Source organism: Tsuneonella sediminis, from assembly GCF_051912845.1.
Taxonomy (GTDB): Bacteria; Pseudomonadota; Alphaproteobacteria; order Sphingomonadales; family Sphingomonadaceae; genus Tsuneonella; species Tsuneonella sediminis.
Genome location: NZ_JBNCBU010000001.1, coordinates 1,051,225 through 1,105,995, shown reverse-complemented (window position 1 = coordinate 1,105,995; position 54,771 = coordinate 1,051,225). Strand labels below are relative to the sequence as shown.

The window sequence follows — 54,771 nt, the reverse complement described above, 5'->3', positions numbered from 1 at the left end:
TCCAGGGCAGCCGGTGATCCGTCAGCGGTGCGCCTCGGGCGGATAGAGCTGAACATTGCCGGTCATGTCCCGGGGGCCTGTCGCGTTCGCGCCGAGGCTCTTTTCTATTGAGGCGATCCTTCGGGAATGCGCTTCGGGGCAGCCGTCAAAGTAACCCGGTGTCCTTGGGCATGGATGGAGTTGTTTCTGGCTCGCGCTGTTGGAGCGGCGTTCGGCCCACTGCTCGGAGGTCAAGCTGTCGGCGTCGACCAACGACTGGCCGTGCCGTTCCTGTCAGTCCTTGACCCCGCCCCCTGCCGGTCCCATCGCGCGCTTCGCGTCTTGGCCGGGGTCGCCCCGCAGGTCGCCGCAGCGGCGGCGCATCTCGTCTCGTATGAACGGATATTCAGCACCTTAACGCGCGCCGGCGGGTTGTGCGCAGGTTCCCCCAGTGGATCGACCGGCCGCGAAGCCTCGCGGCCATGCAGACGACACGTACAGGAGACCAACCATGCGTACATTCGCCCTTGCCACGGCGCTCGCCGCCGCCTCGATCGCCCTGCCTGCCGCCGCGCAGGTATCCGCCCCGCAGATCAACGCCCCGGCCGGGCTGATCCCGGTCACCGTGGGCAACGTCATCCTGCAGGACATCCTGACCGACGTGGAGATCAACGCGCTCAATGACCTCGACCTCCTCAACGACAACCAGATCGTGGTGCAGGTGCCCGTCGCGGTCGCGGCCAACGTCTGCGACGTGGCGGTGAACGTGCTTGCCAAGAACAAGAGCGGCGGCGAAGGCTGCACCGCCAAGAGCGGATCGGACGCGCTTGCCAGGGTCATCCGCCAGCGGATCAAGACCGCCGGCTGATCGCTGCGCGCTGAAATGACGGAAGGCTCCGCGCCAGCATTGCGCGGGGCCTTCCTTTTTATCGGCAGGCCCGGCGGCGGGGACTTCTCGCGCGCGAGCCGGTTCGCCCCGCGCCGCTTGACCGAAAGGGCGAATCCGACTAGGGGTGCGCCCATCCAGGGACGGTTTCGGCCATCCCCGGGCAGATAGAGCTGAACATTGCCGGTCATGTCCCGGGGGCCTGTCGCGTTCGCGTCGAGGCTCTTTTCTATTGAGGCGATCCTCTCGGGAATTCGCTTCGGGGCAGCCGTCAAAGTAACCCGGTGTCCCTGGGCATGGGTGGAGTGTTTCAGGCTCGTGCTGTGGTTGCGGCGACTCGCTTGCGAGTGGGCGCACCGTGCGCACGACCCCTTTTTCTCTCCTCTCGTGGCCGTGTGTCGCCAGCCCCCGCTGGGTAGAGCCGCGCCCCTTCAGGAAAAGTGGGCACCGGTTTTCCGCCCGGAAGGGGCGCCCCGGGCGCGCACCGCGCGCGCACGGTCAAACAGGTGAAGAGAGAAAGTCTTAATGCCGACGATCAACCAGCTGGTCCGCAAGGGCCGCGTTCCGCAGAAGGCCAAGTCCAAGGTCCCTGCGATGGAGCAGAACCCGCAGAAGCGCGGCGTCTGCACCCGCGTCTACACGACGACTCCGAAGAAGCCGAACTCGGCGCTGCGCAAGGTTGCCAAGGTCCGCCTGACCAACCAGCGCGAGGTCATCTCGTACATCCCGGGCGAAGGGCACAACCTGCAGGAGCACTCGGTGGTCCTCATCCGCGGCGGGCGCGTGCGCGACCTTCCCGGCGTGCGCTACCACGTGCTGCGCGGCGTGCTCGACACCCAGGGCGTCAAGGACCGCAAGCAGAGCCGCTCGAAGTACGGCGCCAAGCGCCCGAAGTAAGCGCTTTCGCTTTTTCGAGGTTTCCGGCCGCGCGCGCATCGTCGCAGTGGCGGCCCAGCATAAGGAATAACGAGAATGTCTCGTCGTCGTCGTCCCGAGAAGCGGGAAATCCTGCCTGATCCGAAATTCGGAGATCAGGTGCTGTCCAAGTTCATGAACAACCTGATGCTCGACGGTAAGAAGTCCGTCGCCGAGAGCATCGTCTACGGCGCGCTCGACACCGTCGAGAGCCGTGCGAAGGCCAACCCGATCGAGGTGTTCCACACCGCGCTCGAGAACATCAAGCCGCAGATCGAGGTGCGTTCGCGCCGCGTCGGTGGTGCGACCTACCAGGTCCCGGTCGAGGTCCGCCCCGAGCGTGCCCAGGCGCTCGCCATCCGCTGGCTCATCACCGCCGCCCGCGGCCGTGCGGAGACCACCATGGCCGCCCGCCTCTCCGGCGAGCTGATGGATGCCGCCAATAACCGCGGCAACGCGGTCAAGAAGCGCGAGGACACGCACCGCATGGCGGACGCGAACCGCGCCTTCTCGCACTATCGCTGGTAATACCCATATGGGGGGCGCGCTCCGCTGGCGGGGCCGCCCCCTGACTACCCGAGGAATTTCAAATGGCCCGCGAATATCCGCTGGAGCGCTACCGCAACATCGGCATCATGGCGCACATCGATGCCGGCAAGACCACCACGACCGAACGCATCCTCTACTACACCGGCAAGTCCTACAAGATCGGCGAAGTCCACGACGGCGCCGCCACCATGGACTGGATGGAGCAGGAGCAGGAACGCGGCATCACCATCACCTCGGCGGCGACCACGACCTTCTGGTCGGCCGACGACGGCAAGGGTGAAAAGCACCGCATCAACATCATCGACACCCCCGGGCACGTCGACTTCACCATCGAGGTCGAGCGCTCCCTGCGCGTCCTCGACGGCGCGGTCGCGGTGTTCGACGGCGTCGCGGGCGTGGAGCCCCAGTCCGAGACCGTCTGGCGCCAGGCCGACAAGTACGGCGTTCCGCGGATGTGCTTCATCAACAAGCTCGACCGCACCGGCGCGGACTTCTACTACTGCGTCCAGTCGATCATCGACCGTCTCGGCGCGGTGCCGCTGGTGCTGTACCTGCCGATCGGCATGGAAAGCAGCCTCAAGGGCGTCGTCGACCTCGTCAACAACCGCGGCATCGTCTGGAAGGACGAGAGCCTCGGCGCCGAGTTCGAATACGTCGACATTCCCGAGGACATGGCCGACAAGGCCGCCGAATACCGCGAGAAGCTGATCGAGACCGTCGTCGAGCAGGACGACGATGTCATGGAAGCCTACCTCGAAGGCGAGATGCCCGATGTGGCGACGATCAAGCGGCTTATCCGCAAGGGCACCATGGCGCGCGACTTCGTGCCGGTCACCTGCGGTTCGGCGTTCAAGAACAAGGGCGTCCAGCCCCTGCTCGACGCGGTCGTCGACTACATGCCGAGCCCGCTCGACGTGCCGGCGATCAAGGGCGTGCTGCCCGATACCGACACCGAGGAAACGCGCCCGTCGTCCGACGACGCGCCGTTCTCGGCGCTGGCGTTCAAGATCATGAACGATCCGTTCGTCGGCAGCCTCACCTTCACCCGCATCTATTCGGGCAAGCTCTCGAAGGGGCAGGTCCTGAACTCGGTGAAGGACAAGAAGGAAAAGATCGGCCGCATGCTGCTGATGCACTCGAACAACCGCGAGGACATCGAAGAGGCATTCGCGGGCGACATCGTCGCGCTGGCGGGGATGAAGGACACCACCACCGGTGATACCCTGTGCGATCCGGCCAAGCCGATCATCCTCGAGCGGATGGAATTCCCCGAGCCGGTCATCGAGCTGTCGGTGGAACCCAAGACCAAGGCCGACCAGGAAAAGATGGGCATCGCGCTCAATCGTCTTGCGCAGGAGGACCCGTCCTTCCGCGTGTCGACCGACCACGAGAGCGGCCAGACGATCATCAAGGGCATGGGCGAGCTTCACCTCGACATTCTCGTCGATCGCATGAAGCGCGAGTTCAAGGTCGAGGCCAATGTCGGCGCGCCGCAGGTGGCGTACCGTGAGTACCTCGCGAAGCCGGTGGACGTGGACTACACCCACAAGAAGCAGTCGGGTGGTTCGGGCCAGTTCGGCCGCGTGAAGATCAAGGTCACGCCGGGCGAGCGCGGTCAGGGCTTCGTCTTCGAGGACAACATCAAGGGCGGCAACATCCCGAAGGAGTACATCCCGGCGATCGAGAAGGGGCTGCGCGAGCAGGCCGAGAGCGGTTACCTGGTGGGCTTCCCGATCATCGACTTCACCGTCGAACTCTATGACGGTGCGTACCACGACGTCGACTCGAGCGCGATCGCGTTCGAGATCGCCGGTCGCGGCGCGATGCGCGAAGTCGCGCAGAAGTCGGGGATCAAGCTGCTCGAGCCGATCATGAAGGTCGAGGTCGTTACCCCAGAGGATTACCTCGGCGACGTCATCGGCGACCTCAACAGCCGCCGCGGCCAGATCCAGGGCACCGACACCCGCGGCAACGCGCAGGCGGTCGAGGCCTTCGTGCCGCTCGCGAACATGTTCGGGTACGTCAACGAGCTGCGCTCGTTCACCCAGGGCCGCGCCCAGTACACGATGCAGTTCAGCCACTACGACGAGGTCCCGGCAAACGTCGCGGCCGAGGTCAAGGAGAAGCTTGCCTAAGAAAGGGCGAGCGTCTAGGGGCGGCGCCTGATTCACCGGGTGCCGCCCGCAGGCTTGGTGAAATTCAATTTCAGACAGAGGTTAGAGAGTCACAATGGCTAAGGAAAAATTCCAGCGGAACAAGCCGCACTGCAACATCGGCACCATCGGTCACGTCGACCACGGCAAGACCACGCTGACGGCGGCAATCACCAAGGTGCTCGGCGCGCCGGTCGACTTCGCGAACATCGACAAGGCGCCCGAAGAGCGTGAGCGCGGCATCACCATCTCGACCGCACACGTCGAGTACGAAACCGATGCGCGTCACTATGCGCACGTCGACTGCCCGGGTCACGCCGACTACGTGAAGAACATGATCACCGGTGCCGCCCAGATGGACGGCGCGATCCTGGTCGTGAACGCCGCCGACGGCCCGATGCCGCAGACCCGCGAGCACATCCTTCTCGCCCGTCAGGTCGGCGTGCCGGCGCTGGTCGTCTATATGAACAAGGTCGACCAGGTCGACGACGAGGAAATCCTCGAACTGGTCGAGCTCGAAGTGCGCGAGCTGCTCAGCTCGTACGACTTCGACGGCGACAACATTCCCATCGTCAAGGGTTCGGCCCTGGCTGCCCTCGAGGGCCGCGACGACGAGATCGGCGCCAACTCGATCATGGAACTCATGAAGGCGGTCGACGAGCACATTCCGCAGCCGGAACGTCCGGTCGACAAGCCGTTCCTGATGCCGATCGAAGACGTGTTCTCGATCTCGGGCCGCGGCACCGTCGTGACCGGCCGCGTCGAGTCGGGCGTGGTCAATGTTGGTGACGAAGTCGAGATCATCGGCATCCGCGACACGCAGAAGACCACGGTCACCGGCGTCGAGATGTTCCGCAAGCTGCTGGATCGCGGCGAAGCGGGCGACAACATCGGCGCGCTGATCCGCGGCATCGGCCGTGAAGACGTCGAGCGCGGTCAGGTTCTCGCGAAGCCGGGTTCGGTTACCCCGCATACCGATTTCGAGGCCGAGGTTTACGTGCTGTCGAAGGACGAAGGCGGCCGTCACACGCCGTTCTTCGCCAACTATCGCCCGCAGTTCTACTTCCGCACCACCGACGTGACCGGTGAGGTCGTCCTCCCCGAGGGCACCGAGATGGTCATGCCCGGCGACAACGTGACGATCGGCGTGAAGCTGATCGCACCGATCGCCATGGACGAAGGCCTGCGCTTCGCGATCCGCGAAGGCGGCCGCACCGTCGGCTCGGGCGTTGTCTCGAAGATCACCAAGTAATCTTGGCGATCTGACCAGGTTCGGGCCCGGTCCTCATCGCGAGGATCGGGCCCTTTCCTTTGGGGCGGGGCGGCCGGTTATCCGGTCTCGACGGATTGTTGCCGGACTGCGCAATTACCCCGATTCTGGGGGTTGCACGGAACCCGCGTCGCCCGTATAGGCCCGCCCACAGACGGAGATTCGTCTCCGGAAAACGAATTCAGGGAAGGTCGCCCGTTCCGGGAAACCGGGTTCACGCGGGCCAGGCCTTTCTTTTTTTGCGGGCCGAAGCCGGTGAACGGCGACGGTTCGCTAGGCTCTTTCGCATCGGTAGTAGGACATGGAAGCCCAGAACATTCGCATTCGCCTCAAGGCGTTTGATCACCGCGTACTCGACCAGGCAACCGGCGAGATCGCGGACACCGCCCGCCGTACCGGCGCGCTGATCCGGGGTCCCATTCCTCTTCCGACGCGCATCGAGAAGTTCACCGTGAACCGCGGCCCGCACATCGACAAGAAGTCGCGCGAGCAGTTCGAGGTGCGCACTTACAAGCGGCTGCTCGACATCGTGCAGCCCAATGCCCAGACCGTGGACGCGCTCATGAAGCTCGACCTGGCCGCGGGCGTGAACGTCGAGATCAAGCTCGCTTGATCTCGGTGCGGAGCCCAAAGGCTCCGCGGACAAGGGATACCTCCGGCGATCCGCCGGGCAGCGTCCCCCGTCTCGCCTCTTCTTCCCTGAAGAGGCACTTTGGCCCGGACGGGGCGATGCATGACAATCTGGGCCGAGCACGCACCGGGGATGGTCTCCGGTGCCTCTGTAAGGAGAACGGATCATGCGCTCCGGCGTGATCGCAAAGAAAGTCGGGATGACCCGCCTGTTCCAGGAGGACGGGCGTCACGTTCCCGTCACCGTCCTGTCGCTGGAAGACTGCCAGGTCGTATCGCACCGCACGTCCGACCGTGACGGCTACTATGCCGTCCAGCTCGGCGCGGGCGAGGCCAAGCACAAGAACGTCAACAAGCCGCAGCGCGAAGCCTTCGCGAAGGCTGACGTCGGTCTGAAGATGCGCGTCGCGGAATTCCGCGTCGACGGCGAGGACGGGTTGATCCCCGTGGGCTCGACCATCTCGGCCGAGCACTTCGTCGCCGGGCAGAAGGTCGACATCACCGGCCACACGCAGGGCAAGGGCTTTGCCGGCGCGATGAAGCGCTGGGGCTTCGGCGGTCTGCGCGCGACGCACGGCGTCTCGCTCTCCCACCGCTCGCACGGCTCGACCGGTAACCGCCAGGATCCGGGCCGCGTGTTCAAGAACAAGAAGATGGCCGGCCACATGGGCGACCGTCAGCGGACGCAGCAGAACCTCGAGATCGTTCGCACCGACGCGACGCGCGGCCTGCTCTTCGTGAAGGGCTCGGTCCCGGGCTCGAAGAACGGGTGGTTGCTGGTTCGCGATGCCGTCAAGCTCGCCGCCCCCGAAGGCCTGCCGTTCCCCGGCGCGATCCTCGAAAAGAAGAGTACTGCTCCCGAGCACGAGGAAGCGGCTGCCGGCATGGTCGAAAGCGCGGCCGAGCACGAAGTGCACGAGCAGGTCGACGCCGAGCAGCAGGCGCAGCTCCTCAAAGAGCAGCAGGCCGGTGCCGGTGACGAGACGACTCCGGCCGTCAGCGCAACCCCCGAGAACGGCGACACCGCCGGCTCGGACGAAAACAAGGAGGGCTGATCCGTGAAGGTGAAGGTCCAGAAACTCGACGGCAAGGCCTCGGGCGACATCGAGCTGAACGATGCCGTCTTCGGCGTGGAGCCGCGGCAGGACATCCTGCACCGCGTCGTCACCTGGCAGCTGTGGAATCGCCGCGCGACCGGGCGTCCGACCCGCGAGCGCAGCGACGTTGCGCGTACCGGCAAGAAGTTCGGCCGCCAGAAGGGTGGCGGCACGGCTCGCCACGGCGATCGCGCTGCCCCGATCTTCATCGGCGGCGGCAAGGCGCACGGTGCCAAGAAGCGCGACTTCAACATCTCGCTGAACAAGAAGATCCGTGCTCTCGGCATGAAGATGGCGCTCTCGAGCAAGGCCAAGGACGGTCTCGTGATCGTCGACAGCCTCGAGCTCAAGGATGCCAAGACCAAGGCCCTCGCCACCCAGTTCGGCAAGAACGGCTGGAGCGGCAAGGTCCTGGTGATCGACGGCGACGCGGTCGAGGGTTCGTTCGCGAAGGCTGCGGGCAACCTGCCGGGCGTCAACGTCCTGCCGGCCGTGGGCGCGAACGTCTACGACATCCTGAAGCACGACACGCTGGTCCTCACCAAGGCCGCGGTCGAGAAACTGGAGGCGCGCTTCAATGGCTAAGTCTGCAAAGGCGGTCGACGCGCGTCACTACGACGTGATCGTCGCCCCCCACATCACCGAAAAGTCGACCCTGGCGAGCGAGCACAACGCGGTTGTGTTCAAGGTCGCGGGCGACGCGACGAAGAGCCAGATCAAGGAGGCCGTCGAGGCCATCTACGATCGCAAGGTGGCGAAGGTGAACACCATCGTCGTCAAGGGCAAGACGAAGCGCTGGAAGGGCAAGCCCTACACGCGCACCGACATGAAGAAGGCGATCGTGACGCTGGCCGAGGGCCAGGACTCGATCGACGTCACGAGCGGGATCTGAGGCCATGGCACTCAAGAATTACAAGCCGACCAGTCCGGCCCGTCGCGGCCTGATCCTGGTCGACAAGTCCGCCCTTCACAAGGGCAAGCCGGTCAAGGCGCTTACCGAAGGCAAGCGCAAGACCGGCGGGCGCAACAACAAGGGCCACGTGACCTCGCGCGGGATCGCCGGCGGCCACAAGCAGAAGTACCGCTACATCGACTTCAAGCGTCGCAAGTGGGACATGCCGGCCACCGTCGAGCGCATGGAGTACGATCCCAACCGGACCGCCTTCATCGCGCTGGTGAAATACGAGGACGGCGAACTCGCCTACATCCTCGCGCCCCAGCGTCTCGCGGTCGGCGATCAGGTCGTCGCGGGCGAGAAGGTCGACACCAAGCCTGGCAACGCGATGCTGCTCGGCCAGATGCCGGTCGGCACGATCTGCCACAACGTCGAGATGAAGCCGGGCAAGGGCGGCCAGATCGCCCGTTCGGCGGGCACCTACGTCCAGATCGTCGGTCGCGACCGCGGCATGGTGATCGTGCGGCTCAACAGCGGCGAGCAGCGTTACCTGCGCGCCGACTGCATGGGCACCGTGGGCGCGGTGTCGAACCCCGACAACCAGAACCAGAACTTCGCCAAGGCCGGCCGCACTCGCTGGAAGGGCAAGCGTCCGCTGACCCGTGGCGTCGCGAAGAACCCGGTCGATCACCCGCACGGCGGCGGTGAAGGCCGCACCTCGGGCGGCCGCCACCCGGTTACCCCGTGGGGCAAGCCGACCAAGGGTGCCCGCACCCGCCATAACAAGGCGACGGACAAGATGATCATCCGTTCGCGTCACGCCAAGAAGAAGAGGTAATCGAGATGGCTCGTTCCGTCTGGAAAGGTCCGTTCGTCGACCTCCACCTGCTGAAGAAGGCCGAGGACGCGCAGGAGAAGAACGCGCGCGGTGCGATCAAGACCTGGTCGCGGCGCTCGACGATCCTGCCGCAGTTCGTGGGCCTCACGTTCAGCGTCTACAACGGCCAGAAGTTCATTCCGGTCTCCGTCAACGAAGACATGGTCGGCCACAAGCTCGGCGAATTCGCGCCCACGCGCAGCTTCCCGGGCCACGCCGCCGACAAGAAGGGCAAGCGCTGATGGGCAAGGCAAAAGCTCCCCGCCGCGTGGGCGACAACGAGGCGCTGGCCGTCGGCACCACGATCCGTGGTTCGGCGCAGAAGCTCAACCTCGTTGCCGGCCTGATCCGCGGCAAGAAGGCCGAAGAGGCGATGAACATCCTCGCCTTCTCGAAGAAGGCGATGGCCCGCGACGCATCGAAGGTGCTCGCGAGCGCGATCGCCAACGCCGAGAACAACCACAACCTCGACGTCGACGCGCTCGTCGTCGCCGAGGCGTCGGTCGGCAAGTCGGTTACCATGAAGCGCTTCCACACGCGTGGTCGCGGCAAATCGACCCGCATCCTCAAGCCGTTCAGCCGGCTGCGGATCGTGGTTCGCGAAAGCGAGGAGGCCTAAGTCATGGGTCACAAGAGCAACCCGATCGGCCTGCGCCTGCAGATCAACCGGACCTGGGACAGCCGCTGGTACGCCGAAGGGCGCGACTATGCCAAGCTGCTCAGCGAGGACATCGAGATCCGCAAGTACATCGTCGATAACCTGCCGCAGGCGGCGATCTCCAAGGTCGTAATCGAGCGCCCGGCGAAGCTGTGCCGCGTGTCGATCTATGCCGCCCGTCCGGGCGTCATCATCGGCAAGAAGGGCGCCGACATCGAGAAGCTTCGCGCCAAGCTCGCGACGATGACCGAGAGCGAGGTGAAGCTGAACATCGTCGAGATCCGCAAGCCGGAAATCGACGCCAAGCTCGTCGCCCAGGGCATTGCCGACCAGCTGGTCCGCCGCGTGGCGTTCCGCCGGGCGATGAAGCGCGCGATGCAGTCCGCCATGCGCCTGGGTGCAGAGGGCATCAAGGTGATGTGCGGTGGCCGGCTCGGCGGCGCCGAGATCGCTCGCGTCGAGCAGTACCGCGAGGGCCGCGTTCCGCTGCACACGCTGCGCGCGAACGTCGACTATGCCGAGGCCGAGGCGCTGACCGCCTACGGCGTGATCGGCATCAAGGTGTGGATCTTCAAGGGCGAGATTCTCGGCCACGATCCGACCGCGCAGGACCGGCTCATGATGGAGGCCCAAACTTCGGGCGTCCGTCCCGCCGGCGACCGCCGCTAAGGGTGAGCTAAGACAATGCTGCAACCGAAAAAGACCAAGTTCCGCAAGGCCTTCAAGGGCCGGATCAAGGGCGAAGCGAAGGGCGGTACCGACCTGAACTTCGGTTCCTACGGACTGAAGGCGCTCGAGCCCGAGCGGGTCACCGCTCGCCAGATCGAAGCCGCTCGCCGTGCGATCACGCGCCACATCAAGCGCCAGGGGCGCTTGTGGATCCGCGTGTTCCCCGACGTGCCGGTGTCGAAGAAGCCGGCCGAGGTTCGCCAGGGCAAGGGCAAGGGTTCGATCGAGTACTGGGCCGCGCGCGTGAAGCCGGGCCGGATCCTGTTCGAGCTCGACGGCGTTCCTGGTCCGCTCGCTGCCGAGGCGTTCAGCCGCGCGGCCATGAAGCTGCCGATCAAGACCAAGGTCGTTGCCCGCCTGGGCGACACCAGCCACCTGGGAGCCGAATGATGGCAAAGGCCGCAACCAAGAAGCCCGCCAAGGCCGACGCCGGCAACGCCAAGGCCGCCGACATGCGCACCAAGACCGACGACCAGCTCTCCGAGCAGCTCGTCGACCTCAAGCGCGAGGCGTTCAACCTGCGGTTCCAGGCCGCGACCAACCAGCTGGAGCGCCCCGCGCGCATCCGCGAGGTGCGTCGCGACATCGCCCGCATCAAGACGCTGCAGAACGAGCGCACCCGCTCGGCCGAAGCGAAGTAAGGATTAGAGATATGCCCAAGCGTATCCTCACCGGGACGGTCGTTTCCGACAAGACCGACAAGACCGTGACCGTGCTGGTCGAGCGCAAGGTGAAGCACCCGCTCTACGGCAAGATCATCCGTCGTTCGAAGAAGTACCACGCCCACGACGAGGGCAACGAGTACCATCCGGGCGACGTCGTGCGGATCGAGGAGACCCGCCCGATCTCGAAGACCAAGACCTGGGCCGTGAAGGACAGGGTCGTGGCGGGCGGCGTGCAGGCGGTGGAAGCCGACCTCGACGTCGAAGCCGCGAGCAACTGATTTAGACTGAGGAACTGCCGGACTGGTTCCGGCAAGCCGAACGAGAAGGAACCGGATCGATGATCCAGATGCAATCCAATCTCGACGTCGCGGACAACAGCGGCGCCAAGCGCGTCCAGTGCATCAAGGTACTGGGCGGCTCCAAGCGCCGGACTGCCGGCGTCGGCGACGTCATCGTCGTGTCCGTCAAGGAGGCGCAGCCGCGCACCCGCGTCAAGAAGGGCGACGTTCACCGCGCGGTGATCGTGCGCACCAAGAAGGACGTGCGCCGTCCCGACGGCAGCGTGATCCGCTTCGACAGCAATGCCGCGGTGCTAGTGAACAAGAATGAGGAGCCGATCGGCACCCGAATCTTCGGCCCCGTCGTGCGCGAACTGCGCGGTCGCGGCTTCATGAAGATCATCAGCCTCGCTCCGGAGGTGCTGTGATGGCCGCCGCCAAGATCAAGAAGGGCGACAGCGTCGTCGTGCTCTCGGGCAAGGACAAGGGCCGCACCGGCACCGTCCAGGCCGTGATGCCGAAGGACGGCAAGGTTCTCGTTGACGGGATCAACGTGATCGTCCGTCACCGCAAGCCCACGCAGACGAACCCGCAGGGCGGCATCGACCGCACGCCGGCGCCGCTGCACATCTCGAAGGTGGCGCTCGCCGATCCGAAGGACGGCAAGCCGACTCGCGTCCGGTTCGAGACGAACAAGGACGGCCGCAAGGTCCGCGTCGCCGTCAAGTCCGGGGAGACGATCGATGGCTGACAAGAGCTACACGCCGCGTCTAAAGGCCAAGTACGAAGCCGAGATCGCCAAGGCGATGACGGAGAAGTTTGGCTACAAGAACGCGCTCGAGGTGCCCCGGATCGAGAAGATCACGCTCAACATGGGCGTGGGCGAGGCGAGCCAGGACAAGAAGAAGGTCCAGACCGCGGCCGAGGAAATGGCGCTCATCGCCGGTCAGAAGCCGGTGATCACCAAGGCGAAGAAGTCGATCGCCCAGTTCAAGCTGCGCGAGGGCATGCCGATCGGTGCGAAGGTGACCCTTCGCCGCGAGCGGATGTACGAATTCCTCGACCGTCTGGTGACGATCGCCATGCCGCGCATTCGCGACTTCCGCGGTCTGAACCCGAAGAGCTTCGACGGGCGCGGCAATTACGCGATGGGCCTGAAGGAGCAGATCATCTTTCCGGAAATCTCGTACGACAAGATCGAGAAGGTCCGGGGAATGGACATCATCGTCACAACCACCGCGAAGACCGACGACGAGGCGCGCGAGCTGCTGCGCCTGTTCGGTTTCCCGTTCCCCCGCGAAGATGCTGCTGAAGAGCAGCAGGCCGCGGCGTGACCAAGAATTGAGGAAGAGAGCTTAAGTCCATGGCGAAACTGAGTTCCATCAACAAGAACGAGCGGCGCAAGAAGCTCGTGAAGAAGTACGCGGGCAAGTACGCCCGGCTGAAGGCCATTGCCGACGACGAGTCGAAGGACGATGGCGAGCGCTTGATTGCGCGCCTGAAGCTGGCGGAAATCCCGCGTAACGCGAACCCGACCAGGGTCCGCAACCGCTGTTCCACCACCGGCCGCCCGCGCGGCTATTATCGCAAGTTCGGCCTTTGCCGCGTCGAGCTCCGGGACCTTGGCAACAAGGGCATGATCCCGGGTCTCACGAAGTCGAGCTGGTGAGGATCTGACAGATGGCTATGACCGATCCCCTGGGTGACATGCTCACCCGCATCCGCAACGGCCAGCAGGCGAAGAAGGATTCCGTCCTGACGCCGGCGAGCAAGCTGCGTGCGAACGTTCTCGAAGTGCTCCAGCGCGAAGGCTACATCCGTGGCTACAGCGACGACGCTTCGGGCAAGCACCCGCAGCTGCGGATCGAACTGAAGTATTTCGAAGGCGAGCCCGCGATCAAGCACGTGGCTCGCGTCTCCAAGCCTGGCCGCCGCGTTTACTCGGGTTCGAAGGAACTTCCGGTGGTGCGCAATGGCCTCGGCATCACCATCGTCTCGACGCCGAAGGGCGTGCTTTCCGATGCGGAAGCCCGTTCGCAGAACGTCGGCGGCGAAGTGCTGGCGGAGGTGTTCTGATGAGCCGCATCGGCAAGAAGCCGGTCGTGATCCCCAGCGGGGTCACCGCCGACATCAACGACGGCACGCTCACCGTAAAGGGCCCCAAAGGCACCCTTTCGATGGGTCTGTCGGACAACGTGACCTACACGCTCGAAGACGGCGCGATCTCGATCAAGCCCGCCAACGACACGCGGACCGCCCGCAACTTCTGGGGCATGCAGCGTACGCTGGTTTCGAACCTGGTCGAAGGGGTGACCGAGGGCTTCACCAAGACGCTTCTCATCAAGGGCGTCGGCTACCGCGCGCAGGCGCAGGGCAAGAAGCTCAAGCTGCAGCTTGGCTACTCGCACGACGTCGACCTCGACGTGCCCGACGGTCTCGAGGTGAAGACGCCGGACCAGACCACGGTCGAGGTGTCGGGCATCGACAAGCAGGCCGTGGGCCAGTTCGCCGCAGAGATCCGCCGCTGGCGCAAACCCGAACCCTACAAGGGCAAGGGCATCGCCTATCGCGGCGAGTACATCTTCCGCAAGGAAGGGAAGAAGAAGTAAGATGGCAAAGCTTTCCCTCTTCGAGCGCCGCCGCCGCCGCGTGCGCACCGCGATCAAGTCGCGTGCTGGCGATCGGCCCCGCCTGTCGGTGCACCGTACCGGCAAGCACATCTACGCGCAGATCATCGACGACGCCGCCGGCAAGACCGTTGCCGCGGCGAGCACGCTGGGCAGCAAGACCAGCGGTGCGAACGTCGATGCCGCCGCGCAGGTGGGCAAGGACATCGCCGCCGCCGCCAAGAAGGCCGGCGTTTCCACCGTCGTGTTCGATCGCGGCGGTTTCCTGTTCCACGGCCGCGTCAAGGCGTTGGCCGACGCCGCCCGCGAAGGCGGGCTGGAGTTCTGATGATGGCTGACGAAAACAACACCAACGAAGCGACGGCAGAGACCCAAAACGCGGTCAAGCTCGAGCAGCCGGCGATTGCCGACACCCCGTCGGAAGCTGCCGAGACGCAGAGCCAGGAAAGCGGCGATCCGGTTCAGCCGCGTGGCCGCGGTGCCCGTGGCGGCGACCGCGGTGGCCGGGGCGGCCGCGAAGGTGGCGGCCGTGGCCGTGGCCGGGGCGACCGCCGCGACAACCGGCGCGAGGAAGAAGACGACGGCATCATCGAGAAGCTGGTCCACATCAACCGCGTTTCGAAGACGGTGAAGGGCGGCAAGCGCTTCGGCTTCGCGGCGCTGGTTGTCGTGGGCGACGGCTCGGGCCGGGTCGGCTTCGGTCATGGCAAGGCGCGCGAAGTGCCCGAAGCCATCACCAAGGCGACTGCTTCCGCCAAGAAGAAGATGATCCGCGTTCCGCTCAAGGAAGGCCGCACCCTGCATCACGACGGCAAGGGCCGCTTCGGAGCGGGCAAGGTCGCCGTGCGCAGCGCGCCTGCGGGAACCGGCATCATCGCCGGTGGTCCGATGCGCGCCGTGTTCGAGAGCCTGGGCGTGGCCGACGTCGTCACCAAGTCGGTGGGCACGTCGAACCCCTACAACATGATCCGCGCTACCTTTGCCGCGCTGCAGGACCAGACTTCGCCGAAGTCGGTCGCCCAGCGCCGCGGCAAGAAGGTCGCCGACCTGCTCGGTCGGGGCGGGGCGAGCGAGGCGGAGGCGGAAGCCGACGCCGCCGCGATCACGGAGTAATCGAGATGGCGAAGATCAAGCTCAAGCAGATCGGCAGCCCGATCCGTCGCCCGGAGAGCCAGAAGAAAATTCTGGTTGGTCTGGGCCTTGGCAAGATGCACCGCGTGGTCGAGGTCGAGGATTCGCCCGAAGTCCGCGGGGCGATCGCCAAGCTTCCCCACATGGTCGAAATCGTCGACTGACTTCCAGCTGCGTCCGGTTTACCGGGCGCAGCTTACCTAGCGCGACAAAAGCGAAAGCGAGTGCACTGACATGAAACTGAACGACATCCGCGACAACGAAGGCGCCCGCCACCGCAAGATGCGGGTTGGCCGGGGCATTGGCTCGGGCAAGGGCAAGACTTCTGGCCGCGGCCAGAAGGGCCAGAAGGCACGCTCCGGCGTTGCCATCAAGGGCTTCGAGGGTGGCCAGATGCCGCTCCACATGCGCCTGCCGAAGCGCGGCTTCAACAACCCCAACGGCAAGGACTTCGCCGAGGTGAACCTGGGTATGGTCCAGAAATTCATCGACGCCAAGAAGCTCGACGCCAAGGGCACGGTCGATCACGAAGCGCTCAAGGCTGCGGGCCTCGCGCGCGGCGGCAAGGACGGTGTCCGGCTGCTTGGCAAGGGCGAACTCACCGCCAAGGTCACCTTCAAGGTCGCCGGCGCATCCAAGGGTGCGATCGAGGCGGTTGAAAAGGCCGGCGGCAAGGTCGAGCTGATCGAGGCCGCGCGCCCCGAAGCCGAAAAGAAGGCCGAACGCGCTGCCGCGAACAAGGCCAAGAAGGCCGGCTGACTAAAAGTGCGGGCGGGGGTTCGACATCGAACCCCCTGCTACCTATGTAGCCTCCCTGTGCCGGGAGGGACACTGTGAGCTCTCTGGCGCCAAAAGGATCTGTACGGTAATCCCATGGCATCACGCGCCGACAACATCGCGAGCAGCCTCAGCCTCGCGAACTTCTCCAAGGCTACCGAGCTCAAGAACCGCATCTGGTTCACGATCGCGGCGCTGGTCGTCTTCCGTTTCCTGAGCTTCGTTCCGCTTCCGGGCGTCAATCCGCTGATCCTTGAATCGCTCTACGAACAGACGCGGGGCGGAATTCTCGACCTGTTCAACACCTTCTCGGGTGGCAGCCTCGAGCGCATGAGCCTCATCGCGCTCGGGGTGATGCCGTACATCACCGCGTCGATTGTCATCCAGCTAGCCGCTGCGCTTCACCCGTCGCTTGCCGCCTTGAAAAAGGAAGGGGCCACCGGGCGCCAGAAGCTCAACCAGTACACCCGCTACGGGACGGTGTTCCTGTGCGCCATCCAGGGCTGGTTCCTCGCCTCCGGGCTCGAGGCCTATGGCGCTTCCAGCGGTCTGCAGGCGGTGGTGATCCCGGGCCTCACCTTCCGGATCACCGCGGTGATCAGCCTGGTCGGAGGTACGATGTTCCTTCTCTGGCTGGGTGAGCAGATCACCAGCCGGGGAATCGGTAACGGCGTCTCGCTGATCATCATGGCGGGCATCGTCGCCCAGTTCCCGAGCTTCGGCGCGAACCTGTTCGAAGGAGCCCGTTCGGGGTCGATCAGCGGGTTCCTCGTCGTCGGCCTGATACTCATTCTCGTCGCCCTCGTGCTGTTCATCTGCTTCATGGAGCGGGCCCAGCGGCGGCTGCTCATCCAGTACCCCAAACGCGCCAGCGCCAAGGGCATGATGCAGGCCGATCGCAGCCATCTGCCGCTGAAGCTCAATACCGCGGGCGTGATCCCTCCGATCTTCGCCAGCTCGCTGCTGTTGCTGCCGCTGACGATCAGCCAGTTCGCGGGACAGTCGATCGATCCCGAGAGCAGCACCGGCGGGATCATCAACACGATGAACTTCTACCTCCAGCACGGGCAGCCGCTGTACCTCGCGCTTTATGCCGCAGGGATCATCTTCTTCTCGTTCTTCTACACCGCGGTGGTATTCAACCCGGAAGAGACGGCCGAGAACCTGAAGAAGAACGGCGGTTTCATTCCCGGCATTCGGCCCGGAAAGCGCACGCAGGACTATCTCGATTACGTCCTGACCCGCATCACCGTGATCGGGGCGATCTACCTGACCCTGGTCTGCGTCATCCCGGAATACATGTTCAGTCGCACCGGCATCCAGATGGTGATGGGCGGCACCAGCCTGCTGATCGTCGTGAACGTTACGGTCGACACCATCAGCCAGATCCAGTCGCACCTGCTGGCTCACCAGTACGGCGACCTCATCAAGAAGGCGAAGCTGAAGGGCCGCCTGCGCTAATCCAGACCTGACCCGAGGGGGCTCGATCCGTGAACATCATCCTGTTGGGCCCCCCGGGGGCGGGCAAGGGCACACAGGCCCAGCGTCTCGTCGAGCATCACGGCATGCGCCAGCTGTCGACCGGCGACATGCTGCGCGCCGCGGTCAAGGCCGGGACGCCCGTCGGCCTCGAAGCCAAGGCGGTGATGGAGCGCGGCGAGCTGGTCTCCGATGAGATCGTCAGCAAGCTCATCGACGCCGAACTGACCGCCATGGGCGATGGCGTCGGCGCCATCTTCGACGGCTACCCGCGGACCGAGGCGCAGGCTCACGCGCTCGACACCATCCTGGCGGGGCACGGTCGCAGCCTCGATCACGTGATCGAGCTCGAGGTCGACGAGGACGCGCTGGTCGAGCGGATCACCGGCCGGTTTACCTGCGCCAGTTGCGGCGAAGGTTATCACGACGCATTCAAGCAGCCCGCGGTGCCTGGCGTGTGCGACAAGTGCGGATCGACCGAGTTCAAGCGCCGTCCGGACGACAACGAGGAAACCGTGCGCACGCGGATGGCCGAGTACCGCGCCAAGACCGCTCCGATCCTCCCCGTTTACGAGGCTCGCGGTATCGTCAGGCGGGTCGACGGGATGAGCGACATCGGTGAGGTCACCGACGCGATAGAGACGATTCTGGCCGGGTAGCCTCTTTTCCCCCGCGGTCCGGCGTGGAATAGATGCGGGCGAGGGGGGGATCATCGATGAAGCACATGTCAGCCAACATGGCGACCCTGGTACTGGGATGCGGATTGCTCGCGGCGCCCGCGGCCGCGGGAGTCGTCGAGGCAGCGGGTGATCGGTTCGTCACCCGCGACGAAGTCGTGGTAAGAGCCGCGCCGAAGGCGGCGTGGCTGGCGTTAATTTCGCCCGGCGACTGGTGGGACGATGACCATACCTGGTCGGGCGAGGCGGCGAACATGTCGATCACGCCGCAAGGTGGGGGCTGCTTCTGCGAGCGAATTCCCGAACAGGATACCGCAGCCCGGGTCGGGCTTGCAGGAAGCGCGCAGCACATGACCGTTGTGATGGCGCAGCCAGAGAAGGTCCTGCGAATGCGGGGCGGGCTCGGTCCGCTCCAGAGCGAGCCTGCGGAGGGCGTGCTGACCATCACCATGCAATCCGATGGAAAGAGCGGGGGAACGAAGATCGTCTGGGAATATGTCGTCGGCGGTTCGATGCGCTACGACGTGGGGACGATCGCGAAGGCGGTGGACGGGGTCATGAGCCAGCAACTCGCCCGTCTTGCCGACAAGCTGGGCCGGCTAGACGTTCCGGCCGACCGGGCACCGGTGCGGCCCCCGCAGAAACCCGCTGCGGGCCAGTCGGAAGCTCCGGACCTCGACGACGTTGCCGATGCCCTCGACAGGATGGGTCGGAAGGGAGACTGACCGGCCTTCAGGGGAATGAGGAGGCTTTGACGGGCCCGCGAATGGGTGTAATGCGAAGTTTGAAGACCGCGCGGCGGGGCCTTTTCGGCTCCCGTTCCCGTTTTGCCGCGCTCCGGCATTGACGGCGCAGCCGAATCGCCCTAAGCGCGCGCTCATCCGACACATCGGGACCAGTCCGGCAGGCGCCTGCCTTCGTGCGCGCCGACCGGGCTTTTTGCCGTAAAGGCAACCTGCGTGCGTCGGGCAACCGCGATGAGATAGGGGTGGCGCCAGCCGGATGCCCCTGTGGAGCATGGAGAACTAAGTGGCTCGTATTGCCGGGGTAAACCTCCCCACCAACAAGCGCGTTATCATCGCGCTCACCTACATCCACGGTATCGGCCGCACCACGGCCGTGAAGATTGCCGACAAGCTGGGCATCGATCACACCCGCCGCGTGCAGGACCTGACCGATGCCGAGGTGCTGCAGATCCGCGAGACGATCGACGCCGAGCACCAGGTCGAGGGCGACCTGCGCCGCGAGACGGCGATGAACATCAAGCGTCTGATGGACCTCGCCAGCTACCGCGGCCTGCGCCACCGCAAGGGCCTTCCGGTCCGCGGTCAGCGCACTCACACCAACGCCCGCACCCGCAAGGGCAAGGCCAAGCCGATCGCCGGCAAGAAGAAGTAAGCCGCGCCTGCACAGGCAGCAGCTGCTCTCTTGGATCTAGGACAGGAATTTCCACATGGCACGTGAACCCCAGCGCATTCGCCGGCGTGAACGCAAGAACATCTCCAGCGGCGTGGCGCACGTCAACGCCAGCTTCAACAACACGATGATCACCATCACAGACGCGCAAGGCAATGCGATCAGCTGGTCTTCGGCCGGCATGATGGGCTTCAAGGGCAGCCGCAAGTCGACTCCCTATGCCGCCCAGGTCGCCGCCGACGATGCTGGCAAGAAGGCCGCGGAACATGGCGTCCGCACGCTCGAGGTCGAGGTCAAGGGCCCCGGCTCGGGCCGCGAGAGCGCGCTGCGCGCCCTCCAGGCCGTCGGTTTCACGATCACCTCGATCCGCGACGTGACACCGATCCCGCACAACGGGGTCCGGCCGTCGAAGCGTCGCCGCGTCTGATTGCCTGCCCGGCGGCAGGGTCGCTCCCCGCCGCCGACCTTCCAGGGATCGGACGCCTCCCGGCGCCGGTCCCATACGCATTTGAACCCCAGGGGATATCCATGGCCGTCAACACCAAGAACTGGCAGGAACTCAAGAAGCCCAATTCACTCGAGGTCAAGGACGCTGCTAAGGGCCGCAAGGCGACCTTCGTCGCCGAGCCGCTCGAGCGCGGCTTCGGCCTGACGCTCGGCAACGCGCTGCGCCGCGTACTGCTGTCGAGCCTCCAGGGTGCGGCGATCACCTCGATCAAGATCGAGAACGTGCTGCACGAATTCTCCTCGCTCGCCGGCGTGCGCGAGGACGTGACCGACATCGTGCTCAACGTGAAGCAGATCGCGCTCAAGATGGAAGGTGAAGGACCCAAGCGGCTCCAGCTTTCCGCCACCGGCCCGGGTGAAGTCACGGCCGGCGACATCGCCGTGTCGGGCGACATTGAGGTCATGAACAAGGACCTCGTGATCTGTCACCTCGACGAGGGCGCTAACCTCAACATGGAACTCACCGCGGACACCGGCAAGGGATACGTCCCCGCGGTCGGCAACCGTCCGGTCGACGCGCCGATTGGTCTGATCCCGGTCGATTCGCTCTACTCGCCGGTCCGCCAGGTCAGCTACAAGGTCGAGAATGCCCGCGTTGGCCAGGAACTCGACTTCGACAAGCTGAGTCTGACGATCGAGACCGACGGCACCGTCACCCCTGAGGACGCGGTGGCCTACGCAGCGCGCATCCTGCAGGACCAGCTCGCGCTGTTCGTCCACTTCGAGGACGGCGTGCCGGTGGCATCCAGCCCGATGATCGGCATGGCCGCTCAGCCGGAAGAAAGCGATGCCAACCAGCTCAACCGTTACCTTCTCAAGAAGGTCGACGAGCTCGAGCTGTCGGTGCGGTCGGCCAACTGCCTCAAGAACGACAACATCATCTACATCGGCGACCTGGTCCAGAAGACCGAAGCCGAGATGCTCCGCACGCCGAACTTCGGCCGCAAGAGCCTCAACGAAATCAAGGAAGTCCTGAGCTCGATGGGCCTGCGCCTTGGCATGGACATCCCGGGCTGGCCGCCGGAGAACATCGAGGAAATGGCCAAGAAGCTCGAGCAGGAACTGCTCGGCTGATAGCCGGACGGGGCATGGGCTGGACCCCTTTTTCCGGCCTGCATTGGGCTACCAGTGGGTACCCATCAAAGTACTACTTTGATGGGACCAGCTATACGGGCCCCCTACGAACGAAGGAATCCAAGTCATGCGTCACGGAATCAAGGGCCGCAAGCTTCAGCGCAAGTCCGGCCATCGCGCCGCCCTGCTGCGCAACCTTGCTGCTGCACTCGTCAAGCACGAACAGATCCTGACCACAACGCCGAAGGCGAAGGAACTGCGCCCTTACGTCGAGAAGCTGGTCACCCTTGCCAAGCGCGGTGGCCTCAGCAACCGCCGACTCGCCATGAGCCGTCTGGGCGACGAGACCCAGCTGCGGAAGCTGTTCGACGTCCTCGCGGAGCGCTATGCCGACCGTGAAGGCGGCTACACCCGCATCGTCAAGGCCGGCATCCGCGAGAGCGACGCCGCCCCGATCGCGATCATCGAGTTCGTCGACCGCGACGTTGATGCCAAGGGCCAGGATTCGGGCCCGGTGATGAACGCGGACGAGGACGAGTTCGAAGACGCCTAAGACGTCGCAACCGACCACACAAGCGAAGGGCCGGGGGGAAACCTCCGGCCCTTCCGCGTTGGGGATACGGGATCGATTGAAACCGCTCTGAAAGTGGTTACATCGGCAGGCGGGCCGCAACTTCCAGGATCCCTTGCATGACTCTTCGCCTCACCGCGCTGCTTGGCGCCGCTTCGTCGCTTGCGCTTGCCGTTCCCGCCCTTGCCGAACCGTCCGGAGCACCGATGTCCGCCCCAGCCTCCTCGCCGATCACCTATCCCGCGACCGAGCGCGGCGATACGATCGAGGCGATTTTCGGTGAAGAGATTGCAGATCCGTATCGCTGGCTCGAGGCGGACGTGCGCTCTGACGCCAAGGTGGCGAAGTGGGTTGCCGACCAGAACGCCGTCACGGAAGCCTATCTGCAGGCCCTGCCCGGACGCGACTGGTTCAAGGCGCGCATCGCCGAGCGCATGGATTACGAACGTTTCGGCCTCCCTTACAAGTTCGGCAGCCGTTATTTCTATACCCGCAACACCGGGCTCCAGAACCAGAGTCCGCTCTACGTGCAGGATGGGCTCGAAGGCGCGCGTCGGCTCCTCATTGATCCGAACGGTTGGGCCAAGGATGCAGCGACCGCGTTGAGCGACTGGCAACCTTCACCCGGCGGCAGCAAGCTGCTCTACAGCGTTCAGGACGGCGGAACCGACTGGCGGATCATCAAGGTGCTGGACGTCGACACGGGCCAGGAGACCGGCGACGAGATCCGCTGGGCCAAGTTCACCGGCCTCGCCTGGGTGGGCGAAGAGGGCTTCCTCTATTCCCGTTTCCCCGAGCCGGAAGAGGGCAAGGACTTCCAGGCGCTCAACTACAACCAGGCGATCTACTACCACGCGCTCGGCACACCGCAGAGCGAGGACCGGATGGTCTTCTCGACGCCCGATCATCCGGAACGCGGCCACTTTGCGAGCGTATCCGACGACGGCCGCTGGGCCTTTGTCACCTCGTCGACGGGAACCGACTCGCGGAACGAGCTTCAGGTCATCGACCTCACGCAGGCCGAGCAATCCGGGTGGGCATCGCGTCCGCTCATCACCGGTTTCGACAACGACTGGACGCCGATCGACACGGTCGGTTCGATCCTCTACCTCAAGACCAACGCGGACGCGCCGACCTATCGCGTCGTGAGGGTTGACCTCGCCGCCGACGAGCCGGTCTTCGAGACCATCGTCGAAGCGCGCGCCGAACCGATCGATTCCGCGTCGATCGTCGGGGACAAGCTTGTCGTCAGCTATCTCAAGGATGCCGCGAGCCGGGCCGAGCTGTTCGCACTCGACGGGGCCCCGCTCCGCACGATCGAACTCGGCGGACTCGGCACCGCCAGCGGTTTCGGCGGTCGTCCGGGTGACCCCGAGACGTTCTACGCTTTCTCGAGCTTCAATCAGCCGACCGCGATCTACCGGCTCGACCTGGCCAGTGGGGAGACGACCCCGTTCGCGACGCCCAAGCTTGCGCTCGACCCGTCGCGGTATGACGTCGGCCAGGTGTTCTATCCGTCGAAGGACGGAACGAAGATCCCGATGTTCATCGTCAAGCGCAAGGATGTGACCGGTCCTGCCCCGACCCTGCTCTATGGTTACGGCGGTTTCGACGTTTCGCTCACTCCGAGTTTCTCGGCCACGCGGATGGCATGGGTCGATGCCGGTGGGGTGTTCGCGCTGGCCAACATCCGCGGCGGCGGCGAATACGGCAAGGCCTGGCACGACGCAGGCCGGCTGAACAACAAACAGAACGTGTTCGACGACTTCGCGGCGGCCGGCGAATGGCTGAAGGCGAACGGCGTGACCTCGAGCGACGGCCTTGCGATCGAGGGCGGCTCGAATGGCGGCCTGCTTGTCGGTGCCGTGCTCAACCAGCGGCCCGATCTCGTCGACGCGGCGCGCGCCGCGGTGGGCGTGATGGACATGCTGCGGTTCGACCGCTGGACGGCCGGCCGGTACTGGGTCGACGACTACGGCTATCCGTCGAAGGAGGCCGATTTCAAGGTGCTGCGGTCCTATTCGCCGTATCACAACATTCGCTCGGGCGTCGATTATCCGGCCACCCTGGTGACTACTGCGGATACCGACGACCGCGTGGTACCGGGGCACAGCTTCAAGTACACCGCCGCGCTCCAGGCCGCGGACGCGGGCGACGAGCCCCACCTCATTCGCATCGAGACCCGTGCCGGTCACGGCAGTGGAAAACCGACCGACAAGGCCATCGCCGAAGGGGCCGACGTCCTTGCATTCCTGGCTCACTGGACGGGCCTTAAGGTGCCGGAGTCCGATGGAAATTGACCTAGCAACAAACGTGCCATGTTCAGGTTCGCGGCGCGTTAGCTGAACGAAAGCTGCATTCGCAATTCAGGCTCACCTCAAGGACGCCCCGCTACACCGGCGTTGCAAAGCAGGGGATCGTCCCTTGCAGACACTTTGAGGTGAGCCATGAAAAACATTTCGAAAGCCCTCGCCAAAGGCAGTGTTGCCACCGTCGCGGCTGGCGCGATGGCCCTCGCCTCGGCTTCTCCGGCTATGGCGCGTGATCGCGACCACGACGGGATCGATGCGGGCGATATCATTGCGGGTGCCCTTATCATCGGCGGTATCGCTGCCGTTGCGGGATCGATCGGCAAGGACCGCGGCTATCGCGGCACCTATGGCGAGCCCTACTACGGAAATGATCGCTACGGCGGCTATGGGTACGACTACAACCGGTACGGCAACTCGCGCTCGGCGGTGACGCAGTGCGTCAACACAGTGCAGCGCGACCTGCGGAGACAGGGTTTCCGCGGAGCCCGGGTAACCGACATCCGCGACATCGATCGCAAGCGCGACGGCTACCGGGTCCGCGGCACCATCGTCGTCAACGAGCGCGGAAACGGCTGGGGCCGAGACTACAACTACCGCTATGGCGGCCGCGATTATGACCATGGCCGGTTCAGCTGCGACGTTCGCTACGGCCGCGTCGTGGATCTCGACTACAGCGGCCTGAAGAACTCGAGCCGCTACGGTCACCGCTACGGGTACAACAACCGGTACGGCTGGTAATCAGGCCAATCCGAAAACAGACGGGCGGTTCAGGCTGTTGCAAGCCTGGGCCGCCTAGTCGTGCGGGGTAAGGGGCGGCGAAGTGCCGTCCATTGCGACCATGGGGTGCACACGGGTCATGAGCCATTCGTTTCGCTTAGCTTCCGCTGCGGCGCTGGCCGCCTGTGCATCGATGTCGGCAGCGCCGCTCGCGGCAATCGAAATCCCGGCGTCCAGCGGGCCTGCGGCCATCGCTGCTGCGGGCGTGTTCGACGCCGATGGCGCGAATGCCCAGAACCACCGGCGCTGGTATCGCCGGGATCGCGTTGACGCGGGTGACGTGATCGGCGCGGTCGTCGTCCTGGGCACGATCGCCGCTATCGCCAGCGCTGCCAGCAAGGCCAGCCAGCGGGATCGCGGATATCGCTATCCGCAACGCTATCCCTATCCCGACGGCGACTACCGCTACGATTATCGCAGCCGGTCCGATGAGGGCCGGTTCGGCGACGGCCGCGGCCTCGACCGCGCGGTCGACATGTGTGCCCGTGAAGTCGAGCGCAATGCGCGGATCGAAACCGTCGACGGGGCGAACCGGACCGGAACGGGGTGGGACGTGACCGGGCGCTTGCGTACGGGAGGCGCGTTCCGGTGTTCGATCGGCAACGACGGACGGATCGATGCCATCGATTACGGGAATGGGGCAATGTATCGCAGTGACGCCGACGGCGTGCCTGCGCCGGGCCAATGGGATGATGACCGCTATGCCGCCGCCCGGGCTGCGCGCGATGGCGCCCCGGCCTATCCGGGAGGACCTCTCCCTGATAGTGGCGAGATCGCAGACGACGATGACCGGTATCAGACCGCCGATGCGCCCGACTTTGCCGGCTGAGGCCGAACGTCATCCCTCGCGATAGGCGGGCAGCGCGAGCTTCCAGCGAATCGCCGCACCCCGGACCCCGAAACCGGCGATCCAGGCGATGGCCCATGTCGCCGCGTCTGGCAGTCCCGCCAGCGCTCCGGCGACCGTCAGAACTGCCGCGAGAGCAGCGGCAGTGACATAGATTTCAGGGCGCATGATGATCGAGGGAACGCCCGCGATGACGTCACGCGCTACCCCGCCGGCGCATCCGGTCACCACGCCCAGGACCGCGGCTGGAACGGGCGCGACGCCGAAAGCCATCGCCTTGGCGGTCCCCAGCACGGCAAATGCGGCAAGGCCCGCGGCGTCCGCCCATTCGAGCAACTCGTTCTCCCACCACCTCGTCGGTGTGAACCAGGCGCCCAGTGCAGTGGCGAAGATTACCGGCGCGACCCAGGGCGAATGCAGCCAGAACGCGGGCACGCCCAGCAGCATGTCGCGCAGGCTGCCCCCGCCGACCCCGGTGACCAGCGCGAAGAAGGCCATCGTGACGAACGTCTGCCGGAGCCTCGCGGCGAGAAGCGCCCCGGTCAGAGCAAAGATCGCGGTGCCGATGAGATCGAGAGCAGGGGGCAGGACAGGCGGATTCATCGCAAGGCTCCTACTCCGGGCACGGCAAGGGTGCCAGATCGGGCTCAACCCAGCGTTTAGAGCCCCGTTCTGGGCTTCGACACCTTCTGGACAGGGGGGGGGATGCCGGGTCAGCCGCCCGCCGGCGGAGCGGAAACGCGGGCCCTTCGGCGGCGGAAAAGCAGGATCGTCCCGAGCACCGAGCCGAAGATCGCAAGCACGCCGAACGTTACGGTCAACGGGTTGTGCGGCTGTTCGCGGGTTTGCAGGTCCATGATGTGGAGTCCCCACATCAGGTCGTAGAACCGCCACCAACGGGTCCGGACAGCCTCGATCTCGCCGCTGTCGCGGTTGATGTAGACGTACGTTCCGTCCTCGAGGGTTGCCTGCCAGACGGGAGAGGGGCGGCGAAAGTCGAACGGGGTTTCGTCCGGTTCGAACGCGCGCATCGCGGCTATCCGGTCGCCGCCGCGGATCGAACGGGCGATCGCCGCACGCGCTTCCTCTTCGTCAAGCTGGCCAATCGATTCGCCAGTCGTCGCGTCGTACCGAGAGATACTGCCATCGGTCGCCGTAGCCAGCGTGACCGCCCGCCCGCGCTGGAGAAAGGTCCGCAGTTCGCTTATCGGGGGCGCTGCGGCCTCCGGAAACGGGATGGGTCGGGGATTGCCCGTCAATGCGGGCTTCTGTTCCGGCTCGATGCGAAGATGCGTGCCCCGGACTTCCTCGATCGGGCGGGCGACCATCAGCACGCCGCTTATCGTCCACAGCAGGAACGGGATGGCGATCAGCCAACCGAGCCAGATGTGCCACGTTGCGTAGCGTTGCATCCACCTGCCGCGCGCCATGCCTCAACCTTCCATCAGGCGGCCGATGGCCCCGGCCGCCGCAATGCAGTCACGGTCGGCCCATTCGCGTCCGATGACCTGCATGCCGCACGGCAGGCCGCCGCTTTCGCCGATGGGAACGACCGTGCTTGGCAGGTTCGGGAACGTGGCGAGGCCCGCCCACGCCAGCGCATCGCCGAATGCGCTGTCCTTGCCGTTGATCGTGATGCTCCGATCGCGGATCGGCGTCGGGTCGTGCGGGAAGGCGACGAAGGGAAGGGGCGGGGCGAGGACGAAATCGTACTCATCGAACAGTTCGGCCCAGGCATACCGGCATCGCGCCTGCTCATCGAGCAACGCGTAATACTCCGGCAAGCTCATCGCCGTTCCGTCGGGCGCGGGCTGGCCGCGTGCCATCGCCACGTTGAGCAGGCGCAGGTAATTCGCATGCTGCAGCGCCAGATCGGGCAGCAGGGCGCTAGACCGGTCCACCTTAGCGCCCGTGCGCTCGATCTCGCTCAGCGCCGCTTCGATCGGGCCGCGCACCGAGGCATCGATCTCGCTGACCGGGTGGTCGAGCAGCGCGAGGAAGCGCAGTTCCGCGATCGGCTTCGCTGTCGAAGCGAGCGGCCTTTCAGCGGTCAGGTCGAGGAGGAGCGCAAGGTCGTCGGCCGACCGTGCGAGCGGGCCTGGCACCGAAAGCGGCCCGTCGTGCACGTCGCGTCCCTGCACTGCGGGACTCGCATGCCCGCGGCGGCTGACGAGGCCGAAAGTGGTCTTGTGACCGAAAATGCCGTTGAAGTGAGCCGGGTTGCGGACCGAACTGCCGATATCGGTGCCGTATTCGATCGGGACCATGCCGCTGGCGACAGCGACGGCGGACCCGCCAGACGAACCGCCCGAAACGCGGGAGTGATCGAACGGATTGTTGGTGCGGCCATAAACCGGGTTGTCCGACTGGAGGTCGGCCAGGTCGGGAGGGACGTTGGTCTTGCCGACGATGACAGCGCCCGCGGCCTTGAGCCGCTCGACGACCCGGGCATCGCGCCGAGCAATAAAATCCTTGTGTTCGAGGTGTCCGAACGTCGTCGGCAGTCCCGCGACGTTGAAGCTTTCCTTCACCGTCATCGGGACACCGAACAACGGGCGGCCGTCCGCCTGCTCGTCGCAGAGAGCCCGCGCGGCATTCCTCGCCCGGTCGAAGTCCCTGACCACCACGGCGTTGAGCGGTCCATCGAGCGCCTCGATGCGCGCGATGCACGATTCGACCGCCTCGATGGGTGAAAGTTCCCCGCCACGGATCTGCGCTGCCAGCGTGGTGGCGGTAGGCTCGTCGGTCAGCTTGGGAATCATCGTCCGCTCTCTCCTCGGAACGAGGGGATGCGTCAGCGGGGTCCCGCCGTCAAACGTGGATCGGCTTGCCCTGCACAGCCATGGCCGCCTCCTTGATCGCCTCCGAGTGGGTGGGATGCGCATGGCAGGTGTAGGCGACGTCCTCGCTGGTCGCGCCGAACTCCATCGCCAGCGCGGCCTCGGCGATCATCGTGCCGGCGACACTGGCGATGCACCAGACCCCCAGCACCCTGTCGCTTTCCGCCTCGGCGATGATTTTCACGAAACCGTCCGGCTCGTGGTTGGTCTTGGCGCGACTGTTCGCCAGCATCGGGAACTTGCCGACCTTGACCGCGTGACCCGCTTCCTTCGCCTCGTCCTCGGTGAGGCCCACGCCGGCAATTTCGGGCCAGGTGTAGACGACGCCGGGGATCACCGCGTGGTTCACGATCCCGGTCTGCCCAGCGATGTTCTCGGCGCAGGCGATTCCCTCGTCCTCGGCCTTGTGTGCGAGCATCGGCCCGGGAATTACGTCGCCGATCGCCCACACGCCGTCGATCTTGGTGCGGAAGTCGTGGTCGGTCTCGATCTGGCCGCGTTTGTTCACCTCCAGCCCGATTTTTTCCAGACCGAGACCCTCGGTGTTCGGGCGCCGCCCGATCGAAACCAGCACGCAGTCCGCCTCGACTTTCTGCGCCTCACCGCCTGCGCTCGGTTCTACGGTTAGCGTCGCTTTCCTGCCTTTGACCGTGCAGCCGGTGACCTTGTGGCCGAGCATCATCGTCATGCCTTGCTTCTTGAAGATCTTCGCGGCTTCCTTGCGCACGTCCATGTCCATGCCGGGGAGCAACTGGTCGAGGAACTCGATGACGATTACCTCGGCCCCGAGACGCCGCCAGACCGAGCCAAGCTCGAGCCCGATCACGCCGCCGCCGATGACCACCATCTTCTTCGGCACCGCCCTCAGCTCGAGCGCGCCGGTGCTGTCGACGACGACCTGCTTGTCGTTGTCGACCTCCACACCGCTCAGCGGGGTGACCGACGAGCCGGTGGCAATGATCACGTTCTTCGCGGTAACCTTTTCGCCGCCCACGTCGACCGTGTGCGCATCGACGAACGTCGCGTGGCCCTTCTTCCAGTCGACCTTGTTCTTCTTGAACAGGAACGCGATTCCGCCGGTGAGCTGCTTGATAGCGTCGAGCCGCTGCGCGTGCATCGCGTCGAGGTTCAGCTTCGGCGTGACCTCGACGCCCATCTTGGCCATCGTGCCGTTGGCGGCCGCGTCGAAGTACTCGCTCGCGTGCAGCATCGCCTTCGACGGGATGCACCCGACGTTGAGGCAGGTGCCCCCCAGCGTCTCCCGGCTTTCGACGCAGGCGGTCTTGAGCCCAAGCTGCGCTGCACGGATCGCGGCGACATAGCCGCCCGGGCCGGCGCCGATGACGAGGACGTCGTAGTCGTATTCAGCCATTATCTCTTCCTCAAAGGTCGATCAGCATCCGCATGGGATCCTCGATCGCCTCCTTGATCGTCTTGAGGGCGGTGACCGCCTCGCGGCCGTCGATCAGTCGGTGGTCGTACGACAGCGCGATGTACATCATCGGGCGGATCACGATTTCGCCGTTCCGGACCACCGGGCGGTCCTCGATGCGGTGGAGGCCGAGGACGGCGCTTTGCGGCGGGTTGATGATCGGGGTGGACATGAGCCCGCCGAAGACGCCGCCGTTGGAGATCGTGAAGGTGCCGCCCTTCATGTCCTCCATCGTCAGTGTGCCGTCCTTGGCTCGCTTGCCGAAGTCGGCGATGTTCTTTTCGATCTGCGCGAACGATTTCGTATCCGCATCGCGCACGACCGGCACGACAAGGCCGTTGGGTGCGCTGACCGCGACCGAGATGTCGACGTAGTTGAAGTAGACGATCTCCTCGCCGTCGATCTGCGCGTTGACCGCCGGAATGTCCTTCAGCGCAAGGCACGCCGCCTTGGCGAAGAAAGACATGAAGCCGAGCTTGATGTCGTGCTTCTTGGCAAAGATGTCCTTGAACTTCTCGCGGGCTTCGATGACCGCGCTCATGTCCACATCGTTGAAGGTCGTCAGCAGCGCGGCGGTGTCCTGCGCGCTCTTGAGGCGCCGGGCGATCGTCTGGCGCATGCGCGTCATCTTGACTCGCTCCTCGCGCCGCTGGCCGGTCGACGGCGCCGGAGAGGCGCTCGAGGACGGAGCGGGCGAGGACGCTGGCGCGGACTTCGCCTCGGCCGCAGCTGCCAGCACGTCTTCCTTGGTCAGGCGGCCGTCCTTCCCGGTGCCCTTGATCGTCGTCGGATCGACCCCGTGCTCGAGCACCGCGCGCCGCACCGCCGGGCTCAATGTCTGGGTCGCTTCCGGATCATGGATCCTGGCCTGCGCGGGTGCGGCATCCTCGATCGTGTCGGCATCGGCCCGTTCGCTGGGCGGGGCAGCGGCAGCGTCGTCTGCGGGAGCGGGGGCTTCGCGCGGTTCGACGCTGGTGTTCTCGCCCGCGGCCACGTCGTCCTCGATCGTCGCCAGCAGCGCGCCGACTTCGACCGTCTCGCCGACGGCGACCTTCTGTTCACCCATCACACCATTCACCGGAGAAGGAACCTCGACGGCGACCTTGTCGGTCTCGAGGCTGGCAATCGGCTCGTCGACCGAGACCGGGTCGCCCGGCTTCTTCAACCATTCGCCTACCGTGGCTTCGGTGACCGATTCGCCGAGCGTGGGGACTTTGACTTCCTGCATCTTGGTTCCTGCTTCCTCAGGCGGGTTTCTTGGTGGCAAGCCGGGCCGTGTTGCCCCGCAACGCCTCGCCCCCGTCGTTGAGGCCGAGCGCGAGCCCGACCAGCGCGCGCTGCTGCTCCTCGTGCCGTTTCGCATAACCGGTAGCGGGTGACGCGGCGACTTCGCGGCCGGCATAGACCGGGCGCATACCATCCTTGCCCGCGGCGGCCGCCGCCTGTTCGATCAGCCGGTCGACGAAGAACCATGCGCCGTTGTTGCGCGGCTCCTCCTGGCACCAGACGATCGTCTCGAGGTTCTTCATGCGCGCGATGCGAACGCTCAGCGGCTCGCCGGGGAAGGGATAGAGTTGCTCGATACGCACGATCGAGACATCGTCGAGACCCTCCTCGTCGCGCTTCTGGAGCAGGTCGTAGGCTACCTTGCCGCTGCACAGCACGAGGCGGCGGATCTTGTCGTCGGGAATCTCGGTCGTATCGCTGACGATCCGGCGGAAGTGGCTATCGCCTGTGAAATCGTCGACCGGGCTCTTGGCCATGGGATGCCGCAGCAGCGACTTGGGGGTCATGATTATCAGCGGTTTGCGGAATGGCCGCAGCATCTGCCGGCGCAGGACGTGGAAGTAGTTCCCCGGAACGGTAATGTTGCAAACCTGGATGTTGTCGTTCGCGCAGAGCTGCAGAAACCGTTCGAGCCGGGCGGACGAGTGTTCCGGCCCCTGTCCTTCGTAGCCGTGCGGCAGCAGCATGACGAGGCCGTTGGCGCGCAGCCACTTCGCCTCGCCGGCGGCGATGAACTGGTCGATGATGATCTGCGCGCCATTGGAGAAATCGCCGAACTGTGCCTCCCACAGCACCAGCGTCTTGGGATCGGCCATGGCAAAGCCGTATTCGAAGCCGAGCACGCCGTATTCGGACAGCGGGCTGTCGTAGACCTCGAACTTGCCGTGTGGCAGCTGGGTCAGCGGGATGAACTTGCGCTCGGTCTTCTGGTCGACCCACACCGCGTGCCGCTGGCTGAAGGTGCCGCGGCCAGAATCCTGGCCCGACAGGCGCACGCCGTAGCCCTCGGCAACGAGGCTGCCGAAGGCGAGTGCTTCGGCGGTCGCCCAGTCGAATTCGCCGCCATTGGCGAACATCTGTCGCTTGGCGTCGAGAACCCGGCCAAGAGTCTTGTGGATGGTCAGGTCGTCGGGGACCGTTGTCAGCGTGCGGCCGAGGCTGTCGAGCAGCTTGCGGCTGATCGCGGTCTCGACGTTGCGACGCGCCTCTTCCGGGTCGACGGGCTTGTTGAGGCCCGCCCAGCGGCCGCCGAACCAGTCCGCGATGTTGGGCTTGTAGCTGCCCGCGCCGGCAAACTCGTCGTCGAGATGGGCGTTGAACTCGGTGCACATCGCATCGGCGTCGCCCGGCTTGATGACACCTTCCTCGATCAGGCGCTGCTCGTAGATCTCGCTGACCTTGGCGTGGTTGCGAATCTTGGCGTACATCAGCGGCTGGGTGAAGCTCGGCTCGTCGCCCTCGTTGTGGCCGAAGCGGCGATAGCACCACATGTCGATGACGATATCGCGGCCGAAGCGCTGCCGATATTCGATCGCAAGCTTGCAGGCGAACGTGACTGCTTCCGGATCGTCGCCGTTCACGTGCAGGATCGGGGCCTGGACGCCCTTCGCGACGTCGGAGGGATAGGGCGACGACCGCGCGAACTGCGGGCTCGTGGTGAACCCGATCTGATTGTTGATGACGAAATGCAGGCAGCCGCCCGTATTGTACCCGCGCACCCCCGAGAACCCGAGGCACTCCCAGACGATGCCCTGGCCGGCGAACGCCGCGTCGCCGTGAATGAGCACCGGGAGGACCTGCTCGTGTTTCTTCAGGTCGTCACGGATTGCCTGCTGGGCGCGCGCCTTGCCGAGCACGACGGGGTCTACCGCCTCGAGGTGCGAGGGGTTCGGCACCAGGCTCATGTGGACCTTGATCCCGTCGAACTCGCGGTCGGTCGACGTGCCGAGATGGTATTTCACGTCGCCCGAACCGCCGACGTCATCGGGATTGGCGCTGCCGCCCGAGAATTCGTGGAAGATGACCTTGTAAGGCTTGGCCATCACGTTCGCGAGCACGTTGAGCCGGCCGCGGTGAGCCATGCCGTAGATGATCTCTCGCACGCCAAGGGCGCCGCCGTACTTGATCACACTCTCGAGCGCCGGGATCATCGCCTCGCCGCCATCGAGACCGAAGCGCTTGGTGCCGACGTACTTCTTGCCGAGGTATTTCTCGTACTGCTCGCCCCGGATCACGGCGGCGAGGATGGCGCGCTTGCCCTCGGGGGTGAAGGTGATGACCTTGTCGGGACCCTCGATCCGCTCCTGGATGAAACGGCGCTCCTCGACATCGGCGATGTGCATGTAATCGAAGCCGACATGGCCGCAGTAGTTCTTGCGCAAGATGCGCACGAGTTCAGGTATCGTCGTCCACTGCAGGCCCAGCGTGCCGCCGAGGTAGACGGGCCGGTCGAGCGCGGCGCCGGTGAACCCGTGATATTCCGGCGTCATATCGGCGGGGAGCTCGCGCTGCGACAATCCCAAAGGATCGAGGTTCGCGGCAAGATGGCCGCGGACGCGGTAGGTCCGCACGAGCATCATCGCACGGATCGAATCGCCTGCGGCCTGCTCGACCCCCTTCTCGTCCATCGGCCTGCCCGACTTTGCGGCGGCAGCCTTGATCGCGACCTGCATCGCGGTTGGGTCGAGTGCCTGGGTAAGGTCGTCCTCGCTTTCCCCGCCCACCAGCGGCCAGCGGGCGTGGGCCCAGCTGGGTCCCGGCTGGGGATCGTCGGGAAGGAAATCGTGTGCTTCGTTACCCATCGGGTGGCCTACCTCTACAAGGGCAATGCCCGAACCGCCGCGACGCTCCCGCCAGGGAGAGCGGCACGGCCGGGATTCAGGCCAGTTCCTTCAGCAGCGCATCGAGCGTGGTGCCGAGTTCGCTCGGGCTGGGGCTGACGCGGATGCCCGCGGCTTCCATCGCCGCGATCTTGTCCTCGGCGCCGCCCTGTCCGCCGGATACGATCGCCCCGGCATGACCCATCCGGCGACCCGGAGGCGCGGTGCGGCCGGCGATGAAGCCGACCACAGGCTTCTGCCGCCCGCGCTTCGCTTCGTCGGCAAGGAACTGAGCGGCCTCTTCCTCGGCGCTGCCGCCGATCTCGCCGATCATCACGATCGACTTGGTCGCGTCGTCCTTGAGGAACAGCTCGAGCACGTCGATGAAGTTGGTCCCGTTGACCGGGTCGCCGCCGATGCCGACCGCGGTTGTCTGGCCAAGTCCGACCTGCGTGGTCTGGTGCACCGCCTCGTAGGTCAGCGTGCCCGAGCGGCTGACGATGCCGACCGAACCCTTCTGGAAGATCTGGCCCGGCATGATGCCGATCTTGCATTCGCCCGGGGTCAGCACGCCGGGACAGTTCGGACCAATCAGCCTGCTCTTGCTGCCGCTGAGCGCGCGCTTCACCCGGACCATGTCGAGAACGGGGATACCTTCGGTAATGCAGACGATCAGCTCGATCTCCGCGTCGATCGCCTCGAGGATCGAATCAGCGGCGAACGGCGGCGGCACGTAGATGCAGCTGGCGGTCGCGCCGGTCGCGGCCCTCGCCTCGGCGACCGTGTCGTACACCGGGAGCCCGATGTGGGTAGTGCCGCCCTTGCCGGGGGTCACGCCGGCGACCATCTGGGTCCCGTAATCGAGCGCCTGCTGGGTGTGGAATGTGCCCGTTTCACCGGTCATTCCCTGGGTGATGACCTTCGTGTGCCTGTCGACGAGGATGCTCACGCGAGATCTCCGTCCATGCCCTTGCATACCTCGAGCAGTTCCTCGACCGCGTCGGTCGAGACCTTGAGGTTGGCCTTCTCCTCGTCCGAGAGCTTGATCTCGATCACTTCCTCGATGCCGCCCGCGCCGATCACTGCCGGGACGCCCACGTAAAGGCCGTCGAGGCCATACTGCCCCTTCACATAGGCTGCGCAGGGCAGGATGCGCTTCTGGTCGCCGAGGTATGCCTCGGCCATCGCGATCGCGCTCGTCGCTGGGGCGTAGTAGGCGCTGCCCGTCTTGAGCAGGCCGACGATCTCGCCGCCGCCCCCACGGGTGCGCTTGACGATCTCGTCGAGGGCCGGCTTCGACGACTTGCCCATCGCGACGAGGTCATCGACCGGGATTCCGCTGATCGTGGTGTAGCTGGTGACCGGAACCATCGTGTCGCCGTGGCCGCCGAGCACGAAGGCGTTCACGTCCTTGACCGAGACACCGAATTCCCACGCGAGGAAGGTCGCGAAGCGCGCCGAGTCGAGAACGCCGGCCATGCCGACGACCTTCTCGTGCGGCAGATCCGAATACTCGCGCAGCGCCCAGACCATCGCGTCGAGCGGGTTGGTGATGCAAATCACGAACGCGTCAGGGCAGTTGTCGCGGATGCCTTCGCCGACCGCCTTCATCACCTTGAGGTTGATACCCAGAAGGTCGTCACGGCTCATGCCGGGCTTGCGCGGCACACCCGCGGTTACGATCACCACATCGGCGCCGGCGATGTCGGCGTAGGAATTGGTGCCGAGGATCTTGGCGTCGAATCCCTCGATCGGGCCGCACTGGCTGAGGTCGAGCGCCTTGCCCTGCGGGATCCCCTCGGCGATGTCGAACAGGACGATATCGCCCATTTCCTTCTTCGCGGCGAGATGGGCGAGCGTGCCACCGATCATGCCAGCGCCAACGAGCGCGATCTTCTTGCGGGCCATGGGGGGAGCGTTTCCTTCGGTCGCGCGGGACGGGCCTCGTCTGGGCGTGCCCCTCCCGCGGGCGGGGCGGCCCTTGTGTGCGAGAGGCGACCTAGGCCGCCATATGACCGAATGCAACTGCCAAACAGGCTGCCGGCGGCACTATCTTTGCAAATGGTTCGCAGTAGCGAGAATGGGTCTGCGGCGGGATCTGCAGGGCCCGGTCTCCTCGGAGAACGGATCGACCGCGAGACCCTGATCCCAGGCTATCCGGACGGTCGATGGCCACGGTCGCGGGAGCACGGCGCGCGGCTTACCCTCTCCGATGCGGCAAGCGCGCTCAGCCGACCGCGCGGCGCGGCATGCCCACCGTTCGTTCCTGAGCGAGCAGCATAGCCGCGAGATAGTCGGGCACCGCCCGGCTGAAATAATATCCCTGGCCCAGCGTGCATCCGGCAGCCCGCACTGCGGCCACCTGCTCGACCGTCTCCAGGCCCTCGGCGACGATCTTCATGCCGAGTTGCGCGCCCATCTCCGCAACCGCGCGGATGATTGCCTCGCTCTTGCGCCCGACATTGGGTCCGGAAACGAAACTGCGGTCGACCTTGATCTTGCTGAAGGGGAACCGGTCGATATACCCCAGCGACGAGTACCCGGTCCCGAAGTCGTCGAGCGCGAAATGAACACCCGCCGACGACAGCGCGTCGATGAACCCCGCGGTCGCGTGATTGTCGTCGAGAAACAGGCTCTCGGTTACCTCAAGTTCGAGCCGGGATGGATCGAGGCCTGCCTCGCGCAGCGCGGAAAGGATGCCCAGGGCCGCGCCCGGCGCCTTGATCTGCAATGACGAGAGATTGACCGCGACGCTCACGTCGTCGGGCCAGTGCACCGCCGCCTGCGCCGCCTGCGCGGTGATCCAGTTGCCGAGGGTCACGATCACGCCGGTTTCTTCGGCAACAGGAATGAACTCGTCGGGCGTGAGCTCGCCCTTTTCAGGGTGGAACCACCGCACCAGAGCCTCGAACGTGCGGATCCGGCCGCTTTCCAGATCGACGATCGGCTGGAAGAAGATCGACAGCTCGTCGCGCTGGATCGCGGTGCGCAGCTCCTGCTCGATCTCCCGCCGGCGGATAAGCGTCCGGCTCATTGCCGGATCGTAGAATCGGCTGCGGTTCTTCCCGCCGATCTTGGCGTGATAAAGCGCCAGGTCGGCGCATTGCAGGAGTCCGTCGGCATCCGCCGCATCCGCCGGCAGCAGGGCGATCCCCATCGAGGCGGGCACATCCAGCCTTTCGCCGTCGAGGCGCAGCGGCCGGGTCACGTTTTCGAGCACGCGAGGTGCGAGGTGCTCGCACGCCCGCCGGTCTTCCACCGGGCAGACCATGATGAATTCGTCGCCGCCGAACCGGGCCACCGTCGCGCCCTCCGGCGCGACAGCCTCGAGGCGCTGCGCCACGGCGGCAAGCACCCGGTCCCCCATGGTATGGCCAAGCAGATCATTCACTTCCTTGAACCGGTCGAGGTCGAGCCAGAACAGCGCGAGCGCCGGTCCCGTGACCGATTTCCCCACCAGATCTGCAAGTGCGTGATTGAAACCTGCGCGGTTTGCGAGACCGGTGACGACGTCGGTTCGCGCCAGCACCTTCATCCTCTCGGCAAGCTGGGCGTTGGTCTCCGCCGAGGAGGTCGCGTCGTGTAGCGACCGATAGATGGTGTGCACGATCGTGCCGATGGTGGGAAACGCAAGCGTCGCGGCCACTGCAAGGGTCAGATAGGCAAGCGACCCGACGTGGATGAGGGCAACCACGATTGGCAGGGCGAGAAGGACCGGCTGGCTCATCGCGATGGCCGGCCGTCCGGCATCCCGGGCAGCCGCGGCGACCGCGTACCCGACGAGCAGGGGCAGGACCATCACCAGCAGTTCTTCATCGACGCGGAGGATGACCATTGCCGCGGCGAAAATGCCGAGCCCCAGCGCATAGGTTGTCGCACCGAGCGTGTAGACGACTTCGAGCCAGCGAGCCGGAAAGCGCCCGCAGTGCCTTGCGAGGAACGCCATCGCCCCGATGCGTGCGATGCCGATCGATGTGATCGTGACCGATGCAATCCCCAGGATCCGCGATCCGGTCGATATCGCGGTGACGGCTGTAAGGATCGACCCGATCAGCGTCGCCAGGACAAGCCCCTTGGGCTGGTTGTAGAGGGTTTGCAGAAGATGAAGGTGCACCGCGCTGCTGGGCGGTTCGGACTCGCCGCACCACTTCCAGAGCCGGGCAAACCGGCGTTTGGCGACCTCACCCGTCATGCCGAGCCCTCTTAGGGCGGGTCCGTCACCATGTGGTTAACATGGCGCTTACGTTGGGGGTCAATCGCCGAGACCGATCGCACGCGCGTGGCGGTCCGCAAGCCGGCGATCGAAAGTTCTGCAGATACCCAGCCACCAGTCATGGCTCTGCCGGTCGCCCGTTGCGAGTGCGCGTTTCGCTTCGCCCAGCGCGGCGTGCGCGGCCCCAAGGCCGTGGGCGGCGAAATGGCGCAGCGCGGCTGACAGGTCGGGGTCGTCGGCAGGACCGGGATCCCCGTTGTCGTTCGCGGCCCGGTCTACGGCGCGCCGTGCGAGCGCGCGCGCGAGTGGAGAGCGGGTTACCGTCCGGGCGGGGGCAAATCGAAGCGGCATGCGGGGGATGCGATCCTTGTTATGGCGATCGTCTCGATACCCGTGGGGGCCTAAGCGCCGGTTCGTCTATAGGGTTACGTGGCCGGTAACCTCCAAGGTTATCGGGCGTTTACGTCTTGCTCCCGCGTGCCGCCGGGTTGCGCGATCCAGCGGCCGGAGTTGGCGTATTCGGCCCTGATGCCGCTTGCGGGAGGCAGGTTTCCGGTAGCGAAATCACTCTCGCCCCGAGCCGCCAGGGCCGGAGCGTAGGCCACCGGCGAGGGCGGAACGTATGCCGGTGCAGCGCCGGGCCCGGCTCCTGCTGCCGCCTTCGCGCGCGCAGCTTCGAAGGCTTGGGCCAGCACGACCGGATCGGGGGCCGACCCCACGGGATCGCGATAGGTGCGCGGGTGGGGTGCGGCGACGGGTTCGCTTGCCGCATAGCGAGCAACAAAGGCATCGGCGGTGCCGGCCAGACCGCGCCACCGGTAGAAAGTGTGCAATCCGATCGTGCCGACGTTGGTCAGGCTGGGTGCCCAATAAGGCATCACGTAAGTCGCGTGATAGTGCGTGGCGAAGCCGACCGGCCGATAGACCGAGCCTCCGAGCGCGGCCATCGCGACGCGCCTCGCCCTCATCCAGGTCGCCTGCACCGGCCTGCGGTCGAGGCTGCCGTCGCAGGTGAAGCTGAACTGGCACCCGGTGCGGCGCTCGCTTCCCTGGAAGACCACACCGCAGACGCTGTTCGGGTAACTGGGATGCGCGACCCTGTTGAGGATCACCTGGGCCACCGCGCGCTGCCCGTCGGTCGGCTCGTTCGCCGCCTCGTAATAAAGCGCCAGGGTCATGCACTGGAGCGCGCGCGCCTTGTCGAGCCCGCTGCCGCTGGGAACGAACGGGCGGGCGCCTCTTGCTGCCAGGCTGGGGCCGGGATTGGCGGAAGGCATCTCGTCTCCGGCCTCGACCGGCCCGGCCCGCCCGGTATCGACGGAAAGCTGCGGGAGGTCCTCGAGATAGAAGAATGCCGAGCCCGGAAAACTGTCGCCAGGTGTCTCGAAAGGCATCGCCGCCTCGGGCACGGAGGCGGTCGGGGACGATTCGAACCCATGCCAGTCGGCCGGCGCGGCCATCGCGGGAACAGCGATGGCCGTAGCGAGTGCAAGGCATCGCCTCCCGCGGTGGGGCCCGGCCCAAAGGTTCTGCCACGCCGCGCGCCGCGCCTGTCGCGCACCCTTGCGCTTCGAAGGCCGGTCAGGCGTCGTGGATCGGGCGGTGGTGGAGTTCACTGGCTTCCTTTGCACATCGGCCTTCGGCCGTATCGCCGGAGCGGCACCACCGGTAGCGGCTCGGCGCCCGGTGTCCCTTGGCGGAACAGACCGAAAGCGAGGGTTAAGCGGCAGGCTTGCGAAGCGGTAAACTTGGCAAACTGCGCGCGCGGGGCTATCGGCCGCGTCATGTCACGGGTTGTCCGGGGTAGCGCCCGGACCGAAGAGGGAAGCGGGTGAAATCCCCGCGCTGCCCCCGCAACTGTGACCGGGGAGCGAACGGCCAGCAGCCACTGCGAAAGCGGGAAGGCGGCCGCAAGCGACGATCCGGGAGCCAGGAGACCTGCCCGCGACGGTCGTTCCGCAGCCGGGCGGGGTGCACCGGAATGCAGCGAAGGCGCGCCCGCATCGGGCGTACCTCCCGCCGTGAACGGCATTCGTTCATGACGGGAGTATTGTGTGCGTAAATTGCTGTTTCTTTTGAGTGCCTCGATCCTGGCTGCCCCGCTGGCCGCGCAGGAGACTAGACCAGTCCTTGCGCTTGCCTGCGCCGACCAGTCCGATCCCGAATGCGGCGCGATAGGCGCCTATCGCGAAGTGGATGAAACCACCATCACTGTCACCGCCACCGGTGCTCGCGGCAATGTCGCTGACACAGGCCAGGCGATCACGGTCATCGGCGAGGAGGAAATCGACCAGGTTCAGGGCGCCGACGTCGCTCGCGTGCTGCGCCGGGCGCCCGGCGTCACGATCACCCGCAACGGTCCGCCAGGTTCGTTCACCGGCATACGCGTGCGCGGCGCGGGGGCCGAGCAGCTCCTGGTCGTGGTCGACGGGGTTCGCGTGGCGGATCCGGCGGCGCCGGGCGGCGGATTCGACTTCGGCACGCTGTCGGCGGGCGAGGTCGAAAAGCTCGACCTCCTGCGCGGATCGAACTCGACGATCTGGGGTTCGGACGCGATCGGCGGCGTGCTCGCGGTGACCACGCGCGCGACCCGCGGCCTGACCGCGAGAACCGAGATCGGCGGAGAGGCTTCGCGCTACCTGACCGCCAGCGGGGGGATGGGTTCCGACGCTTTCTTCCTCGGCGGTTCGGCGGGCTGGCGGAAGGGCAACGGATTCTCCGCCGCAGCGACCGGCAGTGAACCGGACGGGTTCGAACAATGGTCGGCCAACGGCCAGGTTCGCGCCTATCTCAGCGACAGCTTCGAACTGTTCGCGCAGGGACGCTTTGCGGATGGCAGCCTGGACATCGACGGGTTCCCGCCGCCGCTCTACGCCTTTGCCGATACCGGCGAGGTGCAGGACACCCGCCAGTACACCGGCGCCGCCGGCGCGGTCTACGACAGCGCGCTGTTCTTCGTCCGGGCAGCGTGGTCGGTCTCGGACACCGAGCGCGACAGCCTCGATCCCGCCGCGGGAAGCGCGCCCACCTACACCACCGACGGCCATTCGCAGCGGATCGACGTGCGCGGCGAATGGCGACCGCTGGGGCCGTTCGTCGTCCACTTCGGCGGCGAGCGCGAATGGACACGCTTCGCCACGCTTTTCGATGCGCGGCAGAAAACCAGCATATGGGGCGCCTACGCCCAGGGCGGGATCGAATGGGGGGGCGTATCCGCCCACGTGGGTATCAGGCGCGACGACCATGCCAGATTCGGCGGCGCGACGAGCCTCGGCGCCGACGCGAGCTACCGTCTAGGCCGCGATTTCCGCCTCCGGGCATCGTATGGCGAAGGGTTCAAGGCACCGACCCTGTTCCAGCTCCTGTCCGACTTCGGCAACGCGGATCTGCATCCCGAGCGCAGCCGCAGCTTCGACCTAGGCCTCGACTGGCACAGCCGGTCCGATCCGACCTGGGCCGCGATTACCCTGTTCCGGCGCGACAGCCGCGACCTGATCGACTTCGTGTCATGCTTCGGCGTGACAGGGGGCGTCTGTGCGGGCCGGCCCTTCGGCACCTACGACAACGTCGGGCGGGCCCGGGCGCAGGGGTTCGAGATCGAAGCCGGCCTTGCGCCCACCACCGCTCTGCGCACCCGGTTCGCCTACAGCTTCATCGATGCGGCCGACCGGGGCACGGGAGCCGATCTCGCCCGACGGCCCCGCCATGCGCTGAGCGGCTCGATCGACTGGACCACCCCGCTTCCCCCGAACCTCGGGGCCGACGTGCGGCTGGTCGGCGACAGCTTCGACGATGCGGGCAACGTCGTCCAAATCGACGGACACGTCCTTGTCGACCTTCGGGCGAGCATGCCGCTGGGCGGCAGGGCCGAACTCTACGGCCGGGTCGAGAACCTGTTCGACGCGGCCTATACCGAGGTCGCGGGGTACGGTACCCGCGGGCGCACGGCCTTCGTCGGGGCACGGCTGAAGCTGTGAGGGTACTGCTCGCCGCCTGCCTGCTGGTCGCGGGCTGCGATGCGCCGCCGACGGTGCGGGAGGGCAACGCCCTTCCCTCGATCGTAAGCCTCAACCCCTGCTCCGACGCGATCCTTGCCGAGGTCGCCGACCCGGCGCAGATCCTCGCGATCAGCCATTACAGCCACGATCCGCAGGCGACCTCGATGCCGCTGGCCGAGGCGCGGCGGTACAGGGCCACGGGCGGCACGGTGGAGGAAGTGCTCGCGCTCGACCCCGATGTCGTCGTCGGCTCGAGTTTCATGCCGCCCGCCGCGCGCGCAGCGCTCGCGCGCCTCGGGGTCCGGGTCGAAACGGTCGGGATCGCCGCGACCGTTGCCGAGAGCCAGGCGCAAGTGCTCGAACTGGCGCAACTGGCGGGGCATCCCGAGCGGGGCGAAGCGCTCGTCCGGCGCATGGATGCCGCGCTCGTAGCCTCGGGCAGCGAGAAGCGCATCCCGGCGATCCTCTGGCAGCCCGACGGCATCGTGCCCGGCGGGGATGCGCTGGTGAGCGACCTGATGACGCGCACCGGATTCATCAATGCCAGCGCCGCGCGGGGCATGGGACAGGCGGATTACCTTTCGCTCGAGCGGTTACTGGCCGAACCGCCCGCGGTGCTGCTGGTCGCCGGGAGCGAGCGGGGCCAGCGCCATCCGGCGCTGAGGGTACTGCCTGGCATGCACAGGGCCACGTTCGACCCCTCGCTCCTGTTTTGCGGCGGACCGACGATCGTGCACGCGGCGGAGCGCCTTGCCGAAATACGGCGGGATGCTTCGTGACCCGCCCGGTTCCCCTGCTACTTGTCCTGATCGCCGTGGCGATGCCTTTGTCGCTGCTTGCCGGACGCGTGTGGATCGAGCCGGCAACCACCCCCAACGCCGCCGTGATCCTTGCAGAGCTTCGCCTGCCCCGCGCAGTGCTGGCGCTGGTGATCGGGGCGGGGCTGGGAGCGAGCGGGGCGGCCATGCAGGGATACCTGCGCAACCCGCTCGCCGATCCCGGCCTGTTCGGCATCGCGCCGGGTGCCGCGCTGGGCGCAGTGGCAAGCCTGTGGCTCGGCTATGCGGCCTCGCCGCTCCTGCTTCCGCTGTTCGCCCTGCTCGGGGCGGCGGGGGCGATGGCCCTCCTCGCGGCCATCGCGGGACGGACCGGCGGGATCGCGCTGTTCACGCTGGCGGGAATGATGATCGCCAGCCTCGCGGGGGCGCTGACGAGCCTGGCGATCAGCCTAGCGCCCAATGCCTTCGCGATGAGCGAGATCGTCACCTGGCTGATGGGCGCGCTGACCGACCGGTCGTGGAACGACGTCTGGCTGGCCGCGCCGCTGACGGTGGCGGGGCTCGGTTGCCTCCTGATGGCGGCCCGCGGACTCGACGCCCTGGTACTGGGTGAGGCCGCGGCGCGCAGTCTCGGCATGGAACCGCGCCGGTTGCAGGCCTGGCTGATCGCCGGGGTCGGGCTGACGGTGGGAAGCGGGGTGGCGGTGGCGGGTATTGTCGGTTTCGTCGGGCTGATCGTTCCGCACCTCGTGCGACCGTTTACGGATCGGACGCCCTCGCGGCTTCTCCTGCCGAGCGCACTGGCGGGCGCATTGCTCGTGCTTGTCGCGGACAGCGTGTGCCGGATTCTGCCTCTGGTGACCGAACTGCGGCTCGGAATTGCGCTCAGCCTGATCGGCGCGCCGTTTTTCCTCTTGTTGCTGCTGCGAATGCGGAGGGGGCTGGCATGACGCTGGCGACCCGGGATCTCACCCTCGGCGGGCGGCTTGCAAGCGTCTCGGCGTCGCTTGCACCCGGCCGGATCACGGCAATCTGCGGGCCCAACGGAGCGGGCAAATCGACGCTGCTCCAGTGTCTCGCGGGACTGATGAAGCCCGAGGGCGGCGAAGTGCTGCTGGAAGGCGTCGATCTTTCAGCGTTGCACCCCCGCGACCGGGCGATGGCGGTGGGTTATCTTCCGCAAGACGGTGAAGTCGCGTGGGACGTCGCGGTGCGCAGCCTCGTCGCGCTGGGTCGTCTGCCGCATCGCGATCGTGGCACGGAGGCAATCAAGGCAGCGCTCAAGGCGCTCGATCTGGAGGCGCTGGCCGATCGCCCGGTTTCGCGGCTGTCGGGAGGCGAACGCGCGCGCGCGCTGCTTGCGCGCGTACTCGCGGGCCGTCCCCGCTGGATTCTTGCCGACGAGCCGCTGGCCGCACTCGACCTCGGGCACCAGCTTCACCTGCTCGCGCACCTGCGCGGCGCTGCGGATGCGGGCGCCGGCGTCGTTCTGGTCCTTCACGATCTTGCGCTGGCGATGAACCACGCCGACCGCGTGATCGTGCTGGAAGGCGGCCGCGTCGCGGCCGACGGGCCTCCACACGCCGCGCTGTCCGCGGCTGTCATCGAACGGGTGTGGGGGGTCCGCGCCTCATGGCTTGGTGATCTTGGCGAAAGCCCGTCCGGTGTGGGTCAGGCCCTCGCGGTCGCGGCCGGTCCTGCCGACTGACGGGGATCTTCGTACTCGGCATTGGCAAACATCCGGGTCCGCCTTTCGCTGCGGAACGCCAGCCCGCGCGCTAGCTCACCCCCCGCGTAACGGTAATCGAGCTCCCGCGCGATCGCGGTGTAATCTCGCAGGGCAATCGCGCGGAAAAGGCGGGGGCTTTCAGCTGCTGACAGGTTGCCCTCGCCGACGTTGAAGACAAGATCGACGAGCGCGTCAAATTCATGTTGGAACAGCGGCAGGTCGCCCGCGACGCGCACCACTGCAGCCTCCGCTTCTGCGATATCCTCCTCGAGGAAATCGAGAATCCGGTCGTAGCCGATCCGCTGCCCCACGCGCAGGCCGTCGGCCGGGGTCACGAGGTGACCGACCCCGACGGTGGGGTGCCCGGCTACGTCACGGTAGACGGTCTCGCGCACGCCCTCTTCCTCGACGAGAGCCTGCTTGAACTGCGGGCTGGCTTTCAGATCCTTCGCAGGCAGGCGCGCGAGCGGGGATTCGGTCTGCATGGCGGCAACGGCGGGCTGGGTCGCTACTATTCCGACGGCAGCGGTCGTTGCGCCCATCACTCCCGCCGAAAGCGCAAGTGCGGTCTTGCGCGTGCGCATCCGGCGGCGGAGCGCGGAGTCCCGCGGCCCTGTGGCGGGCCGAGTTCCCCGCCGCCTCAGAATGGTCTTCCGGCGTTCGCGCATCCGGGCCACGACGCGGCGCACCGGATCGCGCCGGCGATTTGGAAGGGGTGCTTCGGCGAGTTGTGAGTGTGCGGTCAAGGCGTGCCTCCTTAATCCCCCCTTCATCCAACCAACGGCTGGTGAACGGGCTCGGTCCACGACTCGTCGGGGATGGGGAACGCCTTGCGCGGCGGGGCCGGAGGAGGGTCCCTCCGGCCCCGGCCAACGCCTACTTCTTGTCGACGACGAGGCCGCGCGCCTCGAGCATCGGCCGTACGTCCGGTTCCTTGCCGGTGAAGGCCTTGTACATCTCGAAATAGTCCTGCGTGCCGCCGCGGCTGAGCACGGTAGCGCGATAGTGGTCGCCGTTCGCGCGCGTCAGCCCCCCGTTGTCGAGGAACCACTGGCGGCTCGCGCGGTCGAGCATCTCGGTCCACAGGTAACTGTAGTAGCCCGCCGAATACCCGGCCGGATCGGAGAAGATGTGGCGGAAGTAGCTGGTCCGGTAACGCGGCGGGACGAGATCCACCGCGAGGCCAAGCTCGCGCAGCGCCTTGGCCTCGAACGCGGAAACCTTTTCCGGCGTATCGATGGCGGCAGCGTCGGCCGGCGACAGGGCATGCCATTTCATGTCGAGGAGAGCGGCCTCGACAACCTCGCCGAACTGGTAACCCTGGTCGAACTTGGCCGCGGCCTGGATCTTGGCGATCAGTTCCTGCGGGATCGGTTCCCCGGTCTTGTAGTGCTTGGCATAGTTGGCAAGAACTTCGGGATAGCTCGCCCAGATCTCGTGCACCTGGCTGGGGAACTCGACGAAGTCCCGCGCGACGCTGGTCCCCGACAGCGAACCATACTGCTGGTCAGCGAACAGGCCGTGCACCGCATGGCCGAATTCGTGGAACATCGTCTCGACGTTGTCGAAGCTGACGAGTTGCGGCTCGCCCTCGGGCGCCTTGGGGATGTTGAGCACGTTGTAGACCACCGGCTTGGTCTGGTCGCGCTTCGCCGGCTTGACGAAATAGCTCATCCACGCCCCGCCGCGCTTGTTGTCGCGCTGGAACGGGTCGAAATAGAACAGGCCGAGCTGGCTGCCGTCGCGGTCGATCACGTCGTAGACCGTCACGTCGGGATGATAGACCGGCAGGTCGCTGCGCTTCTTGAACGACAGGCCGTACAGCTTGTTCGCCATGAAGAAGACGCCGTCCTCGAGCACGCGAGTAACCTCGAAGTACGGTTTCACCGCGTCCTCATCGAGATCGAACTTCTTGGCCTTGAGCTGGTTGGCATACATCTGCCAGTCCCACGGCTTGACGGTGAAGTTCTTGCCGCTCGCCTTGATCTCGGCGTTCAGCGCGGCGGCGTCGTCGCGTTGCGTCGCGGCGAGGGCAGGGACCATCTGTTCCATGAAGCCCAGCGCGGTTTCGGGGTTCTTCGCCATGCGATCCCACATCTGGTAGGTCGCCCAGTCGGGTGCGCCGAACAGCGCGGCCTTCTTCGCGCGCAGGTTCACGATCTCCGCGATCAGTGCGCGCGTATCGTTGGCGTTGCCACGCTCGGCGCGGTTCCAGCTCTTCTCGAAGAGGGCCTCGCGCGTTGCGCGATCCTCGATAGAGGCGAGCAGGGGCTGCTGCGTGGTGTTCTGCAGCGCGATGGCATAGCTGCCAGGCTGCCCGCGCTCGGCGGCAAGCTTGGCGGCCGCGGCGATGTCGCCATCGGACAGGCCAGTGAGCTTCGCCTTGTCGGTCACGACCAGCGCGTTCGCCTTGGTCGCATCGGTCAGCTTCTGGCCGAATTCGGTGGTGATCGCGGACAGGCGAGCATTGATCGCCTTGACTTCTTCCTTCTGGGCTGCGGTCAATTCCGCGCCGGCGTGCACCATTCGCTCGTAGGTGTCCTCGAGCAGCTTGGCGTCTTCGGGCGTCATGCTCATCGCGGCGCGATTGTCATGGACGGCCTTGACCCGCGCGAAAAGGCCGGGGTCGAGGTTGATCGCGTCGTAGTGAGCGGTCAGCTTGGGGCTGACCTCGGCATCGATCGCGTCGAGCGCGGGGTTGGTGTTGGCCCCGGTAAGAGAGCCGAACACGGCCTCGACCCGGCTCAGCATCTTGCCCGTGTCCTCGAGCGCGACGATCGTGTTCTGGAACGTCGGCGGCTCGGGGTTGGCCACGATCGCCGCGACTTCCGCACGCTGGATTGCCATCGCCTGCTCGAAGGCCGGCGCGAAGTCGGCATCGGAGATCTTCGTGAAGTCGGGCGCGCGCAGCGGCAGGGTGCTCGGCTGCGCGAAGTAACCGGTCGCCTGCGGAATCGCCACGGCTGCGGGGCGTTCGGTGGTCTCGGCGGTCATGGTCGTGCATCCGGCAAGAGATGTCCCCGCCAGTGCGGCGGCGACGATGAAACGGGTGGTCATTGCGGTCCCCAAAAAGCTCGAATTGAACGCCCGCCGTCCGGCGGGTCGCGAATGACCTACGTTTGAGACGATGAATGGTTGCTGGTGCAACCGCCTCGTGAGCCGTTCGTCGAGCCGATTCGGCCGTTCGCAGGATCGAGCGGCCACTCTGCCACGGGGCAATAGGCCGAGCCGCCGCGTCCCATGCGGCTTTCGTAGAGACGAAAGGACGTCACACCCCATTCGGGTGCCGACAGGTCGCCGTGCGCGGCGAGCCACGCCCCTGCGCCTACCGCACCGCCGCTGAGCCGGGCAAGGGTCACGTGGGGCACGAACCGGCGCGTCTCGGGCGCGATGCCCGCCGCCCGGCAGGCGCGCTCCACGCGGCGTTCGAGCAGGTCCAGCGCGGCGCTGGGGGCAAGTGCGGCCCAGAGCGCACTGGCGCGGCCCTTCTTCTCGAAGTGGCCGACGCCGCGAACCGAGAGGGTAAAGGAAGAAGCCGTAACCGAGCCGAGAGCGGCAACGAGGTCTTCGGCGGTGCGGGGATCCGTCTCCCCGACGAAGCGCAGCGTCAGGTGCAGCTGTTCATCGGACTGCCAGCGCGCGGGTTCGACGCCGCCTTGTGCGCCGAGCATCGCCTGCCGGACCGGTGGGGGGGGGCGAAGGGCGACGAACAGACGGACCACCGGATCACTCTATACGATAATCGATCGGCTTGAAGGTGCCGCCGTTCGAGGCATAGGCCGAGCAGGCGGTGAGCCCGATCACGAGGTCGGTGAGCGCGCGCAAGCGGATAAAGTCGCCGGGCTGGCTCGTCGGAGGATCGACACGCAGCGATCCGTCGGGTGCGACCGGCACGTTCATGAAGACGTTGAACGCGCAAGGGATCGCATCGGGCTGGATACTCCACGGGGCGAGCGCCTCGGCGAGATTTCCGAAGCAGCCCCGATGAACCGGGTGGTTCGGATAGAAATGGCGGAAGGTCGCCTCGCTGCACGGGGTCAGCAGGAAGTCGTGCCGTCCGACGCTGTCCTCTTCGATGACCAGCATCGGGTTCGAGCGGTTTGACCACAGCCGGTTGCCGGTGGTGAGCGCGATCGTCTCTTCGTAGTCGAAGGTACGCCCGTTCGAGATGACCTCGCGTACGTCCGCACGCGCGTAGGCGAGCAGGTCGGACACCTGCGTCCCTTCGGGATCGATCACGGTGAGAGCCTGGCCTTCAGCGAGTTCGAAGGCGACGCCCGATCGCGGGGCGATGCGGCGGGTGCTCATGCCCGGGGATCGCGGAATGGACAGGTCCAGTCCTCGCCCACCGCGCGGCCGCTGAACTGCCGCGCGGCGCTTCCTTCACCATGTCGCTCGAGCATCGGATTTATTGTGCCCGCAAGCGCGATGTCCCGATCCAGTATTTTCTCCCGCATCCGTTCGTACCGCCCTTCGGCGCGAAGCCGTTCGAACTGGTCGTGGAGGTTGAACACCATCGCCGGCCTCGCAAACCGCCGCGCCGGGCGCGAGGAGGCAGGATGAAGGCCGACGACGAAGTAGGCCTCCCCGCCGAAGCTGAGCGAGAAGTGCGGATCGCCTGGGTCTCCGCTCACCCGCGGATCGGGCCTTTGGCCAAGCCAGTGGTCCTTGTCGGCGATCGACTGGAGGCGCTGCCACATCGCCGCTTCGAATGCCTTTTCATCGAGGTCGAGCGGCTGGTCGAAGATGACCACGAAGCTGCGCAATCCATCACGCTCCTCTTTGTAGCGCCACGACCATTCGAGCAGGTCGTGTGTGATCTGGAGGTCGTTCCATCCACTGGTGATGTCGCGCGCGTGAACGAAGTGCATCATGTCCCGCGCGAGCGCCGACTTGGCGCCGACGCAGGGAAAGGCAGCGTCCTTTATCTTTTTGCGGAAGTCCGCCTCGGTGTCGGCGGGTCGGGTGAGCGTGGGGGAAGTGTCGAGCATGGACCGGGGAAACGTCCGGGGGGCGGGACGGGTCCCGAATTGATACTTGTTATCGGAAGACGCGCGCTTTCTGGCCCGACGAGGTATGGTCCGCATCGTCCGAATTTGGAGCCCCGGCGATAACCGCCGATCTCCTTACCGCTGTTCGCGAAACGGCCGCCGCGGAAAGCTCCGCGGCGGCCGTCCAGGGTCTTTATCCTCCGGGCCGTCAGGCGGTTTCGAATCTCTTTTCGCGCGCAGCGGAAGGCGCGCCGGTTTGACCGGATGCGGCGATGGTGCGGTCCGCTTCGTCGACCAGTTCGTCCTTCTTCGCCATGGCCTTGTCGCGGGCAGCGTCGATTGCGTCGGCCCCGTATTCACCCAGTTGCTCCTCCTCGAAGCGGGAAGCGGGGATCGCGGCGCCCGCCATCGCGCCGACGAAAGCAGCGGCGAGTCCGCCGATCAGCGGGTTGTCCTGGTAGGCGCGTTCAACCTTGTCGGTCATTTTACCTGCGCCGCGGCGCGTCCGGTTGCCGAAATCGCGCGCTTTCTGCGCGACGCGGTCGCGCCGGTCGCGAAGGGCGTCGGTCGCTTCGTCAAGCCGCTTGCGCCACGAGGTTTCATCTTCGTCATGACGCTGTTCAACCATCAGGTAGGTCGCGCGCGCGCAGTCGCGGCGCCGGCGGTAAGCCTCGTGGTCCTCGTCTGCCCTCGGCTCGATCGCCGCCATGTAGGTCACGTAGCCTTGGTGGTGAGCCTGATCCCACTCGTCGCCGGGCGCCGCGTCGCCGCCGAACTTGTCGGTGAAGGTCTTCGCGCGGGCATCGCTATCGCTGACGAGCCAAAGGCCGCCGATCGCGATCATGCCAAGCGCGATCGGGTTGCGGCGCGCCTGGTCAAGCAGAAAGCGAGCGTCGATGCCGCTTTCGCCTGCCTTGTCGAGCAGGGCGTCGAAGATGCTGCGCGGAGTGAGTTGCTCGCCGATCCGATCGGCGGTCCTGCTCATGTCGCGCTGGGTCCGGCGGATTTCCCGCTCGATGTCTGCGGGGTCGCGGGTGTCGGTTGTATGGGTCTGTGTCATTGGGGGCTCCGGCTGTTCATGTTCCCCGTTACGGCGTCCGGAGTGTCTTCGACGGTCCGGATGGAACGGGTCGGTTTCAGGTTGGTGCGGTTCATCTTCGACTTGCCACTCGAATACATTATCGCGGCGACAATCAGCGTAAGCGCGCCGACGATCAACGTGCCGAGCCACGTGTTCTCGATCCAGTCGGACACGAGATAGGCAAGGCCCATAAGGGTCACGCCGAGGCCGGCGATCCCGACGACGGCGGCACCCGCCATCGCGCCGATCGCCTGCTTGATGTCGGCCATCGCCTCGCGAACTTCGGCCTGCACAAGGCTGACCTGCTCTTCGGCAAGATGCGCGCCCTGGCGAGTGAGCTTTCCGATGAGGTCGACGACGTTGTCGTCGCGCGGATCCGGATCGCGGACACGGCGTCCGGGCGGGTCGATGATCTTGGACTGGTCGTTCATTGGGTCATTCCTTCACGGCTTGCGGCATAGCGGCCCTGCGCCGCGCGTGTTTCGCGGGCGAAGCGCCCATCGGTCGCGGTGTCGTTGTTGTCCCGGTGTTCTCTGCCACGATAATCGCGTCCTTCGGCATGGCTCTGGTGGTCGGCACCGGCGCGCAGGAAGCGCGCGGCGGCGAAGCCGGCTGCTGCCGACGCGGCGAGGAAAGTCGTTGGATGTTCGCGAGCGAAGCCGGTCACTTCGCGGCCCATCTGCTCGGGGCTGCGGCCGTCGATCTTGCGGGCAAAGCGGTCGATCCCTTTCGCGGTTTCGCGAAAGGCCGAACTCAGCCAGCCCGGTGCGTCGTTGTCGCGATCGAGGTCGCCGGCCGCCTTCTGCAGCGCTTCGGACGCCGATCGCGCGGTGCGCGTGGCCTGTGACTTATACTCTGCGGTCTTCTCGCTGGCCTTGTCCTTGGCGGTGTGCGCCAGGCGGTCTGCATCGGCTTTCAGGTCCTGCGCGGTATCGGGACCCGTCGATCCAGAGCGCTGACCTGGGCGATTGAGGTCGGCTGTGGTCATCGTCGTCTCCTTTCGTGTTTGCAATCACTTAACTAAGCAAGGGGTCGGAAGATTGTTCCGAATCTCCCGGGTTGCCGGTCAAGCTGGCCGGGCCGTCGAAGGCCGAGAGGCGGCGCACGCCCCCGTTCGCGCGGCGGCGGATCGTGTTGCAATTGCCTGCCCGCTCCCCACATCCGCACAGCCCGCCGGGTGGCCTCGTGCGCGCCCCTTGACCCACACGAACATTTGCGGAACATCCCATCCCGATGAGCCTGACGACCATTTCCGTCCGCGGTGCGCGCGAGCACAACCTCAAGGGGATCGACATCGACCTGCCGAGGGACAGCCTGATCGTGATCACGGGGCTGTCGGGTTCGGGCAAGTCGAGCCTGGCGTTCGACACGATCTATGCCGAAGGCCAGCGCCGCTACGTCGAAAGCCTGAGCGCGTATGCCCGCCAGTTCCTCGAGATGATGCAGAAACCCGATGTCGAACACATCGACGGCCTTTCGCCCGCCATCTCGATCGAACAGAAGACCACCTCGCGCAACCCGCGCTCGACCGTGGCGACGGTGACGGAGATCTACGATTACATGCGCCTGCTGTGGGCGCGGGTCGGCGTGCCCTATTCGCCCGCCACCGGCCTGCCGATCGAGGCGCAGACGGTATCCAACATGGTCGACCGGGTGATGGCTTTGCCCGAGGGCACGCGGCTATACCTGCTCGCGCCAGTGGTCCGCGGGCGCAAGGGCGAGTACCGCAAGGAACTCGCCGAGTGGCAGAAGGCCGGCTTCACCCGCGTCCGCATCGACGGCGAGATGTACGCCATCGAGGAAGCGCCGGCGCTCGACAAGAAGTACAAGCACGACATCGAGGTGGTGGTCGACCGGATCGCGGTGAAGGACGGCATCCAGACCCGCCTTGCCGACAGCTTCGAGCAGGCGCTCAAGCTGGCCGAGGGGTTGGCCTACGTTGACCTTGCCGACGGCGTGGTGCCGGGGCGCGAGGAAGAAGGCGAAGCCGGGGGCGCCCAGGAACAAAAGCTCAAGGGCGCCGGGCTGCCCGCCAACCGCATCGTGTTCTCCGAGAAGTTCGCCTGCCCGGTTTCGGGCTTCACGATCGAGGAGGTCGAGCCGCGGCTGTTCAGCTTCAACGCGCCGCAGGGTGCGTGCCCCGCGTGCGACGGCCTCGGTGAAAAGCTGCTGTTCGACCCGCAGCTGGTGGTCCCGAACGAACACCTCAGCCTCAAGCAGGGCGCGGTGGTGCCGTGGGCGAAGTCCAACCCGCCGTCGCCCTACTACATGCAGGTGCTCGCCAGCCTGGCGAAGGAATACGCCTTCGACCTCACCACCCCGTGGGACGAGCTGGGCGAGGCGAACCAGGACGTCATCCTGTTCGGCACCAAGGGCCGGGCGGTCCCGCTCACCTTCAAGGACGGGCGCAAGGAATACACCGTGCGCAAGGCGTTCGAGGGGGTGATCGGCAACCTCAACCGCCGGATGCTCCAGACCGAGAGCGCGTGGATGCGCGAGGAGCTGGGCAAGTACCAGACCGCTCAGGCGTGCGAGACGTGCCACGGCAAGCGATTGAACGACAAGGCGCTCAGCGTGAAGATCGCGGGCACCGACATCGCCACCCCCACGCAGATGAGCGTGACGGCGGCGAAGGACTGGTTCCTTGGCCTGCCCGACCAGCTCACCGACACGCAGAACCAGATCGCCCGCGCGATCCTCAAGGAGATCAACGAGCGGCTGGGCTTCCTCGACAACGTCGGGCTCGACTACCTCAACCTCGACCGCACCAGCGGCACCCTGTCGGGCGGCGAGAGCCAGCGCATCCGGCTCGCCAGCCAGATCGGCTCGGGTCTCAGCGGGGTGCTCTACGTGCTCGACGAACCCAGCATCGGCCTCCACCAGCGCGACAACGACCGGCTGCTGGAAACGCTGAAGCGCCTGCGCGACCTCGGCAACACGGTCATCGTGGTCGAGCACGACGAGGACGCGATCCGCGCCGCCGACCACGTGGTCGACCTCGGCCCCGGCGCGGGCGTCCACGGGGGCGAGATCGTCGCGCAGGGCACGCTGAAACAGGTGCTCAAGGCGAAGAACAGCCTCACCGCGGACTACCTCACCGGACGGCGCGAGATCGCGGTGCCCAGGACCCGCCGCAAGGGCAACGGGCACAAGATCACCGTCCACGGCGCGCGCGCGAACAATCTGCAGAACGTCACCGCCAGCATCCCATTGGGCACGTTCTGCTGCATCACCGGCGTCAGCGGCTCGGGCAAGTCGAGCTTCACGATCGACACGCTCTACGCCGCCGCCGCGCGCACGCTGAACGGCGCGCGGGTGATCGCCGGCCCGCACGACAAGGTCACGGGGCTGGAACTGTGCGACAAGGTGATCGAGATCGACCAGTCGCCGATCGGCCGCACCCCGCGTTCCAACCCGGCGACCTACACCGGCGCCTTCACCCAGATCCGCGACTGGTTCGCGGGCCTGCCCGAAAGCCAGGCGCGCGGGTACAAGGCGGGGCGATTCAGCTTCAACGTCAAGGGCGGCCGGTGCGAGGCGTGCCAGGGCGACGGGCTGATCAAGATCGAGATGCACTTCCTGCCCGACGTCTACGTCACGTGCGAGGAATGCCACGGCAAGCGCTACAACCGCGAGACGCTCGAGGTGAAGTTCAAGGGCCTCAGCATCGCCGACGTGCTCGACATGACGATCGAGGACGCGGAGGAGTTCTTCAAGGCCGTCCCCCCGATCCGGGACAAGATGCACATGCTGAACGAGGTCGGCCTCGGCTACGTCAAGGTCGGCCAGCAGGCGACCACGCTGTCGGGCGGCGAGGCGCAGCGGG

Annotated in this window: 60 protein-coding genes and 1 riboswitch (1 of these 61 only partly in view); of the genes, 41 read left to right on the top strand and 19 right to left on the bottom strand. The window is 66.1% G+C overall.

The features are described from left to right. The first annotated feature begins 490 nt into the window (after window positions 1-490). From ACPV3N_RS05655 to ACPV3N_RS05480, 36 genes are all read left to right on the top strand, one after another. Window positions 491-847, top strand: coding sequence for a hypothetical protein (locus tag ACPV3N_RS05655; protein WP_440115572.1), 357 nt, complete (start codon window positions 491-493; stop codon window positions 845-847). A gap of 543 nt (window positions 848-1,390) precedes the next feature. Further along, on the top strand, window positions 1,391-1,762 hold the full coding sequence (gene rpsL / locus ACPV3N_RS05650) for a 30S ribosomal protein S12 (protein ID WP_006831873.1): 372 nt from the start codon (window positions 1,391-1,393) through the stop codon (window positions 1,760-1,762). A 75-nt stretch (window positions 1,763-1,837) separates the two neighbouring features. Beyond that, the gene (gene rpsG / locus ACPV3N_RS05645; protein WP_067677472.1) at window positions 1,838-2,308 is read left to right on the top strand and encodes a 30S ribosomal protein S7; all 471 of its coding nucleotides are present in this window, start codon (window positions 1,838-1,840) and stop codon (window positions 2,306-2,308) included. Between the two features lie 62 nt (window positions 2,309-2,370). Continuing rightward, window positions 2,371-4,464, top strand: coding sequence for an elongation factor G (gene fusA, locus ACPV3N_RS05640; RefSeq protein WP_440115567.1), 2,094 nt, complete (start codon window positions 2,371-2,373; stop codon window positions 4,462-4,464). A gap of 94 nt (window positions 4,465-4,558) precedes the next feature. After that, the gene (tuf, locus tag ACPV3N_RS05635) at window positions 4,559-5,734 is read left to right on the top strand and encodes an elongation factor Tu (RefSeq protein ID WP_440115565.1); all 1,176 of its coding nucleotides are present in this window, start codon (window positions 4,559-4,561) and stop codon (window positions 5,732-5,734) included. A gap of 319 nt (window positions 5,735-6,053) precedes the next feature. Continuing rightward, a complete protein-coding gene (gene rpsJ, locus ACPV3N_RS05630) occupies window positions 6,054-6,365 on the top strand; it encodes a 30S ribosomal protein S10 (protein WP_034905023.1) in 312 nt (103 codons plus the stop codon). A 184-nt stretch (window positions 6,366-6,549) separates the two neighbouring features. Next, complete coding sequence (gene rplC, locus ACPV3N_RS05625) at window positions 6,550-7,437, top strand: 50S ribosomal protein L3 (RefSeq protein WP_440115562.1); 888 nt, start codon at window positions 6,550-6,552, stop codon at window positions 7,435-7,437. A gap of 3 nt (window positions 7,438-7,440) precedes the next feature. Further along, window positions 7,441-8,064 (top strand): 50S ribosomal protein L4, encoded by a 624-nt coding sequence (gene rplD, locus ACPV3N_RS05620; RefSeq protein ID WP_440115560.1) that lies wholly within the window; start codon window positions 7,441-7,443, stop codon window positions 8,062-8,064. Next, a complete protein-coding gene (locus ACPV3N_RS05615; protein WP_440115558.1) occupies window positions 8,057-8,371 on the top strand; it encodes a 50S ribosomal protein L23 in 315 nt (104 codons plus the stop codon). The genes rplD and ACPV3N_RS05615 overlap by 8 nt, the downstream gene beginning before the upstream one ends. Before the next feature lie 4 nt (window positions 8,372-8,375). Then, entirely contained in the window at window positions 8,376-9,212 is an 837-nt protein-coding gene (gene rplB / locus ACPV3N_RS05610) for a 50S ribosomal protein L2 (protein WP_259962011.1), read from the top strand. A gap of 5 nt (window positions 9,213-9,217) precedes the next feature. Beyond that, window positions 9,218-9,493, top strand: coding sequence for a 30S ribosomal protein S19 (gene rpsS / locus ACPV3N_RS05605; RefSeq protein ID WP_440115556.1), 276 nt, complete (start codon window positions 9,218-9,220; stop codon window positions 9,491-9,493). Beyond that, complete coding sequence (rplV, locus tag ACPV3N_RS05600; protein WP_259962010.1) at window positions 9,493-9,870, top strand: 50S ribosomal protein L22; 378 nt, start codon at window positions 9,493-9,495, stop codon at window positions 9,868-9,870. Before rpsS ends, rplV begins: the two co-directional genes overlap by 1 nt. A gap of 3 nt (window positions 9,871-9,873) precedes the next feature. After that, complete coding sequence (rpsC, locus tag ACPV3N_RS05595) at window positions 9,874-10,578, top strand: 30S ribosomal protein S3 (RefSeq protein ID WP_259962009.1); 705 nt, start codon at window positions 9,874-9,876, stop codon at window positions 10,576-10,578. Window positions 10,579-10,593: 15 nt separating this feature from the next. Then, a complete protein-coding gene (gene rplP / locus ACPV3N_RS05590) occupies window positions 10,594-11,028 on the top strand; it encodes a 50S ribosomal protein L16 (protein ID WP_440115553.1) in 435 nt (144 codons plus the stop codon). After that, the gene (gene rpmC, locus ACPV3N_RS05585) at window positions 11,028-11,279 is read left to right on the top strand and encodes a 50S ribosomal protein L29 (RefSeq protein WP_440115551.1); all 252 of its coding nucleotides are present in this window, start codon (window positions 11,028-11,030) and stop codon (window positions 11,277-11,279) included. The genes rplP and rpmC overlap by 1 nt, the downstream gene beginning before the upstream one ends. Window positions 11,280-11,290: 11 nt before the next feature. Next, complete coding sequence (gene rpsQ / locus ACPV3N_RS05580) at window positions 11,291-11,581, top strand: 30S ribosomal protein S17 (RefSeq protein ID WP_440115549.1); 291 nt, start codon at window positions 11,291-11,293, stop codon at window positions 11,579-11,581. A gap of 59 nt (window positions 11,582-11,640) precedes the next feature. Then, window positions 11,641-12,009 (top strand): 50S ribosomal protein L14, encoded by a 369-nt coding sequence (gene rplN, locus ACPV3N_RS05575; RefSeq protein ID WP_057884052.1) that lies wholly within the window; start codon window positions 11,641-11,643, stop codon window positions 12,007-12,009. Then, entirely contained in the window at window positions 12,009-12,332 is a 324-nt protein-coding gene (gene rplX / locus ACPV3N_RS05570; protein ID WP_440115547.1) for a 50S ribosomal protein L24, read from the top strand. Before rplN ends, rplX begins: the two co-directional genes overlap by 1 nt. After that, window positions 12,325-12,915: a 50S ribosomal protein L5 gene (gene rplE, locus ACPV3N_RS05565; protein ID WP_440115545.1), complete on the top strand. Its 591-nt coding sequence runs from the start codon at window positions 12,325-12,327 to the stop codon at window positions 12,913-12,915. Before rplX ends, rplE begins: the two co-directional genes overlap by 8 nt. 29 nt (window positions 12,916-12,944) lie before the next feature. Further along, window positions 12,945-13,250 carry a 30S ribosomal protein S14 gene (gene rpsN, locus ACPV3N_RS05560; protein ID WP_067677501.1) on the top strand — a complete coding sequence of 102 codons (306 nt, stop codon included), beginning with the start codon at window positions 12,945-12,947 and terminating at the stop codon, window positions 13,248-13,250. Window positions 13,251-13,261: 11 nt separating this feature from the next. Beyond that, window positions 13,262-13,657: a 30S ribosomal protein S8 gene (gene rpsH / locus ACPV3N_RS05555; RefSeq protein ID WP_259962003.1), complete on the top strand. Its 396-nt coding sequence runs from the start codon at window positions 13,262-13,264 to the stop codon at window positions 13,655-13,657. Further along, window positions 13,657-14,190 carry a 50S ribosomal protein L6 gene (rplF, locus tag ACPV3N_RS05550; protein WP_440115542.1) on the top strand — a complete coding sequence of 178 codons (534 nt, stop codon included), beginning with the start codon at window positions 13,657-13,659 and terminating at the stop codon, window positions 14,188-14,190. Before rpsH ends, rplF begins: the two co-directional genes overlap by 1 nt. A gap of 1 nt (window position 14,191) precedes the next feature. Further along, the gene (gene rplR, locus ACPV3N_RS05545; protein WP_440115540.1) at window positions 14,192-14,536 is read left to right on the top strand and encodes a 50S ribosomal protein L18; all 345 of its coding nucleotides are present in this window, start codon (window positions 14,192-14,194) and stop codon (window positions 14,534-14,536) included. Window positions 14,537-14,538: 2 nt separating this feature from the next. Further along, a complete protein-coding gene (rpsE, locus tag ACPV3N_RS05540; RefSeq protein WP_440115538.1) occupies window positions 14,539-15,321 on the top strand; it encodes a 30S ribosomal protein S5 in 783 nt (260 codons plus the stop codon). A 5-nt stretch (window positions 15,322-15,326) separates the two neighbouring features. After that, window positions 15,327-15,503 carry a 50S ribosomal protein L30 gene (rpmD, locus tag ACPV3N_RS05535; RefSeq protein WP_440115536.1) on the top strand — a complete coding sequence of 59 codons (177 nt, stop codon included), beginning with the start codon at window positions 15,327-15,329 and terminating at the stop codon, window positions 15,501-15,503. Window positions 15,504-15,573: 70 nt separating this feature from the next. Then, window positions 15,574-16,098, top strand: coding sequence for a 50S ribosomal protein L15 (gene rplO / locus ACPV3N_RS05530; protein ID WP_440115534.1), 525 nt, complete (start codon window positions 15,574-15,576; stop codon window positions 16,096-16,098). 114 nt (window positions 16,099-16,212) lie between these two features. After that, window positions 16,213-17,577, top strand: a complete 1,365-nt coding sequence (gene secY, locus ACPV3N_RS05525; RefSeq protein ID WP_440115532.1) for a preprotein translocase subunit SecY — start codon at window positions 16,213-16,215, stop codon at window positions 17,575-17,577. Between the two features lie 29 nt (window positions 17,578-17,606). Continuing rightward, window positions 17,607-18,254, top strand: coding sequence for an adenylate kinase (locus ACPV3N_RS05520; protein WP_440115530.1), 648 nt, complete (start codon window positions 17,607-17,609; stop codon window positions 18,252-18,254). 56 nt (window positions 18,255-18,310) lie between these two features. Further along, a complete protein-coding gene (locus ACPV3N_RS05515) occupies window positions 18,311-18,997 on the top strand; it encodes an SRPBCC family protein (RefSeq protein ID WP_440115528.1) in 687 nt (228 codons plus the stop codon). 304 nt (window positions 18,998-19,301) lie between these two features. Continuing rightward, window positions 19,302-19,670: a 30S ribosomal protein S13 gene (rpsM, locus tag ACPV3N_RS05510; protein ID WP_259961994.1), complete on the top strand. Its 369-nt coding sequence runs from the start codon at window positions 19,302-19,304 to the stop codon at window positions 19,668-19,670. Between the two features lie 55 nt (window positions 19,671-19,725). Next, window positions 19,726-20,115, top strand: coding sequence for a 30S ribosomal protein S11 (rpsK, locus tag ACPV3N_RS05505; RefSeq protein ID WP_047820301.1), 390 nt, complete (start codon window positions 19,726-19,728; stop codon window positions 20,113-20,115). Window positions 20,116-20,216: 101 nt separating this feature from the next. Further along, window positions 20,217-21,269 (top strand): DNA-directed RNA polymerase subunit alpha, encoded by a 1,053-nt coding sequence (locus tag ACPV3N_RS05500; RefSeq protein ID WP_440115525.1) that lies wholly within the window; start codon window positions 20,217-20,219, stop codon window positions 21,267-21,269. Between the two features lie 127 nt (window positions 21,270-21,396). Next, on the top strand, window positions 21,397-21,822 hold the full coding sequence (gene rplQ, locus ACPV3N_RS05495; protein ID WP_440115523.1) for a 50S ribosomal protein L17: 426 nt from the start codon (window positions 21,397-21,399) through the stop codon (window positions 21,820-21,822). A gap of 137 nt (window positions 21,823-21,959) precedes the next feature. Then, window positions 21,960-24,140: a prolyl oligopeptidase family serine peptidase gene (locus ACPV3N_RS05490; protein WP_440115521.1), complete on the top strand. Its 2,181-nt coding sequence runs from the start codon at window positions 21,960-21,962 to the stop codon at window positions 24,138-24,140. A gap of 147 nt (window positions 24,141-24,287) precedes the next feature. After that, window positions 24,288-24,890 carry a hypothetical protein gene (locus tag ACPV3N_RS05485; RefSeq protein ID WP_440115519.1) on the top strand — a complete coding sequence of 201 codons (603 nt, stop codon included), beginning with the start codon at window positions 24,288-24,290 and terminating at the stop codon, window positions 24,888-24,890. A 118-nt stretch (window positions 24,891-25,008) separates the two neighbouring features. Beyond that, on the top strand, window positions 25,009-25,758 hold the full coding sequence (locus tag ACPV3N_RS05480) for a hypothetical protein (protein WP_440115517.1): 750 nt from the start codon (window positions 25,009-25,011) through the stop codon (window positions 25,756-25,758). A gap of 9 nt (window positions 25,759-25,767) precedes the next feature. Here the strand turns inward: ACPV3N_RS05480 and ACPV3N_RS05475 are convergent, their stop codons facing one another. The 11 genes from ACPV3N_RS05475 to ACPV3N_RS05425 form a co-directional block, all read right to left on the bottom strand. Next, entirely contained in the window at window positions 25,768-26,379 is a 612-nt protein-coding gene (locus tag ACPV3N_RS05475) for a trimeric intracellular cation channel family protein (RefSeq protein WP_440115515.1), read from the bottom strand. 110 nt (window positions 26,380-26,489) lie between these two features. Further along, window positions 26,490-27,206 carry a PepSY domain-containing protein gene (locus tag ACPV3N_RS05470; RefSeq protein ID WP_440115513.1) on the bottom strand — a complete coding sequence of 239 codons (717 nt, stop codon included), beginning with the start codon at window positions 27,204-27,206 and terminating at the stop codon, window positions 26,490-26,492. 3 nt (window positions 27,207-27,209) lie between these two features. Beyond that, complete coding sequence (locus tag ACPV3N_RS05465) at window positions 27,210-28,538, bottom strand: amidase family protein (protein WP_440115511.1); 1,329 nt, start codon at window positions 28,536-28,538, stop codon at window positions 27,210-27,212. Window positions 28,539-28,587: 49 nt separating this feature from the next. Continuing rightward, the gene (lpdA, locus tag ACPV3N_RS05460) at window positions 28,588-29,988 is read right to left on the bottom strand and encodes a dihydrolipoyl dehydrogenase (protein WP_440115509.1); all 1,401 of its coding nucleotides are present in this window, start codon (window positions 29,986-29,988) and stop codon (window positions 28,588-28,590) included. A gap of 10 nt (window positions 29,989-29,998) precedes the next feature. Next, window positions 29,999-31,276 (bottom strand): 2-oxoglutarate dehydrogenase complex dihydrolipoyllysine-residue succinyltransferase, encoded by a 1,278-nt coding sequence (gene odhB, locus ACPV3N_RS05455; RefSeq protein ID WP_440115507.1) that lies wholly within the window; start codon window positions 31,274-31,276, stop codon window positions 29,999-30,001. Between the two features lie 16 nt (window positions 31,277-31,292). After that, window positions 31,293-34,136: a 2-oxoglutarate dehydrogenase E1 component gene (locus ACPV3N_RS05450; RefSeq protein WP_440115505.1), complete on the bottom strand. Its 2,844-nt coding sequence runs from the start codon at window positions 34,134-34,136 to the stop codon at window positions 31,293-31,295. A gap of 76 nt (window positions 34,137-34,212) precedes the next feature. Then, window positions 34,213-35,103: a succinate--CoA ligase subunit alpha gene (gene sucD, locus ACPV3N_RS05445; RefSeq protein ID WP_440115503.1), complete on the bottom strand. Its 891-nt coding sequence runs from the start codon at window positions 35,101-35,103 to the stop codon at window positions 34,213-34,215. Next, window positions 35,100-36,062, bottom strand: a complete 963-nt coding sequence (gene mdh / locus ACPV3N_RS05440; RefSeq protein ID WP_440115501.1) for a malate dehydrogenase — start codon at window positions 36,060-36,062, stop codon at window positions 35,100-35,102. Before mdh ends, sucD begins: the two co-directional genes overlap by 4 nt. A 319-nt stretch (window positions 36,063-36,381) precedes the next feature. Then, window positions 36,382-38,346 carry a putative bifunctional diguanylate cyclase/phosphodiesterase gene (locus ACPV3N_RS05435; RefSeq protein ID WP_440115499.1) on the bottom strand — a complete coding sequence of 655 codons (1,965 nt, stop codon included), beginning with the start codon at window positions 38,344-38,346 and terminating at the stop codon, window positions 36,382-36,384. Between the two features lie 60 nt (window positions 38,347-38,406). Further along, complete coding sequence (locus tag ACPV3N_RS05430; RefSeq protein ID WP_440115497.1) at window positions 38,407-38,718, bottom strand: hypothetical protein; 312 nt, start codon at window positions 38,716-38,718, stop codon at window positions 38,407-38,409. Window positions 38,719-38,816: 98 nt separating this feature from the next. Next, window positions 38,817-39,827 (bottom strand): cell wall hydrolase, encoded by a 1,011-nt coding sequence (locus ACPV3N_RS05425; protein WP_440115495.1) that lies wholly within the window; start codon window positions 39,825-39,827, stop codon window positions 38,817-38,819. Window positions 39,828-40,141: 314 nt separating this feature from the next. Beyond that, window positions 40,142-40,327, top strand: a riboswitch (cobalamin riboswitch). Between the two features lie 94 nt (window positions 40,328-40,421). Here ACPV3N_RS05425 and ACPV3N_RS05420 point away from each other — a divergent pair. From ACPV3N_RS05420 to ACPV3N_RS05405, 4 genes are read left to right on the top strand one after another with little or no spacing between them, the layout of a single operon-like run. Continuing rightward, window positions 40,422-42,344, top strand: coding sequence for a TonB-dependent receptor plug domain-containing protein (locus ACPV3N_RS05420; RefSeq protein ID WP_440115493.1), 1,923 nt, complete (start codon window positions 40,422-40,424; stop codon window positions 42,342-42,344). Next, window positions 42,341-43,144 carry an ABC transporter substrate-binding protein gene (locus ACPV3N_RS05415; RefSeq protein ID WP_440115491.1) on the top strand — a complete coding sequence of 268 codons (804 nt, stop codon included), beginning with the start codon at window positions 42,341-42,343 and terminating at the stop codon, window positions 43,142-43,144. Before ACPV3N_RS05420 ends, ACPV3N_RS05415 begins: the two co-directional genes overlap by 4 nt. Before the next feature lie 41 nt (window positions 43,145-43,185). Further along, window positions 43,186-44,094 (top strand): FecCD family ABC transporter permease, encoded by a 909-nt coding sequence (locus ACPV3N_RS05410; protein ID WP_440117446.1) that lies wholly within the window; start codon window positions 43,186-43,188, stop codon window positions 44,092-44,094. Continuing rightward, on the top strand, window positions 44,091-44,852 hold the full coding sequence (locus ACPV3N_RS05405) for an ABC transporter ATP-binding protein (RefSeq protein ID WP_440115489.1): 762 nt from the start codon (window positions 44,091-44,093) through the stop codon (window positions 44,850-44,852). The genes ACPV3N_RS05410 and ACPV3N_RS05405 overlap by 4 nt, the downstream gene beginning before the upstream one ends. On the opposite strand, the gene ACPV3N_RS05400 is transcribed toward ACPV3N_RS05405, so the two are convergent. From ACPV3N_RS05400 to ACPV3N_RS05365, 8 genes are all read right to left on the bottom strand, one after another. After that, the gene (locus tag ACPV3N_RS05400; protein ID WP_440115487.1) at window positions 44,816-45,457 is read right to left on the bottom strand and encodes a lysozyme; all 642 of its coding nucleotides are present in this window, start codon (window positions 45,455-45,457) and stop codon (window positions 44,816-44,818) included. The two genes, ACPV3N_RS05405 and ACPV3N_RS05400, sit on opposite strands and share 37 nt — an antisense overlap. A 292-nt stretch (window positions 45,458-45,749) precedes the next feature. Next, entirely contained in the window at window positions 45,750-47,930 is a 2,181-nt protein-coding gene (locus ACPV3N_RS05395; protein WP_440115485.1) for a M3 family metallopeptidase, read from the bottom strand. A gap of 56 nt (window positions 47,931-47,986) precedes the next feature. Beyond that, the gene (thpR, locus tag ACPV3N_RS05390) at window positions 47,987-48,595 is read right to left on the bottom strand and encodes an RNA 2',3'-cyclic phosphodiesterase (RefSeq protein WP_440115483.1); all 609 of its coding nucleotides are present in this window, start codon (window positions 48,593-48,595) and stop codon (window positions 47,987-47,989) included. A 4-nt stretch (window positions 48,596-48,599) separates the two neighbouring features. Next, window positions 48,600-49,181, bottom strand: a complete 582-nt coding sequence (locus tag ACPV3N_RS05385) for a DUF1989 domain-containing protein (RefSeq protein WP_440115481.1) — start codon at window positions 49,179-49,181, stop codon at window positions 48,600-48,602. Then, window positions 49,178-49,864 carry a guanitoxin biosynthesis heme-dependent pre-guanitoxin N-hydroxylase GntA gene (gene gntA, locus ACPV3N_RS05380; protein ID WP_440115479.1) on the bottom strand — a complete coding sequence of 229 codons (687 nt, stop codon included), beginning with the start codon at window positions 49,862-49,864 and terminating at the stop codon, window positions 49,178-49,180. Before gntA ends, ACPV3N_RS05385 begins: the two co-directional genes overlap by 4 nt. Window positions 49,865-50,072: 208 nt before the next feature. Beyond that, entirely contained in the window at window positions 50,073-50,924 is an 852-nt protein-coding gene (locus tag ACPV3N_RS05375; RefSeq protein ID WP_440115477.1) for a DUF3618 domain-containing protein, read from the bottom strand. Further along, the gene (locus tag ACPV3N_RS05370) at window positions 50,921-51,376 is read right to left on the bottom strand and encodes a phage holin family protein (protein ID WP_440115475.1); all 456 of its coding nucleotides are present in this window, start codon (window positions 51,374-51,376) and stop codon (window positions 50,921-50,923) included. The genes ACPV3N_RS05375 and ACPV3N_RS05370 overlap by 4 nt, the downstream gene beginning before the upstream one ends. Then, window positions 51,373-51,933 (bottom strand): hypothetical protein, encoded by a 561-nt coding sequence (locus ACPV3N_RS05365; protein ID WP_440115473.1) that lies wholly within the window; start codon window positions 51,931-51,933, stop codon window positions 51,373-51,375. The genes ACPV3N_RS05370 and ACPV3N_RS05365 overlap by 4 nt, the downstream gene beginning before the upstream one ends. Before the next feature lie 245 nt (window positions 51,934-52,178). Here ACPV3N_RS05365 and uvrA point away from each other — a divergent pair, with 245 nt between their 5' ends. Next, window positions 52,179-54,771, top strand: partial view of an excinuclease ABC subunit UvrA gene (gene uvrA / locus ACPV3N_RS05360; protein WP_440115471.1) — the 5' portion only. 347 nt of this gene lie beyond the right edge of the window; the window shows 2,593 of its 2,940 coding nt (coding positions 1-2,593); its start codon is at window positions 52,179-52,181; its stop codon lies beyond the right edge, outside the window.

Coding starts and splice junctions, on each gene's coding strand:
- ACPV3N_RS05655 (WP_440115572.1), top strand. CDS start 491: ATGCGTACATTCGCCCTTGCCACGGCGCTCGCCGCCGCCTCGATCGCC.
- rpsL (WP_006831873.1), top strand. CDS start 1,391: ATGCCGACGATCAACCAGCTGGTCCGCAAGGGCCGCGTTCCGCAGAAG.
- rpsG (WP_067677472.1), top strand. CDS start 1,838: ATGTCTCGTCGTCGTCGTCCCGAGAAGCGGGAAATCCTGCCTGATCCG.
- fusA (WP_440115567.1), top strand. CDS start 2,371: ATGGCCCGCGAATATCCGCTGGAGCGCTACCGCAACATCGGCATCATG.
- tuf (WP_440115565.1), top strand. CDS start 4,559: ATGGCTAAGGAAAAATTCCAGCGGAACAAGCCGCACTGCAACATCGGC.
- rpsJ (WP_034905023.1), top strand. CDS start 6,054: ATGGAAGCCCAGAACATTCGCATTCGCCTCAAGGCGTTTGATCACCGC.
- rplC (WP_440115562.1), top strand. CDS start 6,550: ATGCGCTCCGGCGTGATCGCAAAGAAAGTCGGGATGACCCGCCTGTTC.
- ACPV3N_RS05615 (WP_440115558.1), top strand. CDS start 8,057: ATGGCTAAGTCTGCAAAGGCGGTCGACGCGCGTCACTACGACGTGATC.
- rplB (WP_259962011.1), top strand. CDS start 8,376: ATGGCACTCAAGAATTACAAGCCGACCAGTCCGGCCCGTCGCGGCCTG.
- rpsS (WP_440115556.1), top strand. CDS start 9,218: ATGGCTCGTTCCGTCTGGAAAGGTCCGTTCGTCGACCTCCACCTGCTG.
- rplV (WP_259962010.1), top strand. CDS start 9,493: ATGGGCAAGGCAAAAGCTCCCCGCCGCGTGGGCGACAACGAGGCGCTG.
- rpsC (WP_259962009.1), top strand. CDS start 9,874: ATGGGTCACAAGAGCAACCCGATCGGCCTGCGCCTGCAGATCAACCGG.
- rplP (WP_440115553.1), top strand. CDS start 10,594: ATGCTGCAACCGAAAAAGACCAAGTTCCGCAAGGCCTTCAAGGGCCGG.
- rpmC (WP_440115551.1), top strand. CDS start 11,028: ATGGCAAAGGCCGCAACCAAGAAGCCCGCCAAGGCCGACGCCGGCAAC.
- rpsQ (WP_440115549.1), top strand. CDS start 11,291: ATGCCCAAGCGTATCCTCACCGGGACGGTCGTTTCCGACAAGACCGAC.
- rplN (WP_057884052.1), top strand. CDS start 11,641: ATGATCCAGATGCAATCCAATCTCGACGTCGCGGACAACAGCGGCGCC.
- rplX (WP_440115547.1), top strand. CDS start 12,009: ATGGCCGCCGCCAAGATCAAGAAGGGCGACAGCGTCGTCGTGCTCTCG.
- rplE (WP_440115545.1), top strand. CDS start 12,325: ATGGCTGACAAGAGCTACACGCCGCGTCTAAAGGCCAAGTACGAAGCC.
- rpsN (WP_067677501.1), top strand. CDS start 12,945: ATGGCGAAACTGAGTTCCATCAACAAGAACGAGCGGCGCAAGAAGCTC.
- rpsH (WP_259962003.1), top strand. CDS start 13,262: ATGGCTATGACCGATCCCCTGGGTGACATGCTCACCCGCATCCGCAAC.
- rplF (WP_440115542.1), top strand. CDS start 13,657: ATGAGCCGCATCGGCAAGAAGCCGGTCGTGATCCCCAGCGGGGTCACC.
- rplR (WP_440115540.1), top strand. CDS start 14,192: ATGGCAAAGCTTTCCCTCTTCGAGCGCCGCCGCCGCCGCGTGCGCACC.
- rpsE (WP_440115538.1), top strand. CDS start 14,539: ATGGCTGACGAAAACAACACCAACGAAGCGACGGCAGAGACCCAAAAC.
- rpmD (WP_440115536.1), top strand. CDS start 15,327: ATGGCGAAGATCAAGCTCAAGCAGATCGGCAGCCCGATCCGTCGCCCG.
- rplO (WP_440115534.1), top strand. CDS start 15,574: ATGAAACTGAACGACATCCGCGACAACGAAGGCGCCCGCCACCGCAAG.
- secY (WP_440115532.1), top strand. CDS start 16,213: ATGGCATCACGCGCCGACAACATCGCGAGCAGCCTCAGCCTCGCGAAC.
- ACPV3N_RS05515 (WP_440115528.1), top strand. CDS start 18,311: ATGAAGCACATGTCAGCCAACATGGCGACCCTGGTACTGGGATGCGGA.
- rpsK (WP_047820301.1), top strand. CDS start 19,726: ATGGCACGTGAACCCCAGCGCATTCGCCGGCGTGAACGCAAGAACATC.
- ACPV3N_RS05500 (WP_440115525.1), top strand. CDS start 20,217: ATGGCCGTCAACACCAAGAACTGGCAGGAACTCAAGAAGCCCAATTCA.
- rplQ (WP_440115523.1), top strand. CDS start 21,397: ATGCGTCACGGAATCAAGGGCCGCAAGCTTCAGCGCAAGTCCGGCCAT.
- ACPV3N_RS05490 (WP_440115521.1), top strand. CDS start 21,960: ATGACTCTTCGCCTCACCGCGCTGCTTGGCGCCGCTTCGTCGCTTGCG.
- ACPV3N_RS05485 (WP_440115519.1), top strand. CDS start 24,288: ATGAAAAACATTTCGAAAGCCCTCGCCAAAGGCAGTGTTGCCACCGTC.
- ACPV3N_RS05480 (WP_440115517.1), top strand. CDS start 25,009: ATGAGCCATTCGTTTCGCTTAGCTTCCGCTGCGGCGCTGGCCGCCTGT.
- ACPV3N_RS05475 (WP_440115515.1), bottom strand. CDS start 26,379: ATGAATCCGCCTGTCCTGCCCCCTGCTCTCGATCTCATCGGCACCGCG.
- ACPV3N_RS05470 (WP_440115513.1), bottom strand. CDS start 27,206: ATGGCGCGCGGCAGGTGGATGCAACGCTACGCAACGTGGCACATCTGG.
- ACPV3N_RS05465 (WP_440115511.1), bottom strand. CDS start 28,538: ATGATTCCCAAGCTGACCGACGAGCCTACCGCCACCACGCTGGCAGCG.
- lpdA (WP_440115509.1), bottom strand. CDS start 29,988: ATGGCTGAATACGACTACGACGTCCTCGTCATCGGCGCCGGCCCGGGC.
- odhB (WP_440115507.1), bottom strand. CDS start 31,276: ATGCAGGAAGTCAAAGTCCCCACGCTCGGCGAATCGGTCACCGAAGCC.
- ACPV3N_RS05450 (WP_440115505.1), bottom strand. CDS start 34,136: ATGGGTAACGAAGCACACGATTTCCTTCCCGACGATCCCCAGCCGGGA.
- mdh (WP_440115501.1), bottom strand. CDS start 36,062: ATGGCCCGCAAGAAGATCGCGCTCGTTGGCGCTGGCATGATCGGTGGC.
- ACPV3N_RS05435 (WP_440115499.1), bottom strand. CDS start 38,346: ATGACGGGTGAGGTCGCCAAACGCCGGTTTGCCCGGCTCTGGAAGTGG.
- ACPV3N_RS05430 (WP_440115497.1), bottom strand. CDS start 38,718: ATGCCGCTTCGATTTGCCCCCGCCCGGACGGTAACCCGCTCTCCACTC.
- ACPV3N_RS05425 (WP_440115495.1), bottom strand. CDS start 39,827: ATGGCCGCGCCGGCCGACTGGCATGGGTTCGAATCGTCCCCGACCGCC.
- ACPV3N_RS05410 (WP_440117446.1), top strand. CDS start 43,186: ATGCCTTTGTCGCTGCTTGCCGGACGCGTGTGGATCGAGCCGGCAACC.
- ACPV3N_RS05405 (WP_440115489.1), top strand. CDS start 44,091: ATGACGCTGGCGACCCGGGATCTCACCCTCGGCGGGCGGCTTGCAAGC.
- ACPV3N_RS05400 (WP_440115487.1), bottom strand. CDS start 45,457: ATGCGCACGCGCAAGACCGCACTTGCGCTTTCGGCGGGAGTGATGGGC.
- ACPV3N_RS05395 (WP_440115485.1), bottom strand. CDS start 47,930: ATGACCACCCGTTTCATCGTCGCCGCCGCACTGGCGGGGACATCTCTT.
- ACPV3N_RS05385 (WP_440115481.1), bottom strand. CDS start 49,181: ATGAGCACCCGCCGCATCGCCCCGCGATCGGGCGTCGCCTTCGAACTC.
- gntA (WP_440115479.1), bottom strand. CDS start 49,864: ATGCTCGACACTTCCCCCACGCTCACCCGACCCGCCGACACCGAGGCG.
- ACPV3N_RS05375 (WP_440115477.1), bottom strand. CDS start 50,924: ATGACACAGACCCATACAACCGACACCCGCGACCCCGCAGACATCGAG.
- ACPV3N_RS05370 (WP_440115475.1), bottom strand. CDS start 51,376: ATGAACGACCAGTCCAAGATCATCGACCCGCCCGGACGCCGTGTCCGC.
- ACPV3N_RS05365 (WP_440115473.1), bottom strand. CDS start 51,933: ATGACCACAGCCGACCTCAATCGCCCAGGTCAGCGCTCTGGATCGACG.